Source organism: Microseira sp. BLCC-F43, assembly GCF_041929235.1.
GTDB lineage: Bacteria > Cyanobacteriota > Cyanobacteriia > Cyanobacteriales > Aerosakkonemataceae > Microseira.
This window is the reverse complement of sequence record NZ_JBHFNP010000029.1, coordinates 1-57,671: the sequence shown is the minus strand read 5'-3', so window position 1 is coordinate 57,671 and position 57,671 is coordinate 1. Positions and strand designations below refer to the sequence as shown.

The window sequence follows — 57,671 nt, the reverse complement described above, 5'->3', positions numbered from 1 at the left end:
ATCTTCCCATCCAATTAGTCGTATTACTCTCGGATGAACAACCAGATGCCAAAGGTATCTTAAACGTTTTCAACTTTGCCCAAGTGATGGCAAAAGGAGAAAATCAACCTTTACAGCCAGCTAACCAAAATCGGGAAACTTTGGCAACCCTACTTTACACCTCCGGGACGACGGGGAAACCCAAAGGCGTAATGCTGTCCCACGGGAATTTATTGCACCAAATCGTAATGATAGGGGTAATTGTACAACCATCGGCGGGCGATCGCGTCGTCAGCATCCTGCCGACTTGGCACGCTTACGAACGCAGTTGCGAATACTTTCTGCTTTCCCAAGGCTGCACCCAAATTTACACCAATATCCGCCAAGTCAAACAAGATTTAAAGAAATTTCAACCCCAATTTATGGTAGGCGTTCCCCGGTTGTGGGAATCTATCTATGAAGGGGTGCAAAAATCTTTCCGCGAACAACCGGCAAATAAGCAAAAACTGATTAATTTCTTTCTAGGTATCTCTGGGCAATATATCGAGGCGCGGCGAATTGTCCAAGGGTTGCATCTGGAAAAACGCAATCCTTCTAGTTCCCAACGCCTGGTAGCTAAGATTAAGGCAGCTGTCCTGTCGCCACTCCACACTTTAGGGGAAAAAATCGTTTATCGTAAAGTCCGGGAAGCCACCGGCGGTAAAATTAAACAAGTCATCAGCGGCGGCGGTTCCCTGGCGATGCACTTGGATACCTTCTTTGAAATCGTCGGAATTGAAGTGCTAGTCGGTTACGGTCTAACAGAAACTGCGCCCGTTGTCACCGCCCGTCGTCTTGATGATAACTTGCGCGGTTCCGCTGGAAAACCCTTACCCGGTACAGAAATTCGGATTGTAGACCCGGAAACCTGGAAAGATGTTAAACCAGGATCTCGCGGTTTAGTCTTAATTCGAGGACCGCAGGTGATGCAAGGATATTATCGCAATCCGGAAGCAACTGCGAAAGCGATTAATTCAGAAGGATGGTTCGATAGCGGTGACTTGGGTTGGGTGACGAATAAAAATGACCTGGTGCTGACAGGAAGGGCAAAAGATACGATTGTTTTAACCAATGGGGAAAACATCGAACCGCAACCAATTGAAGATGCTTGCTTGCGGAGTCCGTACATCGACCAGATTATGCTTGTGGGACAAGATATGCGATCCCTCGGTGCATTAATTGTGCCCAACCTGGATGCCCTCCAGCAATGGGCGGCGTCGCAAAACTCGATCTTGCGCCTACCCAATCAAACCCTTCCCCCCGACGCTAAAGGCAAGCCAGAAATCGATCTCGATAGTAAACCGATTCAGGACTTATTCCGCAAAGAATTAAACCGCGAAGTCCAAAACCGCCCCAGTTACCGTCCCGACGACCGCATCGGCGCGTTTAAACTGATTTTAGAGCCATTTTCCATCGAAAATGGCATGATGACCCAAACTTTGAAAATCCGCCGCCCCGTCGTAACGGAACGCTATCGCGATATGATTGACGGGATGTTCTAAATGCCGTCAGCATAATGTAGGGGCTTTCTGATTTGTGCCAATAATTTCTGGGATTCAACCCCAGGTTGTCTGGACAAAAGCGATCGCTCCGTTCGTAGTAGGCGCTGTAGCGCCCCAGAACCGTTCGTAGTAGGCGCTAAAGTGCCAGAACCGTTCGTAGTAGGCGAAGACAGCGCCCCCACCTCACTGGGGGCGGGTTTATATCAACTGTGGTTGGTAAACCCGCCCCTACACAACTGAGTCTTGACAAAAAGCTGACAACATGCTCCCGCACTGAACTAACAATATAAATATGGAAGTCTCGACCAACAAACTGCTGCTGAAACGACCAGTCAACGTTAAAGCCATTGTCACTCCCCGCTGGAAAGAAGAAGCCCAGCAACAGCTGCAATTGCAACTGAATCAACTCGACCAACAATTGCAACAGCTAGAAATTCAAGGACAGCGGGCGATTAACGAAATTCAAAAACAAAGCATCCAACCCCCTGGGCCGCAAGTAATGCAACAAATTGAGAGCATTCAATCCCAAGTGAATCAAAGGAAAAGCGAACTGCTAGACCAGAAAAATCAGCTGCTGCAACAACTCCAGCAAGTGCAGGTACTCGAACTCAACCAAGAAGTCAATCAAGGGACGATTGAAAGCGTATTCACCATCGAGCCTGGAGAAAACTTAATCCAGAAAATGCAGGTAGAAATTCTGCTGCGCGATGGGATGGTGGAAGAAATTCGCGGCGAAATTTAGAAATAAAGGTAATGGGTAATGGCGTTCCCAGGCAGATCCTGGGAACGAGGGTAATGGGGATATAGAGAATGAAAGAGGCTCCTATAAATCTGCAATTCTGTTATCTCAAATCTAAAATAATTACCAATTACCAATTACCAATTACCAATTAGCCATGAGCAATTAGCAACGAGCAACTAGCAATGATTCACGAAGTTTTTATGCCCGCCCTCAGTTCCACGATGACTGAAGGCAAAATCGTTTCCTGGGTTAAGTCTGTGGGGGACAAAGTAGAAAAAGGCGAAACCGTCGTGGTGGTGGAGTCGGACAAGGCAGATATGGACGTAGAATCCTTCTATGAAGGGTATCTGGCGACGATCGTCGTACCTGCGGGGGAAGCTGCGCCGGTGGGTGCGGCGATCGCCTTGTTAGCAGAAACAGAAGCAGAAATTGAACTGGCAAAACAGCAAGCAGCAGGGGGAAAAACCCCAGCCGCCGCACCTGCACCAGCAGCTGGGGCGGCGACGCCAGAACCAGTTGCCGTTGCAGCAGAAACACCGAATGGCGCTAAGAGAAGCGATCGCATCGTAGCTTCCCCCCGCGCCCGCAAGTTGGCAAAAGAACTCAAAGTTGACTTAAACGGCCTCAGCGGTAGCGGCCCCCACGGTCGCATTGTGGCAGAAGATGTAGAAGCAGCGGTAGGAAAAGCACCCGCACCCGTCGCCCCTGTCGCCCCCGTCGCGCCCGTTGCGCCCGTTGCGCCCCCACCCGTCGCACCAGCAGCCAAACTCGCCCCTGCACCCGTCAGCGCCCCCGCAGCGGCAATTCCCGGTCAAATTGTACCCTTGACCACGCTGCAAAATGCCGTGGTGCGGAACATGATGGTTAGCTTGGAAGTGCCTACCTTCCACGTCGGCTACACCATCACGACGGATAATCTGGATAAGCTCTACAAGCAAATCAAATCCAAAGGCGTCACCATGACGGCGCTGCTAGCCAAAGCGGTAGCGGTGACGCTGCAAAAACACCCGCTACTGAATGCGAACTACACCCCCCAAGGGATTCAATATCCAGCGGCAATTAATGTCGCCGTAGCAGTGGCGATGGATGACGGCGGGTTAATTACCCCCGTATTGCAAAAAGCAGACCAGATGGACATCTACTCGCTTTCACGCACTTGGAAAGATTTGGTAGACCGCGCCAGAACCAAACAGTTGCAACCCCAAGAGTATAATTCCGGTACGTTTACGGTATCGAATTTAGGCATGTTTGGCGTAGACCGCTTCGATGCCATCTTACCCCCCGGACAAGGGTCAATTTTGGCAATTGGGGCATCTCGCGCCCAAGTCGTAGCAACGGAAGATGGGATGATGGGCGTGCGGCGACAAATGCAAGTTAATATTACCTGCGACCACCGGGTCATCTACGGTTCCCACGCAGCGGCATTCTTGCAAGATTTGGCAAAGTTAATTGAAACCGATGCTCAATCTTTAACGCTGTAGTTCAGAAACCTTGCCCCTACCCAATTTTTTGTAGGGGCGAGTTGATTTTGCTATTTATATAGGGAATTGCAAATGATTGAGGTAGAGTTGTAGGGACACGGCGTTAAAAAGTTTTATCGTCAGCATAAAGTTTTTCGGATGCCGTGTCCCTACTAATGATATGATGTCCGGTTAATCACCCATAGTTAGGAATGACTTGGGAGAGCGGTGACACGGTGACGGGTCGAGATTTTTATTCAGGGTAATTAGGCGGACATCATATGATTCAGATGCAACCGGAATCCATATAACATCTTCCCTTTTCCTCTCGCTTTTCTTTATTGCAAAAGTGGCCTATTTATTCATATTGCAGCGTCATACCGGGCATCAATCTCTGCCAGTTCGCCAAGCTTTTATTTTGCCAAGCAATTTTTTGAGAAGCACGTACCACTAACTGAATTATCTTCTTATTTCGCACGCCAATTACAAACCGAGATAAGATCGTCATTCCCGAACTATTGAGAAATTCTAGTTCTTGTAGGTTCATGGCAATTACAGGTGGCTTTTGCGCTATCACCTGCAAGAGCAACTCCTCTAGAGGTTTATAGTCAGCGATTTGGCTTTCCCGTATTAACCCCTGGAAGTTCACGGTTGCTGTTTCCGTATCGTACCATACCCTGTAATCATTCGTCTTCACTTCCACTATCCTAACCCTCGACTTCATAGTTATTATTTTAATCTATCTTAATCTGGAGGCTAGGGCATGTTGCTTGACTCAGATCTTGCACCAACCACCAGCCCGCCAGAGAATAAATTCACGGGCTTTTAGCTAAAGTCCTCTTAAGAGGACTGGTAAAGTATTTCAGTCCATTTTAATGGACTTAAGCTATTAGCCCGGAAATTGATTTCCGGGCGGGTTGGTGGAAAGGTGCAAGCTCTGAATTGAGCAACCCGGATGCTGTAATATTTAGCTATTTCTGCTTCAAAACAACCAAGGTAATATCGTCAAAAACTTTCTGCTTGCCGATGTGCCTCCGCACATCTTCAATCGCAGCTTGCCGAATTTCAATAGCTGGCTTGTGTCGATTTTATCTCAGTACGTCGCACAATTTTTCTATTCCGTATTGCACTCCATTTATATCAAAATATTCGGGAATTCCATCGGTGTAAAGCACCACCACATTCCCAGGATTTAAATTTATTTGGATTTGAGAAACAAAATCAGCAATTTCTGCTTCCAATCCCAGGGGAAAGCCGAGTGGCATTGTATGCGCCATAATCATCAATACGCCACTTTCTATTTCCAGCTTCAGTCAGGTGTTGAGTTGGTTTGTTCATATTACTCCTCTTGTTTCAGATAGATTTCAGCTCTTTTTCAAAGTGTGGGTACACTTGATTATCAAACAACTCCTGGATCTCTTTCTTGATTTCTGGAGGATAAGGAAACTGTTCTATTAAGTCTTGGTAATCCTGCCTCACCGGAACGTTATACCTAGCTTGGCGGCTGCCAATCTGTCGCAACCATGTTGTATGCAACGTAAACCCAAACTTGAGGTCGGGATGATGTAATCGACATAGGGGTCCCTTTGCTAGATCGTTAGCATCGAAAATCCAGATTTCATTTTTGTCTTCAAAACAAACGGCACACACGATGTAACCGTTCGTCGAACTGTCACCATTCCCACGAGGTACAAACTGTGGTGAGAGCATCATGTACCCACAAGGAAACTCATAGCGATCGGCGATGACCATTGACTTTGTATGTAGTCGAAACAAGCAAGGTGGTATGCCATTCTTAGCGAGGCTGAGAACTGTTGATTTGGGAATTAGTTGATACTTATAATCCTTGTGTAAATCGAAAATGAATTTTGTCATCAGTTGCGGCCAAAGTCCAAAAGAACTCCAGTAGATGTTTTCCATCTGTCCTGGAGGCAAGCTTGTAGGCAATCGATCAAGATATGAGTAGAGATCTACACCCCAAGTACACCTAAAGTCCCAGATAACTTTTGACTCAATCAGCTTTCCTGTCTCTCCGTCAATTGCATAACGTCCCATACGGCTGATATCCATTTCATCGTGTTCCATACCATGCAGGTAAGATGGCAAATTAGGCGGACATCATATTACGCAAACACCAAAGTTTCTATGAAAAATCGTCGCAAGAGAACTAGAGATATGCATACCCTAGCTTGCGCGAACGACGCAGAAACCCGGTTTCTCATCCTGATTATTCCGGGACAAATACCTAGAATCACAATATCGTTTCCAATTACTAAACGCGATTAGAGCAATTACCAATTCCCAATTCCCAATTACCTGTCAACTGTCAACTGTCAACTGTCAACTGTCAACTGTTAAACTATTTTTGTTTTAAAACCACCAACGTAATATCATCAAACACCTTTTGCTTGCCGATGTGCCGCCGCAGGTCTTCTATCACCAATTGCCGAATTTCTTGAGCCGATAGCAGCCGATTTTCTCTGACGATTTCGCAGAGTTTTTCTACGCCGTATTGGTTGCTATTCATATCTTCTGCTTCGGTGATGCCATCGGTGTAAAGCACCACCACATCCCCAGAATTTAACTGAATTTGGATTTGGGAGACAAAATCAGCAATTTCCTCATCCAACCCAATGGGAAATCCCAGATCTATTGTATCAATTCGCTCGATTTCTCCATCAGCACGCACGATGATTGTCTCTTCGTGTTGACCGCTGACGCTAAGTTTCCCTTTGGCATAGTCTAGTAGGGCGAGGGTGAGATTTTTATCGGATTTCATCCGAGCGATGTTGTGATAAATCGTGCGGTTGAGGATATCTAAAAATTGTACCGGATCGGTAATCTTAGTTTCTTGTAGCGTTCTGACTGCGGTTTGGGTCATTAACATTAATACGCCGCTTTCTAACCCATGTCCGGTGACATCGCCGATGCTAATTTTCACCTTTCCATTCTCAGGTAGCACGTCGTAGTAATCGCCGCCCACTTGCTCGGCAGGTTCCATAAATCCAGCAATTTCTAATTCTTCAACTGCCTCTAATTCTGCTTGTTTCGGTAAAATCATTTGTTGCAGTCGCTTGGTGATTTCCAATTCAGCATTGAGGCGAATATTTTCGGCTTTGAGTTTCTCGTTGAGGGCGGTAATTTCTTGATTTGCTTGCGCGAGTTGGGCGGTGCGTTCTTCTACTTTTTGTTCTAGGGTTTGGGCATATTCTTCTAATTTTCGATAAGAAAGTCTGAGATTCTTCAACAAAACATATCCGATGGTGATTATAGCAGATGTAACAACAGAGAGGAGGGGAGCAAATGCAGGTATCCACCAACCTGATAGAAAGGCTAAATATGAGATAATAACAATACTGCCCCCGGCGATAAAAATGCCAACAGTAGCCCATCGCCTGCGGAGGTACATTGAGCCTAAAGTGGCACTACACCCAGACCAAAAAATAATCCACAGCCAATTTAAAGGTTGATTCCAAGCACGCAGCAGGGGACGACCTTCTATGGCTGCACTTAAAATTTGGCTGGCTATATTGGCGTGAATTACTACTCCGGGGGTGAGTTCGGAAATACCGAATAATTTGCTTGTATAAGGGGTTTGGAAAAGGTCGTTGAGGCTGGGTGCTGTGGCGCCGATAAAAACGATGCGATCGCGCATCAGCCCCTCTGGTATTCTATTCTCTAATACATCCTGTAGCGATATGTTAGGAAACCGATTCAGTTCCCCGCGATAGTTTAATAAAATCTGGTATCCCCCCATGTCCCCTTTGTGATAAACTCCCTCATTACCCGCCAAGGGAAAAAAGACTGCTTTACCCAACCCATATATTTTTTTATTTTCATCGATAACCTGAAGATTAATCCCCTGTTTTTCCAAATACATTAACGCTGTCTTGGTTCCCAGTCCCTCTCTAAACACACCTTTCTTATTTCCCACTAAAATTAAACTCCGCCGCACCTTACCATCGGCATCTAATACTAAATCCGCCGCCGCTACTTGGTCTAGTTCTTTCAAAGTTGGGGGTGGTGCAATCGGTTCCCCGCCTACTTTTTCAATTCCAATTAAGTTGGGGGTAGACTTAAATAATTCAACTAATTCTTCATGCCCCGGTTCGACTGGTAAATCTCGATAAATATCGATGCCAATTGCTCTAGGTTCTTGGGCTTTGATGTTGCGAATAAGCCTTGCCATTGCCCGGTCGGACATGGGCCATTTGCGGACATAATTAATATCTGACTCGCCAATGGTTACAATGACAATGCGCTGGTCGATTGGCTCGGCTTTCCGCAACAGCACAAATTGATCGAAGATTGCCCATTCTAGTAACCGGAAAAAACCAGCCTGGGAGCCAACAATAATTAATCCAGCTACGCTGGGAGCAATAATTAATACTCCTCGCCATTGTCCGAGTCGGCGTTTTAATTTTTTCCACATAGGTTATGGGTAATTGGTAATGGGTAATTGGTAATTGGTCATTATTACCCATTACCGATTACCAATTAGCTCTTCAGATTACAGCTGTTCTGCGAGCGGTTGATTTGCAATCGCTTCCAATCCCACTTCTTTTAACAGATCTTTCCACTCGCTAGCCAAGGTGGCATTCCCCGGCTGTGTCAGTTTAGCCTCGGCTAAGATTGCCAAAGTATCATACCAAATCCCCTGCTGGGCGTATTCTGTAGCCCGCTCTAGGGGCGTTTTAGTTGCATTTTGAGCCGTTTGGCTCTCGACTCGCCTGATCCACCCTATTGCCCCATTATTATCTGGTTGGAGAATTCCTCCGGGCTGGATGGGTGCAAAGAACCACACGTAGTTTTTGCCAATCTCTAGTTCCGGTGCATCTTCTGGAAGGGTAAAGCTGACAATTCCCCCCTTGCCAGAAATCTTCAGAATGGTTTGATAGTGATGATTTCTGCGTTCGTCTTGCACGCTAAAAAATACTTCTTTGCTAGCAGTCGGCGGTAAGTAAACAAAAAAGGTCGGACGTGCGGCTACTGTGCGTCCGTAGCGCGTTGTTGGCAGCAATGCCGTCAACGCCTGTCCTTCGGTACGAGTGCCTCCCGATGCGGTGTTAGCGGGGGCGCTTTCTCCCGGCGTTTGGAATCTCACATTGCCGCGACTGCCGCCGCCGATGGTGTTCCTGGGTGTAGCCTCTCCTGGGGCGGCGAATCGCACGTTCCCGCGCGTCCCTCCCCCCGTCGTGTTAACGGGTGCAGCATCTTCTGGGGGCGCAAATTTCACGTTACCGCGCGTCCCGCCGCCGGTAGTGTTATTGGGTGCAACTTCTCCGGGTGCAGCAAATCTGACGCTACCGCGCGTCCCGCCGCCGATGGTGCTTCTCGGTGCGGCTTCTCCTGGGGCTTCAAATCGCAGACTAATTAGAACATCTCTGCCTTGCCCAATCGGTTTTGGAGTTGCTTGTACCGATTGGTAGAAGCTACTGGCAATAACAGCGACGCCGCTGAGGGTTGCTGATAACAAGGTGGTAAAAGTGGTGGTTTTGAATTGAGTCATAGTGGTATCTCTGGTGAGGGGCTTTATTAAAATTTCCTTAAGAAGATGTACGCTATTACCTAATACTAATTTACAACCAATTGCCGACTAAAACAAACGATGCCCAAAAATAGGGATGGTCGAATAGGGGATTTTTTAACAGAGCGAGTTGAGCTTGACGCAGAGCTTCGGCCTTGGTTATAGATGAATTTGACCCGGTGAGTTGGCGATAAAACTCGCTCATCAAATTGGCGGTTGATTCGTCGTTGACCGACCACAGACTTGCCAGGGTACTGCTGGCGCCGGAACGCAGAGCCAATCCGGCTAGTCCCAATGCGGCGCGTTTATCTCCCGATGCGGTTTGACAGGCGCTAAGCACTAATAATTCGATTGGTTTAAGTATTCCCACCCTCCTTTTTTGAAAAAATTGATCGAAATCTTGAATATTAATCCGATCGTCCCAGGTGAGCAAAAATGTTTCTTCTGGGTTAGAACTGAATTGCCCGTGAGTTGCGAGATGAACGATTTCAAAAGATGTGGCGTTCATTTGTTGTTGGAATGTTTGACGGGTAAATTGTTTATCTAACAGGATTTTAGAATTGAGTTCCACAGCAATTTGCTTCAGTTCCACAAGCACGCCTGGGAGGGCGGAGAAACCTTGTCTGGCTTCGGTTAAACCGACGGTTAGGGCGGTGGGTTTTTGCCGCTGCAAACCTTGAGGAAACAGTTGCAAACCCGAACTGAGAGCGAGCGCATATTTCTCAACTAAGTATTGTTTACCATCGTACAGCGCCGCCATCGGTAAATTTCTCAAAAAACCATCCGGTACAAACACCAAGGTGGTAATCTTACTGTTGTTGAGGTCGGCTGCGGCGGGTTTGATCACCCAGTCGTAGATTTGCTGAGAAAACCGCAATCGTTCTGGCGAGGAATAACCCAAATACAGGGATGAATACATTTTTTGCAAGATACTTTCCACTTGCGTTGCGCCGAGTGGGGTGCTGTAGTGGCGCAGGGGTTGCTTGGGCAATGATAGGATAACTTCTAAGCGATCGCTCAAAATAATCGGATAAAATACCGCTGCTTGGGTATCAATTTCATCAATTTGGGCTGGATGAATATCCAAGCAAGCATCGCGAAAGAAATTATCTAATTCTGCCAGTTGCAAAGCTTCGATGACTGTGCGCGCTTGTTTGATATCTTCTTGATTGGCATTCGGTTGCAACAACAAGCTGGCGAATTCCCGATAAACTGGTTCCACATCATCTCTAAAATTAAACTGGGCGTCGGGATTAATTGCTACTAGGTCGCTGCGGAGGGATTGCAGGTTATTATAAGCATTGCGATAAGCTGCGATCGATGCTGTTATATCCCCCTGCCGTTCGAGTATTCGCCCTAACTGCCAAGCAGCACGGGCGGTAATATCGTTTGCATCGATTTCTTGTGCAATTTGCAGTACTTGCTGGGTTAAATTTTCAGCATCTTGCCACTGTTGGTTTTGTTCGTAAAGCTTCCCCAGTTGATTGAGGGAATATGCTTCTGCACGTTTATCGCTAATTTGTTGGGCTTGTTGCACCCCCGTTGCCAAAATTTGAGCCACAGATGTAACAGATTCCCTTTCCGATTTACTCCCAAGCTCACCTGATCCCTCGCTCACCTGCATCAAACTTTCTGCAAAATTCACCCTAGCGTAGATAGCGGCGCGACTGGGAGATAAATTGGATATTGTTGATTCTATTTCTGGGACTAAAGCGCGTGCTGCTTCCCACTGTTTGGTTTGTACAAATAAACTGAGTAGGTTAAGTTGTGCTTGGATGGATGCGATCGCATTTTTTGCTCTAATCTTTGCTGCTTGATAGTATGCCCGCGCTACTTCATATTCTTCTAAATCTCTGGCGATATTGCCAATGCTCAAAAGAGTTTCGCCCGGATTGCTACTAGCTCCCAGACGCTGGCTAATTGCCCAACTTTGCTCTAAAATTTCTTTGGATTGCAATAAGTCGCCGATTGTTTGCAAGGCAATGCCCAAACTCCGCAATCCATCGGCTTTTACTGGAGAATCCGGTTGGTTTTTCAACTCTCCTACTAATTGATCCAGCAGCGTTTTCGAGCGTCGATATTGCCCCAAAGCTTGCAAGGCACTTGCTTGGTTAATGCGGCTTCCCAGCTTTCCAATTTCGTTTTTGGCGCGAGCATAATTTTGTTCTGCTTGCTTCCAAGTTTCTAGGGCTGCTTCTGTTTGTCCCCGCGCTAGTTGGAGACTGCCTTTATTATTTAAGGCTTGAGCTAAAATTGCTATCGCTGTTGATGAGTTGTTTTTTTGCAGTAAATTTATGCTGGTTTCTATAGCTGTTTCTGCCCGCGACCACTGGCCTAATTCTTGATATGCCGTCGCCAGATAGTTTAGGGTTTGTGCTTGGTTTAAAATAGCGCCTTGTTGGGCATATAAATCTGCCGCTTGTCGCCAAAGATTTGCCGCTTCGGCAAACTGTCCCGCTTCGTATAATTGCCTTGCTTGTTGCGATAGGGTTTCTCTTGGGGTGGAGACAATTTTTCCTAACTCAAAGGTATGGGAATTTAGCGTTCTTCCCTGTTGCGCGAACGCTGGTATTCCCGCTGTCACCAAAAACAAACCCAGCGCGAACAAACAAGGCATGATCCATAAGGTTTTTTGGGTTCTAGCGCTGCGTGCGCTCGCTATTTTTTTGTGTTTTTGGGTGATTTTCATCTCTACTATACTGGTTAATTGCGTTGATTTTATGTATAATATTTTTCAATTATGACAATCGCGCCAGCTTTTGGTTTAACATAGTTTTATTATCAATAGTAGCTAGCGATCGCTGTCAATTCTAGCTCGCTTCATCAAACTTATTTTGACCTAAGTATTTATTCTGAGTCAACCCCGAAAAACTTGCTTTGTTGAGTTAGATTGCCGTAATTTCACGGAGGTTTTCGGAATTGAGTGAGGAAATATACGGAACACGACTCAGATGATGTCCGTTGAATTGCCGATAATAAAAAAACCTCACAAGGTCGTTGCGTAGGGACACGGCATCATAGATATCTCGGACAAACAATGGACGTTAATCGTGCCGTGTCCCGGCGTCTAATTACGGGTAATCGACCGGACATGATACAGCGGCTTGCAGCCGCGTGAGGTACAGCACAATCGCTTCGTTTGTGTAGCGGCACCCTTAAGGGTGCCCGCACACTGCTGTGATACCTCATTCGAGTGCAATCCGCTATATCACCCAAAGCAACAGGATTTCTCTGAATTGATCCGAGCCAGAAACCCGGTTTTTAGGGATCTGGGTGTCAATTACGCAAATCTCCACATTGAGGAACTCGGAACGCCGAAGGACTGGGAGTAGCTTGGGGGAGATGGGCGACCAATTCGACTTGCCCCGATGGATTAATTATCCAGCCAGTGGCTTCTACAATGCGATCGCGAGGGGAGATAGAAGAGGACGCGGGGAGTGAGGAGGAGGCGGGTATTGCTGCACTTGACCTGTTTCCTTGGTTAGACAAATTCCCTGATGCAAAATCTTGCAGATCTCGCCACACCGTCGGCGCGGATAGCGTCGTTGTTGGGTTTTCCGGTAAGCCGCCGCGTCCGGTAAGGGTAAACGAGTTGCCTTGTTGTGCCGCACATCCCACCTGTATTTGGTCGCTGGTGTCGCTGACATTTTCCGGTAAATTGACTAAGCCAGCGTTGGGACTCGCTTCGGGGTTGTTAATTTGCACCGCGCCAGCGACGCCGAGTTGGGAACTAGCGGTGATGCGGCTGTTGGGCGCAACGTAGATGCCTTGAGTATTAATCGCAATGTTGCCGCCTGCACCTTGGAAGGCGTTGGCGTTGATGCGGCTGTTTTCTAGGACGGCTAAGGTATCGGTGTTGAGGGTAACGTTGCCGCCATTGCCGGTGCCGCCTGCTTCGGCGTTGATTTGGCTGTTGTTGCGAAGTTGGAGGGAACCCACGCGCAACGAAAGGTTTCCCCCTTCCCCAGAGGCGGTGGATGCGGTGATGCCGCCGCCACTGTTGAGAAAGATAGAATTGGCGCGAATTTGCAGATTTCCGGCATTTCCCGTGCCAACATTCTGCACGGTGACTAGCGCTCCATCCGAAACGGGCAACACGGGGGTGTTGATGGTGACATCTCCCGGACTGCCAGATGGTATGGGAGGAAGTCCTAAAAATTGTTGTAGGGCAGGATCGGGGGTGTTAGCGGCTGAACCTACCTGAGAGGGGGTGATTAAGTTTTGACTTCGCACCGTACCGCTAATCTCTACAGAATCAGAAGCGTTGACGGTTACGTTACCTGCATTGCCACTTGCGATCGTGTTGGCATCAACTCTACCGCCATCTCGCAGCACTAATCTGGCTGTATTAACGGTGATGTTGCCTGCATTTCCAGCATTGAAAGTGGAAGCAGATAAATTGCTGCCCGAAAAATTTGGACTAGACCCAATTATTTCTATAGATTCTGTAGCATTAACCACCACATTGCCACCGCTGCCAGTTCCCAAAGTTAGTGAGGATACGAGCGCTCCATCGAGAATCTGCAACAACTTTGTAGATAATGTTAGATTTCCGGCTTTTCCAGCACCAAAAGATGCAGGACTGATGAGACTGACTACGGGACCACCAGATGGATCGACCTGAGTTCCAGCCACCTGGATAGACTCAGAGGCTGTAACAATAATGTCGCCACTAGCTCCAGTCGTATAAGTTGGGGTACTCATTTGCGCTCCAGCTTGGAAAACCACCCGCCCAGCTGAAATTTTTATTCTTCCTGAATTTCCCGCTCCTACAGTCTCATTAATCAAGCTGGTCGCCAAAATGCTTGGTTTTGTTGTATTAGGAATACCAAAGGCTTCCAGAGATCCAGAAAGATTTAGCAGTATATCGCCACCGGGTTGAGAGCCTTGGTTTTGAATATGCAGAACTGAACCATCTCGCATCTCTAGGTTGCGCCCGCTTACTCGAATAGAGCCACCAGGAGCGCCGCTGGTATCGGCTGCTGACAGAGACAGTAACCGAATATCTCTAAAGTTTTTTATACTGTCATAACCCAGCGTCCAACCCGTGACGGTTGAACTAAGGCTAACCTCTCCGTCAGCAACACCGCCTAACTCAATCTGTCCTGACTCTGCGGTAAGTACGCCCCCTTCTAAGATGACGTTTCCTCCCACCAGAGCCAAGGTCTGTCCATTTTGTACCTGTAAACCCTTTATCTGACCGATGATAAAAGGTGATAATTGTGGTTGTATGAGATCGTGTCCCCCGCCTTGCACCCGAATATCCCCTGGATTCGAGCCGTATTGCAAGCCAATGGGAACATTTACGGTTAACAAAGGTGGAGCATTAGGATTTGTAGCATTAAAAACGTTGCCGTCTGTAAATCGAATGCTATCGCCAGTACTGCCAATAAATGAACCCCCAATATCCAATTTTGCGTTAGGGCCAAAGATAAGACCGCTGGGATTAATTAAAAATAAATTTGCCTTTCCGTTGGCACGAATTAAGCCATCAATGTTAGAAATTTGCCCACCAGTGACGCGGGTGATAATGTTCTCAACCGTTGAGGCATTGTTGAAAAATGCTGTATTCCCCGTGGAAACAGAAAATTCCCGGAAGCTGTGGAATAAGTTACCGCCTGCGGCTGTTCCGCCATCAATAGTGAAGGTATTGCCGTTTGGGGTAACAATCGAATTAGTCGGCAGAGTAGCATCGGGGACAATTTGAGCAGCAAGAGGGCTGTTTGATGCCAAAAAAATTACCGCAAAGCAGGCGTAAGCAAACTTTAATTGAAATAAATAACCCATTGGATTCGAGGACATTTTTTGCAAGCGGTTACATCTAGCCGCTCCGGATGACGAAGGTCTGCTAGAATTTAACCTTTATATTTTAACATTAATTTTATCCAAATTTTTGGAGGAAAATTACAATATTATCTATTGGATTATTGATTTATATTAAAAAGACTTGTTTTTAAGCTGAAAATATATTAATTTCAAAAAATAATTTTTAATCGGAGAAGTTCAGATGGCACAACTAGGTAGACAGGAACTTGTAGATATTCTTAATGGAGCTGCTTTCTTAGCGAGCGGTGGCGGTGGTTCGCGGGATATGGGGCAACAGATCCTTAATTGGATTTTGGAGAAATCAGAGGCAGTCGAACTAATAACAATTGAAGAGGTAGCGGCAGAGCAATGGGGAGTCGTACCTTTTGCTGGAGGCGCACCCAGCAACATCCCACCTTCAACAAAAGATACTTTTTTACGTCTGGGACTCTCCTCTAAATTGTTTGCCAGTCGAGGCAAAAATTCCAACCTTCGTTTCGCGCTCCCAGACTTAGAAAAAGTTGCAACCGTTCCTTTCGATCTTCTAGAGAGCATCTTGAGCCAGCAGAAGGAATTCCCTGAAAATCATTCTTTCGATAAATTTTCCTGCGTAATGCCTCTAGAAATTGGCACTGGCAACACTTTTTTAGCCATGTTTGTGGCGGTAAGTAAGAGCATCCCTATAGTTGATTGTGACGGTGCTGGGCGCTCGATACCCTCACTCAATATGCTGATGTATTCTGTCAGCGAGATTCCCGTGCATCCTGCTACAATGGCTACTATTACATCAGATCCAGATCGAAGAAACAAGGTAGCAATTTATGTAGACCAAGTTTCTAAATCGAACGAGCTGATTACAGAAATAATGCAGACAAAGGAATTTGAAAATGAAGGTGTTATGGCATCTTATGTGATGGACGGTAACACTTTACAAAATCAGCATCCAGTTATTGCTAACACCATTAGCCTAGCCCAAAATGTGGGTTCGGTTCTGCGTCAGGCAACAGAGGTAGGAGAAAATCCAATTTCTGCACTGTTGCAATTTTTGAACGGTTCTGGTAGCGCTAATAATCCAAGTGCCTTTCTGCTATTTCAGGGAATCATTACCAAAATTGACAAGCAAAATATTGGTCGATTGGATAAGATTACTGTAGTCCTCGAAAACCAGGATGAGCAGATTAGCGTCTTAGTTCTAAACGAAAATTTGATTGCTTGCCGCGATCGCTACCCATTTGATTCCATCGAACAACCCATCGCAATGGGGCCGGATCTAATTTGTTACTTAACTCCCGACGGGACACCCCTAACCAATGAGGAGATAAAAGAAGGTCAGGAGTTGGCTATTATTGGCTTGAAAGCACCAGAGCGATCGCGTTACGTAGAGTCTATCATTGATAGCTATTTGCAGGGGCTTAAACTACTGGGATATAACGGGCCTTATATACCGATTGAGCAATTACAAAATGGCTATATCCGGTTAAGCGATCCTACATTCCAATCCCTCTAATGAGAGGGATTTTTGATTTTTCCTTATTCGGTTAAGCGATCCTACATTCCAATCCCTCTAACGAGAGGGATTTTTGATTTTTTCTTATTAGGAACCCAATATAGTAAACTTTAACTCAGTTTTTAAGTCATTGCTTTCGATTTACCTTGTAGTAGGTTAAGCGGCTTTGGGATAACTGATTTCTAATCAGCGACTGCAAAAAAGTCACTGCTGTAGTAGTAGGGTCAACTACGGGGGCTGGCCTCCCTAATTCGACGCTCAACCCAACCTACGAATAATTAGATAAATTTATCACCCTCAGTACGAGAGAGCCAACTTGTGCAGTCTTCCCGACTTAGCTTTTAATTTGCCTTCTAAATATAATATACGGAAAGTTCCCCGATCGGCTAGTAGCAATCAAAACTCGATCAATTTAAATTTTTACAATCATAGTATTGACAAAAGGGACGGGAACCCCTCTGATTCTACAACTGGGCTACCCACTTTAAGGTTTAACAAAAATTGCTCGGAAATTTGGTATAATCCATAGCAGTTTTTTAAGTGACGAAAAAAATCGCATCGAATACAAGCTGCTGGTACGACGGTTGGTTGATGGAATGCGATCGCACACCATCTTCTCTAAATTAAAGCCGTATCAATTGCGATCGCGCCTTTCTCGGAATGTCAATGCCTTTAATTAAAATAAAAAAGGTAGGTTGGGTTAAGCAAATCAACGCAACCTACACAATTGCAGTTATGTCCTTTTTTCTTGAAATCGGGTTAAAAAATATCCTAACCGATCTAGTTGGTTTTTTAAGGGAAAAAAATTTTTTCCGACTTTGATCTGGTTCCGAAAACTCATCTAGTAAGTACTTGGGGGTAGTTATATCAAATCCGGTGGCATCGGCATGACAAAATAGTGTGAGCGTCCCGCGACGCGGAAAGAAAAAACCCGTCGCCGAGAAACCGGGTTTCTGAACCTTTGCAATAACAAATGTAGGTTAGGTCGAGGAACTTGACCCAACCTACAGGATTCTAGTTATGTCCCTTTTTTGTTGGAATCGGGTTAAAAATAATATTACTCGAGATAATTTTGTTTTTCAATTGACAATGCAATTGTTCCGACTTTTCCGACTTTTCCGACTTTTCCGACTTTTCCGAGTTCGTGTAACTGAGGTTCTGCTGGCGCTGGGTGATTCTCCAAAGGTCGGCACGGGAGCAATAGGACTGACGCCACGCTACGCGATATATCTGCGGCACTCCAAAGGTGCGTGAGCATACTGCCCTTGCATTCTCCTCCACCCAGATAATGCTGCTTTATTTAATCCTAGAGTATAGAGTATAGATGCCCTGATGATTAAATTGTTTGTATTAAGGACTTTAGTCCTGATTGGGAAATTAGCCCGGTTACTTCTGAGTAAAACGCCAAATCCCATCCCAATTATCGGGGACGCCCTGCTCGAATAATTGCTCAATTCGTTCCAGGTATAGCGCCGCTGTTTTATCTTGATAATTGATTGCCAACACTCGGTCAAAATACTCTTTTGCTTGCACAAATTTACCCAAACGATAATACTCTAAACCCCGGTCAAAGTCGGGTTGAGTTTGTAATTTTAATTTCCTCACCTCCTCAACTTCCGCATCCAACACTTCATAAATCTCAATCGGTTCATTTTTGCCTTTAACAATGGCCTGGTCTATAAAGCGAACTTTGTATCGTTCGGGGTGGCTTAATTTCTGCAAAAATTGCCCGGAAATTAACAAAGAAACTCCATAAAACTTGGTCAAGCCTTCCAAACGAGCGGTGAGGTTAATTGTATCGGAAAGCGCATCGCTTTGCATCCGATTGTTGACGCCAATAATTCCCACCATGATGTAACCCAAATGAATCCCGATGCCGATTTGAATCGGTTTATGGCCTTCTTCTTGACGATGTTGATTGTATTCTCCGACTTTGGCGATTTTGGCAATTCCCGCTGCGACTGCATCATCTGCACCATTGGGGAATACAGCCATCATGCCATCTCCCATGTATTTGACAACCAAGCCATTATGCTTTTCAATTTCGGGACTGACTCGCCGCAGATAGGCATTGACAAAGTTGAAGATTTCTTGGGGAGTCATGGTTTCGCTGAGGGTGGTGAAAGAACGAATATCGCTAAACATGATTCCCATTTCTTTGCTGACTTGGTCGCCTAACTTGACATCGATAATGCTCTCTCGGCTGAGAAAATCGAGGTATTCATGGGGAACAAAGCGTCCGTAGGCATTGGTGATTTTCGACAATTTGAGGTGAGTCTTAACTCGCGTCAACAATTCATCTTTAGCAAAGGGTTTGGTGATATAATCATTGGCGCCAAATTGGAAGCCCGTGACTAAATCGGCGACTTGATTTTTGGCAGTCAACATGACGATGGGCAACTGTTGGGCGGGGTATTTTTCCCGCACTTTGGCGCACACTTCATAGCCTGACATATTGGGCATCATCACATCGAGCAACATTAGGTCAACAGGTTGGTCGTCCTCAAGTGCAGCTAAAGCTTCTTCTCCATTTAGTGCTTGGGTGATTTTGTAATTGTTGGTCGAAAGGTGATTTTGCAAAACTTGCAGGTTGATCGGTTCGTCATCCACAATTAAAATGTGGAAATCTCCTTCAGCGACGCTATTATTTGCCGGTGCGGTTTCTGGCAGGTTTGCTGATGAAAGGTTCGCTTCGGTGATAGGACGGCGAATGGTACTGACGGTGGGAGCGGTGGGGATATCTTCCACAGGTGCGTCGGAAGTAGGGAGGGTAAAGGTGAAACGGGACCCCACACCGACTTCTGATTCGACCCAAATTTTGCCGCCGTGCATTTCGACTAACTGTTTGGTGATGCTCAGTCCCAATCCGGTACCGCCATACTTGCGAGCGGTAGAACCATCGCCTTGTTCAAAGGATTCAAAGATGCGGTCTTTTTGAGCGGCGGGAATGCCAATTCCGGTATCGGAGATAGCAATCGCAATTTGTTTTGATAATTGGTTTAATTCTGACCCATTACCCATTACCAATGACCCATTACCCATTACCAATTCTGCTGAAACTTTAACTGTTCCGGAATCGGTGAATTTGATGCCATTACCGATGAGGTTGAGCAAAATTTGTTGCAGGCGGTCTTCATCCACATAGGCGGGGGGTAATTTGGGAGAAATTGCATTCACAAGTTCTAGGTCTTTGCGTTCGACCAAACCTTGGCTGAGGGTCAAGACGAGTTCAACAATTTTGCGGATATTGACGGGTTTGAGTTGCAATTCTAAGTTTTTGTGCTGCAGTTTGGAGAAGTCGAGGATATCGTTGACCAGGTTAGAAAGTCGATGTCCGCTTTGAGCAACCATCCAAAGGTTGCGTTCCTGAAGTTCTGTGAGCGTTCCCGTAGCTCCTTCCAACATCGATTCGGCAATGCCAATAATGCCGTTGAGGGGGGTTCGCAGTTCGTGGGAGGTGTTGGCTAAAAATTCATCTTTGAGTTTGTCGAGTTGTTGCAGTTCTTGATTTTTGATTTCCAGGGTCTGTGCGTATTCTTCTAGCTGCTGATAGGAGAGTTTGAGGTTGTTCCAAAGTGTCGCACCGATGCTGATAACCGCAGAACCCGCTACTGCAACTAGGGGTGTAAAAACAGGGATTAACCAACCGGATAAAAAGGCAATATAGCCGCTGGTGACGATAATCCCTACCGCCAGGAAAATACCAACGACTGACAAGAATCGCCGACGCACGTACAGGGAACCAAACGCGGCACTCGTTCCAGACCAAAATAGAATTAGCAGCCAATTCAGAGGCTTAATTGAAGCTTGCAGCATGGGACGACCTTCTAGTGCTGCACTCAAAATCTGGCTGGTGATGTTGGCATGAATTACCACACCGGGTGTTAATTGCTTTGTTGCCGTCAGAGTGCTGCTGTAAGGGGTTTGATGATTGTCGTTGAGACTGGGTGCTTTTGCTCCTAACATGACGATGCGATCGCGCATCATTTCCCTGGGAATGCGGTTCTCTAAAACATCCGTCATCGAGATATGGGGAAAGCTCTTGAGTCCCCCTCGATAGTTAATTAAAATTTGGTATCCCCCCGTGTCGGATTGCTTGTATTCTCCTTCGTTACCCGTCAAGGGAACAAATGCTGCTTTGCCTAACCCATAGATGTTGTTTTTTTGAGCGATTACTCGCAGTTTTATCCCTTCTTTCTCCAAATACATGCGTGCCAATTTGACACCGAATCCTTCCACCATTGTGTCGTCGGACTTGCCGAGGATCGCCAACCCTCGGCGCAGCTTGCCATCAGCATCCAAGACTATATCGTTGGCTCCCACTTGACCCAACTTTGCTAACGCGGGTGGGGGAGCGATCGCAACTTTGCCAACTTTTTCAATTCCGATTAAGTTTGGGGTAGTGTTGAACACTTCGACTAATTCCTCATGTCCCGGTTCGACTGGCAAATCTCGATAAAGATCGATCCCAATTGCTCTCGGTTGCTGAGCTTTTATATTTTGAATAACCCTTGCCATGACTTGGTCGGACATGGGCCAAGTTTTGACATATTTGATATCTGGCTCGTCAATCGTGACAATGACAATACGGCTCTCAATCGGTTCGTTTGGACGCAGGCGAAAAAATTGATCCCGGAGCGACCATTCGAGTAAGTTGAAGATGCCAGCCATACTGCCAGCAATGACTAAGCCTGCTACTGTAGGAGCAACGATCAACGCTGCTCGCCATTGTTTAATTGTTGTCTGGAGTTTTTGCCGCATTGGATCAAATGGTAATGGGTAATATCCTATTAACCATTACCTCTTATTCATCCCCCAATCAGCAACGCTCGCTTTACAACTGTTCAGCGATCGGCTCTTTGGCGATCGCGTTCAATCCCACTTGCTCTAACAACTCCCTCCACTCCTTGAGCAGGTTGGTATTATTAGGCTCTAAGCGTTTAGCGGCTGCTAAAACCCTCAGCGTATCGTACCAAATTCCCGCTTTAGCTAATGCTGTTGCCTGTTCGATCGGGGAGGAGAAAGACTGGTTATTCTCAGTCGCGACTCGCTTCACCCATCCAGTTACGACATAATTATCGGGTCGCAGAATCCCATCTGGTTGAATCGGCGCAAACACCCACATATAGTTTTTCCCCATTTCTAATGCGGGTGCATTTTCTGGCAGGGTAACGCTGACAATTCCCCCAGTTCCAGAAATCGATAGTCGCGTTTGGTAGTGGGGGTTTCCTTGTTCGTCTTGCAAGCTGAAAAACGCTGCTCTCGAAAGTGTAGGCGGTAGGTAAACAAAGAATGTCGGACGTGCTGACACCGTGCGTCCAACTTTTGTCGGTGGAATTACGGCAGTCATCTGTAGAGGAGTATCGCTTCGCACCGCGCCGCCAACGCTGTTAGAAGGTGAGCGATCGCCTGGGGTACCAAATTGCACATCCCCTCTACTCCCACCCCCAACGCTGTTAGAAGGCGCGCGATCGCCTGGTGTACCAAATTGCACATCGCCTCGCGCACCTCCTCCCACGCTGTTAGAAGGTGCTGAATCTCCTGGGGGGTTAAATTCCAAGGCTGGGGTTGAATTGTCTAGTCCAGTTGTCAATAGTAATCCCGCACTCATGGTTGCTGATAATAAGCTGCGGGAAAGGTAGAATGTAGCTTGGCTCATGTTGCACCTCTATAATTTAAAAACCTTAGTAAAATTAACTTGAAAAATGGCTATAGCCAATTCCCAATTAACACAAAGGAAGCCCAAAAATATGGCTGGTTGTGTAAGGGATTTTTCCTAACAGCAAGTTGGGCTTGGCGGAGTGCTTCTGCCTTAGAAATTTTACTGTCTTTCCGGGTTAGCTGGCGATAGAATTCGCTCATCATTTCAGATGTTGATTCATCATTAACCGACCACAAACTTGCTAGAGTACTGCGGGCGCCTGATCGCAGAGCAAATCCTGCTAATCCTAGAGTGGCACGTCGATCTCCCGCTGCGGTTTGACAGGCGCTCATCACGAGTAATTCAATCGGATTGGCAATACCCAACTTACTTTTTTGGAACAAAACATCTAAATCTTTAATCCCTATTTTATCCTCCCAAGTTAGTATAAATGTTTCGTCTTGATTGGAACTAAATTGACCGTGAGTTGCCAAGTGCAGCACGGGAAAAGATTTACCCTCGATTGCTGTTTGGAAGCTGGCGCGGGTAAATTGTTGATTGAGCAAAACCTGCGCTTGAACTTCCGAACTAATTTGTTTAATTTCTTTTTCTACAGCAGGTAAGGCAATAAAGCCTTGGCGGGCTTCGGTTAAGGCGGCTGCTAATACGGTAAATTCTTTTGATTCGAGTGGTTCGGGAAATAATTGCAAACCTGGACTTATAGCAACGCTGTATTTTTCTATCAGATACTGTTTCCCATCGTAAAGTGCAGCCATTGGTAAGTTGCGGAACAAACCATCGGGAACAAATACTAAAGTTTTAATATTGTTACTGGCTAAATCTGCTGCACCTGGTTGAATCAACCAGTCATAAACTTGTTTAGATAGTTGCAAGCGCTCGTCGCGGGAATAAGCTGGGAAAAGGGCAGAGTAGAAGTTTTGGAGAGTTTTTTCTATTTCCTGGCGAGGCAGTTGGGTGGCGTAGTGGCGTAGGGGTTGATTGGGAATCGAGAGAATTACTTCTAAGCGATCGCTTAAAATAATCGGATATATCACCGCTGCTGTTGTATCAATTTGATCGATTTCCACCGGCTTAGTTTTGATACAAGCATCGCCAAAAAAGTTATCTAATTCTGCCAGTTGTAATGCTTCGAGGACTTGACGAGCTTTGGCTAGGTTAGCTTGTGCGATCCCCCCCTGCCCCCCCTTGCCAAGGGGGGGTGTTCCCTGCTCTGCCTGGGAACGCATCAGGTGGGGTGTGCCCTGGTTCCCTGGCTCTGCCTGGGAACGCATTACACCAGGCTCTGCCTGGTATTTGCCCTGGTTCCCTGGCTCTGCCTGGGAACGCATTACACCAGGCTCTGCCTGGTAATTCAGGGGGGGTGTTAAGAGGAGGCTGGCGAATTCGCGATAAATTGGTTCTACACTTTCTTGAAATTCAAACTGAATTTCTCGATTAATTGCCACTAGGTCGATCCGCAAAGATTGCAGGCTCTCAAATGCTTTATCGTAAGCTGCGATCGCTCGCTTTATCTCCCCCTCTTGTTGCAAAATTCGACCCAGTTGCCAAGCCGCACGCGCCACAATATCATCGGCTTCAATTCCTTGCACAATTTGCAGCACTTGCTCTGTTACAACTTCGGCATCTTTCCACTGCCCGTGAAGTTCGTACAGCTTTCCCACTTCAGTTAAAGCATAGGCTTCCGCTCTGCGATCGCCCAATTCTTTTGCTTGCTTCACCGCCGTTGCCAGAATCTGGGCAATATTTTGGTTGGTAATGGGTAATTGTCCCGAATTTTTGTGTGTGCCTGCCAGTTTAATCAAGCTTTCAGCGAAATTCACCCGCGCATAAATCGAGTCTCGACTTGGGGATAAATTAGCTAATTTCGCCTGGATTTGGGGGATGAGAGCGACGGCTGCCTCCCTCTGTTGGTTGGCGATTAAAAGACTTAATTGATTGACTTGCGCCTGCACTTTTGTCAGGTCATCAGTTGCCAGTTGCGCGGCTTTTTCATAGTACGAAATTGCCACATCCTTTTTTTGCAACATTCTGGCAATATTCCCGATACTAAACAGCGTCACGCTCGTATCGGCTGGGGAATTCAGTTTATCGCTAATTTCCCAACTTTTTTCTAATATTTGCTTGGCTCTCCTTAAGTCGCCAATCGTTTGCAGCGTCATGCCCAAACTCCTCAAACTATCGGCTTTGAGCAGAGTATCCGGTTGCGCTTGCATCTGTGCGTTCACTTGCTCTAACAAAGCGATGGCTCGCCGATATTGTCCCATAGCTTGCAAAGCCAGAGCTTGGTTCATTCTGCTGCCCAGTTTTCCGCTTTCATCTTCTGCACGGTTGTAGGCTGCTTCTGCTTCTTTCCAAGTCTCTAGCGCTGCTTCTGTTTCTCCCTTCGCCAATTGTTGCAGTCCCCGCGCGTTCAGCGCTTGCGCCAAGAGGAAATTACCCCTTGCCTCCAGTTTGTCAACCCCTTGCAACAAATTGATACTTTGGTCAATCGTCTTCTGCGCCTGCTGCCATTCGCCCAACTGGTGATAAGCTGACGCGAGATAGTTGAGACTTTGTGCTTGATTGAGGGTTTCCTGGCGTAAGCTATAACCTTGCGCCGCTTGTTCCCACAGGGTGGCGGCTTCCCGAAACTGTCCCGCCTCGTAGCGAGATTTTCCCTGTTGCAGCAACTGCGACGCCGCTAACAACTGCTGGACTTGGCTGTTGCTTTGGTAAAACGTTGTTGCAGAAAGGAATCGTTCTCCAAGGCTCACCTGATCGCCTGCTAGTGCTGGCACGATCGTTGTCACCAACAACACAGTCAGCACAAAGTAAACCGGCAAAGCGAAAGATGATGCCCAAAATACTTTTTTCCAGTTGCGCTTTGCTTTACTCTGCTTTTTACCAGGTTGGTGAAGGTTTGCCATAGGTTTAAATATCACCCCTTGCCATAAGTTTCACAATTACCCCTTGGAGGGATTTTAGACGCGGGATGCCTCATAGCTGCTTTACAATAATCCCGTTAGTTATGGCTTAGGCTCCAGACGAGCCACAGGTTTGAGCGATTTAACCAACTGAATCTAAATCATAACTTTTATTTTTTTTATTGTATATAAAAAAAATAAAAGTTATGATGCTTTTTCCTGAGAAAGTTGTCTAACCCAAAAGGATATATTAATTTGGCTAAAAATGGAGCGTTATAGCATTTATAGAAACAGATGACCATTTTTAGTCAATTAAACTACATTTTGGCCAGAATTATCGCATCTTTTGCAAATCGTTGCAATGAGGAAATTGATACCCAGGACGTACAGTAGTGCCGTTAGGTAGGTGCGCCACCAATTCTACTTGGCCTTTTTCATTCACCACCCAGCCGGTGGCTTCGACTATTTGAACCCTGGACTGGGAGATCGAAGATGGGGGATTTTGAGGGGAAGTATTTGCACGTTCGTTGGCAGAGGAAAAATCTCGCAGATCTTGCCAGACAGTCTGACTTCTAGCGACGGTAATAGCTGATGTTGGATTTTCTGGTAATCCTCCGCGTCCGGTAATGGTAAAAGAATTGCCTTCTGCTGCGGCACAACCTACAATAACTTGGTCGCTTGGATCGCTGACTTGTGCGGGTAATGGCAACAATCCGGAACCGGGATCGACTTCTGGGGTGTTAAGCGATACAGTGCCGGAAACACCAAACTTAGAACTAGCAGTAATATCGCTCAGCGGGGTGAGTTGTGGCTGAAATGCCAGACCAAAAATACTGGTAGCATTAATATCAACATTGCCCCCCCGACCGAAGAAAGCATTGGCTGTAATATCGCTATTTTCTGGGGCAAAGGCAACAAGAAATCTTGTATCTATCCTAATATTGCCGCCATCGCCACCTGCAGCCTCATTCCCGGCGTTAGTTGAAATCTGACTTTCTCGACGCAATACTAATAAATCTGACAACGCCAGGGAAATATTACCGCCGTCGGTACTAGCTGTTTCCGCAGAAATTGTGGCGCGATTGTCGAGAGTGAATCTGTGAGCTTGAACTGCGATATTACCACCCCTACCGCTGCCTTTGCTATCGACTGAAATCTCCGCACTATCTCTAATTGCAATTTGTGGGGAACTGATGGCAATATTGCCACCATTCCCTGTAGAACCTCGGGTTGTATTAGAAAATAAACCTGTATCTGCGCCGGAGAGAAAGACTGATTCGCTGGCATTAATATTAATATTGCCCGCATTTCCTCCACTTTCGGTTAAAGCTTCTAACTGTGCGCCGTTGGTGACTGATAAAGATGGGGTATTAATAGTTAGAGTACCGCCTTGCCCGCTTGCTCCTGCCAAAGTTCCCACAAATGCACCGCTGGGGAAAAAAGGCGCGCCAGGATTGCCATCGAAGGAAACCGATGCGGTTGCATTAATCAAAATACTGCCTGCATTACCTGAAGATACAGTGCTGGCACTAATACCAGCACCATTGCTGACAGAAAGTTGACCCGTCTTAATTTCTATGACATTACCTTGACCTTGGGAACCTGGTAAAACTTCACTAACAATCGCAGTAGTAATCGCCCTTGGTTCGGGACGATTGGGGATGGGGAGCAAAATTCCCCCGTCAAGCGCAATCGATCTTGTTGCTTCAATATCAATTCTGCCTGCATTACCAAGCCCCGCAGTAGTGCCTCTAATTTGCGCTCCCCCTGCCATTGACAGAGAGCCAGTCTTAATTGTAATAGTGCCAGCATTGCCAATACTATTAGGTCTGACATCGCTACTAAAACCACTGAAAATTCCCCGTTCGTTCGTACCTGTAAGGGTAATCGAATCTAAGACAGAAACCGTCACATTGCCAGCATCGCCAATACCTCCTGTAAAGGAACGAACTTGACCGCCGTTAGTGGCAACATAGGTATTGGCATTAATCTCTACATTTCCAGCTTTACCGCCATTTGAGCTAAAGGTTTCACTTCCTACCACAGAGCGATCCAAGGAGATTGAATCAGCATTAATGATGACGTCGCCACCATTGCCACCGCGAGTCAAATTCGATAATATAGCTCCGTTTGCTTGCAAAGAATTGGCGGTAATAATTAGCCTTCCACCCGACCCTGGGGCGCCTCTACGCACATTACTTTGCACAAAATTAGTCAAGGAAATAGTAGGTGCGTTTAGATTAACATCTCCGCCTTGACCTGCACCGTAGGTGGCACTTTCAATGTAGGAATCTCCTGCAGCAGCTGGGGCTTGAATAATTGCCGATTGACTTCTAAGATTAATGTTTCCTCCAACTACCCCTTCGGAAAAAATTTGAGATGAAGGGGGCATAAAAATATCGCTTTTGGCGAGCAGGGTCATATCTCCACCCCTGCTGATATACCTGGGGGGAGAAGTAGAATAATCTGCCCCAGAAGTATCAAGAAAGTTGGGGGTAACAATCCTGCCTCGCGAGTCAATTACCACGTTCCCGCCTCCAGCAGCAGCGGCTGTGCCAATCAGATTGTTAACGGTAATGTCACCGGATAAAGCGAGATTTGGTTGATACTGATTGGTTAAAAAAACCAATCCGCCAGGAGCGATAATTCTATTGATGGTTATATTGGCACTGGTTGCCGTTCCATTCGCGTTAGGAGGAGCAGAAAAACCCGTTGTCTCTCCTGTAATTCCAGGTGGATTGAAATTAGTTGTTCCGGATCTGATATCGACGGTCGGTGTAAGATTGCCACTAATAGGAACTGTTGTTACTCCATCAGAAAGAGTAACTGTTTCATCGAGCAAGTTGGTAGGATCTGTTCCTGTAATTTGAATCCTGTCAATATTGACGCTACCACCGGCAAAAATATGGAGGGAAGCGCCTGTATAGCTGTTAAAACTAACGTCGCCACTGGCGCGAATAATTGGGTCGTCGTCACTGGATAAATCTCCTCGATTGCCATTTATATTTTCGATGGTAAAATTGCCGCCGCTGTAGAAATGGGCGTTCCCACCGATAGGATTGGCGGAACGGAACGTCATATTTTGTCCGGAAAAGAAGCCACTGGCGGGATGATTTAAGGCAAAGATGTCGAGCTTATTTCCTTGGACTAATAATTGTTGTCCGGCGGAGGCGATGAAAGCATCGCTAATGCTGTCTCGCACCCTGAGATTATTAGCAGCTTGTAGGGTTAAGTTACCCCCTGCTTGTAACTGACCTTGTAGGTCAAGATTATTACCAACTAAAGTTAAGTGTTGCCCTGGGGACAAGTTGCCGGAGTTAGCGATCGCACCAGAGTCGGGCAACCAATCCCCTAACCCCGGACGCACATTGAGCGTCAGCAGGGGAGGCGCGGCGGGATTGTCCGTACCGAACTGATAACCATTCTCCAAAACCAGGTTTCTGGCGGTGCTGGCGAAAAAAGAACCTGGGATATCGAGTCGGGCATTTTTACCAAAGATAATGCCCTTGGGATTAATCAAGTATAAATTGGCACTACCCAGCACTCCCAAAGTACCAAGAATTTGAGAAGCTTGATTTCCCGTAACTCGTCCCAGGATATTTTCAATTCCAGCAGGGTTGGCAAAATAGACACGTTGCAGATTACCGACGTTGAAATCTTGGAAACTGTGGAACAGATTGCTACCGCGAATTGCGCCTCCATCAATGCGATCGCTCAAACCACCTGGATGGGGAACATTCGGAGTAACGATCGAACGTTCGACGCCCAAACTGTTGTCTGGGATAATCTGTGCCAGGGTAGTTGTGGATAAGCTTAAGGTATAAGCGATCGCGCCACAACTTGCTAAGATTCCAATCCGGTAAAGCACCATATATTTGCCGAAGCGAAACAAAACATCTCTATCAGGTCAGAAACCCGGTTTCTCTGAAAAATCGTTGGGAGAGGAAACCACAGATTTAGGTCGAAACCGGGTTTCTTTGTAGGGTGCGTTAGCGATAGCGTAACGCACCATCTACCATACCCAGTATATGTAGGGTGCGTTAGCTAGCAGAGTACAGCACCTACCTATATGTAGAGTGCGTTAGCGATAGCGTAACGCACCATCTACCATACCCAGTGTCGTTGCGTAAGTCCTGTCTATAAAACCAAGGCAGCCATATTGACAGTAGTGACTCCTGTTAGCGAGATTGTACCACCATTTAAAGAAGTCAGATCCAACTTCAGACTACCACCGATCAGATCGGCGAGGTTATCGATTGCATTGATCAGACCATCACCATTACTATCCAAAGCACTGCTGCTGATGTTAAGTTGGCTGAGATCGATTTTGTCTTGACTGATAAAATCGGTAATGATGTCGTTACCAAAATCGGCTCCAAAGACAAAGGTATCGTTTCCAGATCCACCCGTTAAATTATCATCACCCCTGCCGCCGATTAAGGTATCCTGAGCTAGACCGCCGTTAATCGTATCATTGCCACCCAATCCAGACAAAACATCGGTGCCATTGAATCCGTCAATTTTGTCAGCAAAGCGAGTACCAGTAATTTGATCTCCCGCATTATCACCCTGCAGGTTCAAAGCGGGATTAGGGCTAGATAGCACAAACTTGGGCAGTGAAAAATCAACATCAGCAGCACCGTTTCCCGATACAAAAGTCACTTGAGAAACATTACTATTGACGGTGATATGTTTAACTGACCAATTGCCATCAAAGTCAAAACCGCCAAGTTCTCGCAATCTCGTTTGAACTAAACCATTCCCATTAGAATCTTGAATCGTCACGTTTACCCCAGTGGGATTGGCAAAATTAAACGAGTCTAACGCCGCTTGCAAATCGGCAAATGACCCCAGTGGATTGCCGTTACTATCGGTGACAACTGCCCCTGTATCCGTCACTAATATATTGACAAAACTGGTTACAGTTGGGGAAAACTCACCACCTTCAAAGGTCAGATTTTGTGTCTCAGTGCCGTTATTAAACGCAAACGAACCGCCAGAATAACTTTCGCGCCGATAAACGCCGCTTTCAATAAAATCAGCCAGCGCATCGATTACCGCTTGTTCATCTTGCGTGTTGGACAAATTTCCATCAGCTGATAGATTCATCCAAACCGCCAGATCGGCTAAATATGCTGGATCGTAGATTTTCGCCCATTCCCCAAAAAATCCAGCGATACCAGTCTGACCAGGTTGTAAAAATTCCGAATGATTATAGTATGGATATCCGGAACTTCCACCGCCACCATCAGGGTCTGGATTCAGGAAAAACGACGGTGTAGAACTGTTGGGGTTGTTTAAATTTTCAATCGAAAAAACTTTGAATTGCTGTCCGTTATTTAACACCCCTTGAATTGCATAGGTTGAGACATCTAATCGCCCATTGGCTGTAATCGATCCTGGGGTAAGAATTTGTTGATTTACGGAAACGACTTCGGCATCGCTTGTAATATTTAGAAACCCGAAATTCGCTCTCCCTTCGTTCGCATTCTTTTCGACATTGTAATTGAGGAAAAGCGTGGCATCAAAAGTTGTTTCATAATATGCGGGAAGGGCGGCATTCAAATTACCATTGCTAGGACTTTCAGTTCCTAGCGTGCCGGAAAAATTAATCGGCGTAATGTAATCGTCACTGACTTTAGCATTGACAGTAATTGTCTTCGTTGCGCCTGGGGCAATGCTGTTAAACATCACCTCAACCGTTTGAGCATTACCATCTCCGCCACCCGAAACATCCAAGTTAATGCCACCGTCAAGACCGAGACTTTGCACGGTTAACCCGACTGGCAATACCTTGGTCAAATCGTCTTTAATTTTGACATCTGTAGCGGTTGCGACGCCATTGTTTGTAACTTGAATTTGGCACGTGACATGATCGCCAGGAAGCGCAATAAACTGTTCCGGCGTTCCATTACCATCTCCATCGACTTCTTGAGTAACGCTGGTAAATTTTTTGGTTAAATCCAGCTGCACCACAGGAGCAAGGAGACTGGTATAGTCATCTTCTGTGGGGTCGTTATTATTGACGGCTGAATCTGGATCGAATTGTTTGGCAGCAATGATTTCTGCAACGTTGGTGTAGGCGGAAGCGCTTGCTGCATTCAGAACTGTACCCGTAAGGGTTAGAGTTGCATTGCTTCCCGATGCTACAGTGCCAACATCCCAAATACCAGTCTGACTGTTGTAAGTCCCAATGCTAGATGTGGCGTTGGTAAAGTTAATGCCAGAAGGCAGTAAATCTTTAACTTTTACACCCGTTGCATTTGCTGGCCCGCTGTTATTTAATGTGATTGTGAATGTAACCGGATTACCCACAATTAAGGCAGTGTTGGATACTGCTTGACTTAGGGACAAATCGGCTAAAGATCCCAAAGCAGTTGTGGTAGCGTAGGAGAATTCCTCAAAACCCGACTCGGCATTCTGAAACTCTGCATAGGTGTAGATATAGGGATTGCTTGTAAATGCACTTCCGGGTAAATACACAAGCACATCGCCAACCCCACTCCCTGAATTGAGACTGGCATCTAATAGCACTGTCTCATTTAAGTTAATGACTGGATTTAAACCACCCAACTGACCTGTAGTTGAGTTGTAACCTGTAAGATTGGAATTTGGTGACTGAAATACTTGTAATTTGCTTAAGGCAATTTGAGGATTGCTATTGCTTTCGTTCAGGTCAATGCGAAACTCGTAGTAGCTAGTATTGTCAACGGTAATCGTAGGCAAATCGCTCAGAAGAATTGCCTTTGTTCCCTGCTTCTGCGTGTCGAATTGCGTCGTTCCGTTTGTGTTGTAGCCTCTTTCGAGGGTACTACCTTGGCCTGATTTGAGTCGGAGAAAAGAAGTTGTCGCGCCACTTCCTCCAGGATAATTTGTCAGAGAAAATAGGACGGTGTTTCCTAATGAGTCTTGCAGCGATCCGTTACTCTGCAAGCTGGGGTTTGTCAAATCTAGTGTCATGATTCTACCGACTATTTGCGATTAAGTTATCTGAAACTAGATGCACCGCGATCCTAGAAACCCGGTTTCTTTTTCAGTTTCTTTGCGTAAGTCCTGTTTATCTGAAACTAGATGCACCCGATGAATACCTTCTATCTGTTGGCGATCGATCCAACAAATATTCTCAGTTTCGGCTCACCAGGTATAACCACCCAAACGGACGAAACAAGCTTGAATTCCGCGCCTAACTGGTTGTTCATTCAATATCCTTAGATTTCAATTTTACACCAGCCAAGCCAGATCGTATATGAAGATTTGATGAAGTTTACTAAAGTTTTGGTATGATTTTCCCTATCCTTCAAGCAATTTATTTTAACTCAGCAACAAAAATTCTTATGCTTATGCTTAAATAAGCCAAAAGGACGGTTAAGTCGCCATAATTGAAACAATTATTTGTAAGTAATTAGCTCTCGAAATAGATGCACCCGCTCAACCCGCAATTGTATTTAGGCCGCATTTTATCCGCTGGCGATCGCTCGCAGGAATTTCTAGCAACTACCCACAAATGAGCAATCGGCTGGAAGACCGAACCTAAATATATTTTTGATAAAATTAATCTTATCTAATTTTTTTGGCATTGGCAATAGTTTTTTGTAAAATTTTGTGATAGTCATTGAGGGAATTCGTTTAAATAAAAAGTAGGAAAAGTAGGAAAAGTAGGAAAAGGCAGAGGCTTTGGTAATTGGTAATTGGTAATTAGTAACGGACTTACGCTCATATTCCGGGTTTCTCTGAAAAATTGTTAGTTTGGCAACGAGCGATATGCCTCCCTTCCGCACTCGCGTTCGCAGCAAGAAACTTTGGTGATAAACTGTCGTGCGTAAGTCATATGATGTCCGCCTAATTACCCTGAATAAAAATATCACCGCGTCACCGTGTCACCGTTCTCCCAAGTCATTCCTAACTATGGGTGAAGAACCGGACATAATATCATATGATGTCCACCTAATTACCCTGAATAAAAATATCACCGCGTCACCGTGTCACCGTGTCACCGCGTCATTCCTAACTATGGGTGAAGAACCGGACATGATATGAGATGTGGGTAACGACAAGCTTTTAAGCCAACTCTTCCATCACTATTCGTCGCATAATCTCGGTCACTTCCGCCGCGATTCTGGCATCCATTTCCTTAGCTTCTCGATCGATATCTCGCGGATTGAAGGCTTTTGCTGCTCTGAGTGTCATGGCAAAAGTTCTCAATTTGGAGGGGTTTCCCGTGGCATTGGGACGCCTGTCGATCAACTGTACGAGTGCTGTGTAAGTAATTTCGTAGCGATTTCTGGCATCGCTCGCTCCCCAGCCTACTTTAGAAATAATAACTGGATCTTTGATAACATTTTGCAAGCCCAATCTTTCAATGGCAATATCAATGTAACGCGCTCTATCTGTTCCCATTGCTCTGGCAAGGCTTTCTAGGCTATACCACTGTGCGTTTGGCAATCTGGCGGCGGATGGTAAATGATAGTGCCACCCTAACATTGAAATCAGTCTGGTTAAATCGTAGGCAGAGACAAGATTGTCTCCCCGCGCTTCTTCTGGTGCAGGTTGAGCGACAATTCTTTTAGCTTTGCGATCGTAAAGTTGTGGTGAATTAAATAACGCATTCTCTCCATATCTGCCTGTAAAACTGAGGCTGGTATTACCTGTTATCTGTTTCAGCCAATTTTCTAATCCCGAATAGGTTTCAAACCGCTTGAACATTAAACCCAGAGAGTTGGAACTGCCATATTTGGCGCGATAGCTGACTAGATCGATTGCTAACTCATGAAAAGGCAATCCTTCTGTACTTCCTGAAGCTCTGACTACACAGTCGTCAATGTCACAATTGATAAAGCTTTTATTGATTTTACAGATGAGATTCAAGATGGCAATTATTTTGGTAGCACTCCAAAACTGAACTGAATCGAGGGCATTTTTCCCTAACCAGTTGGCTCTGATTTCTCCATTGACAAAGCTGCCAACGCAGACGCAGGCTTCTTTGATATCTGGGTGTAAAAAGTTGAGAGTGCTAGTGTCAATATTGGGTTTGATTCCAACTTTTGGATAGGGACTAAAGGTGACGGTACGAGTCGGGTTAGAAAGGGCGATCTCTTCCCCAAATGAGACGATTTGAACGTTATCGGTTTTCTGGAGCAGGCGATTGGGATAGGTTGGGATATCCTTGTTGTAAGGGGAATTTTCTATTTGGCGATCGCGTATTCTTAAATTCCCCTCGGAAAACCCTTTCTCCGATAGCAGTAGCATCTCAAAAAATTTATTCCTGTCTTTGGCTGTTTTCAGCCGCAACTCTGCTACATTCGGATCTAGTAAGGCTTCTGCGATCGCTTTATCTATTACTCCCTTACTCGTGTCGGCAATTCCTTTAATTTGGCAGAATTCATTCAAGCCATTTTGCGTGCGAGATCCCCAATCCCCATCCCACCATTGACCCGCCGGGTATAGCCCCCAAGCACTGAGAATTTTTTGAATTTCTAAAATTAACTGACCATCTTCTTTCAGTTGGGCTAAAGTAATTGTGCGATTTTGTTGGACTATCTCTCGCAGGTTCATAGCTCGTGGATAAATGTTTAAATTACTATATTATCCTATCTCGCTTTCGAGTAGATCGGCTGGCTAATGGCTAATGGCTAATGGCTAGTCTGAAAAGATACTGTCGAACATTTATTAACTACATTTTGGGCATAAATAATCGCAATATTGGCAAATCGTTACAATTAGGATGTTGATATCCAGCAGCCACTCCAAGCGCAGGCGCTACCAATTCTACCTGACCCAAACTATTTATTACCCAGCCAGTGGCTTCTATTATTTGAACGGGCGGATTGGATTTCTTTAATTGAGAATTTTGATGCGAAGTATTCCCAGTTTCTGTAGCTGGTGAAAAATCTTGCAAATCTCGCCAAATTGTCTGACCTCGAATAGTCGTGCTTGGGTCTTCTGGTAACCCTCCGCGTCCGGTGACAATAAACGAGTTACCTAGCGCTGCTGCACATCCCACAATTACTTGGTTAGTGGGGTCAATGGGAGTGGTGTTTAATTCAACCAATCCCTCAGAAGTGTTGACTTCGGGGTTGTTAATCGCCACAATACCGGATACGCCAAACTGGGAACTAGCGGTAATGGCACTATTGGGAGCAGTGAAAAGACCCGTCGTGTTAATTTGGATATTCCCTCCTCGCCCTTGGAAAGCGTTGGCAGTAATGCGGCTTCCTTGTAGAACTGCGATGGTATTCGCGTTGAGAGTAATGTTGCCCCCATTGCCCGTTTTGCCTGCTTCTGCTGTGATTTGACCCAGACTGCTTACTTGCAAAGAGCGAGCATTCAATACCATATTGCCCCCTTCACCGGATGCGGTAGCAGCTGTGATGCGGGATCCTCCTTCCACAACAATCTGTTCTGCATTTATCGTCAAATTTCCACCCCGACCAATCGCTTGATTGTCTACACCGACTCGACCCGAATTCGAGACAATCCTAACAAAACATAGTTAGGACTGACGCGGCGACGCGGCGACGCGGCGACGCGGCGAGTTTTAATTAAGGGCGAAAAGCCTGACATCATATCAAACCAACCTACAAAGAAATGGCGAAGGTATTGTTCAAACAACCGGGTTGATTTTGTACTCGTTATCTTAGTCGTTGCAAGTCGTTGCAATTAAGCTGAGGATGCACGGGAGTTTGGTCAGGCACACTCGCCACCAATTCTACTTGTCCTTTTTCGTTAATTATCCAGCTGGTGGCTTCTACTATTTGAACCGGCGGGTCAGATTTGTTTGATTGAGGTTTTTGCTCCGAGGTATTTGCACTTTCTGTGGCAAAATCTTGCCAATCTCGCCAAACTGTCTGACCTCGAATCGTAGCAGTTGGATCTTCTGGTAAACCGCCGCGTCCGGTAACTGTAAACGAGTTGCCTTCTCTAGGGGCACATCCGACAATTACTTGGTTGCTGGGGTCGGTGACTTGTTCTGGTAATTCCACTAATCCGGAAGCCGGTTCTACTTGTGGATTATTGATAGTGACGGTGCCAGAAACGCCAAATTGAGAACTAGCAGTAATATCGCTATTAGGGGTTTGTGCTGCTCGAAACTCCAGCCCCAAAATTCCTGAGGCAGTGAGTTGAATATTGCCGCCTCTCCCCTCAAAGGCATTAGCGGTTATATCGTTATTTTCCCTGGTAATTGCGGTAATTAACGGCGCATTAATCGCAATATTTCCGCCATCTCCGCCTGCACCTGCCGTTCCGGCGGTAGCAGTAATTTGGCTATTTCGACGCATCAGTAATAGGCCATTTACTTGCAAGTTAATATTGCCTCCTTGTCCAGAAGCTGTGGCGGCTGCGATCGAGCTTTTGTTATCCAAATTCAGAGAACCAGTTTGAATTTGGATGCTTCCTCCGATGCCTCTTCCTTGATTGCTGACGCTGGTGGAAATTTGGCTATTACGATCAACTAAAACTGACTCTGGTGCCGAAATCAAAATTTGACCTGCATCTCCTCGTCCGGAAGTACTGGCACTGATTCTCGAATGATTATTGAGGGATAATCGTCTGATATTGAGGTTAAGCGTTCCGCCGTTACCAATTGCGGTTGATTCAACACTGCTGGAAATGGAACTATTATTAGCTAGGGAAAGTTCATCGGCAGTAATATTCAATTGTCCCGCATTTCCTTGCCCTTCTGTACGGTTGAATATTTGAGTAGTATTCCTCACCGTAAACAAACGAGTAGTGATGTTTATATCGCCAGCATTCCCCCTAGCTCCTGCTCTAACTTGGCTGAATATATTAGAGCCTACTACAGCGTTATTATTCGCATCTATTAAGATGCTTTCGCTGGCATTAATGGTGATATTGCCTGCATTTCCTTCCCCATAAGTATTGCTATTCAGCTCCGCGCTAGTTGTTATAGATAGAGAGCGGGTATTAATCTGAATCTCTCCCGCATTGCCAACTGCTGATGGCCCTGCCACTGTGTTGTATATTCGAGAACCATCACTCATTAATTCCCCGTCCAAAACAACTGTATCGCGGGCATTAATAACGATATTGCCTGTATTTCCTCGCACATAAGTGCCAACTTCTATTCTGCCGTTCTCAACTAAATTGACATTCTGGGCATTAATTCTCACACCACCCGTGTTTCCCTGAGCAAAATTACTGAGATTCAAACGACCAGCATTGGCGAGTCTAAGATTATCTGCATCTATGAAAATGTTGCCTCCATCGCCGCTGCCACGGGTAACGTTAGAAATTGTGGCATTATTAATGTCTACATTTCTGCCATTGATAGTAATATCTCTGACTCGACCTGCCCCGAAAGTTGTGGCGGTGATTTCCGCTGTAGATTGCATGAGCAACTGCTGGGTATTAATGTTCACTCTACCTGTATTTCCAGTGCCTTGGGTGAGGGTGAACAAACCACTTTTTGCCCCATAATTCGGGTTGAAGTTGTTGCGGTTGATCGGGTTAGTTGGCAAAGCGTTTCCGGTGCCGCGATTTTGCACCGATACGTTGAGGGTGTAGGTGTCTCCCCGGTCAACGCGATCGCCTTCTAATAGCTGTACGCTGTTTGCTACTGTATCGAATTCTCCAACGCCAATGACGTAGGTTCCGGGTGAATTTATTGTGTTAGCAAAATAAGAGTCTTGGGGAGCAATACTTCCGTCGCCGCCGCTGGCTATATTTGAATCGTCACTGTTTGCCAATACTTCTCCCGTTCTCCGATTGAACAGAAAAATTTCTGTGTCTAAACTCCCCGGAATTGCTTCATAGCCATCACCGCCGTCAATATCTACAATGACGCGACTGTTGGGAGCAGAAACAGTAAAAGAGTAATAGTCATATTGTTGATTTGCCGTTCCTAATACGGTGTTGCCGCTGATAATTTGCTCGGGGGTGCGCTGCACGGAAACATAGGGAATTCCATCAGCACCCGATGCTTCTACGTTGGGGTTCGGTTCGCTACTCAATGGCAATTCATCCAGATTATAGACGAGGATGCCTTCAAAGGGAGAGGGGACAAAATCTTTACTGTTTCCAGCGATCGCTACCTGTCCAGCTGCGTTAATGGTAATATCTCCCGCTGCACCGCTGTGGGTGGCTAAGGTCACAATTTGTCCGCCACTTTCTATGACTAAATTATTGACGTTAATCTCAATCGCGCCGCTATTGCTGCTGCTATTGGTGACGGTGGCAATAAATCCTCGATTGGCTAAACGCAGGTTTCCTGGAGTTTGAGCAGCTCGATTAATAATAATATTGCCCCCCGCGCCGCTGTTGGCGGTTTCCCCATAGCTGAGAATGCCGCTAAACAGTCCATCGGATGTGAAACCAGAAATATCTATATTGTTGGCGTCAAGTCGAATATTCCCTGCATTTCCTGATGCTTGAGTAATCGTTGTAATTCTGGCACCTGTGGTTAAATTAACCGAATTGCCAGCGATGTTAATATCGCCCCCATTGCCTAATGCGCCAGATTGTATCGTATTGGCAATCAGACTGCGATCGCTCAATCTCACTTCTCCCCCCGCATCGATTGAAATATCTCCCGCCCTAGCCCCTGCTAGGCTGCTATTAGCAGCAATTCCAGCATTGAGTTGAGAACCGCCAGACAGGTCGAGGTTGTTCGCGTGCAGGGTGATGCTGCCGCGATTGGTTGATCTGACATCTGCGATCGCACCATTGCTCAGTGCGATATTACCTCGCCCGACGCCCAGGGGAAAAGAAGTATCACTTGCAATTGTGACAATACCTTCTCCTACCAATCCACCCAACGCCACTTGACCCCCTGGTGCGAATAATCTTCCCCCATCTATGCTGACGTTACCGCCTAAAATGGCTAAGGTTTGATTGGGAGAAACTTCTAGGCGAGACTGTCGCACTTCTATACTCCCCGCATTACTCCCGTACTGCAACCCAACGGGAACATTGATAGTTAGTAAAGGTGTTGCTATGGGATTTTTGGCACTAAAAATACTGCCATCAGCAAATTGGATGCTGTCGGCGGTACTGCTAAAAAACGAACCACCGATATTTAACCTTGCATTTGAACCAAAGATAATCCCGTTGGGATTAATCAGAAATAGATTAGCCGTTCCGTTGGCACGAATTAATCCATCTATGTTAGAGATATTGCCACCCGTTACCCTCGTAATAATGTTGTCAATTGTGAGGGCGTTGTCAAAATGTGCCGTTTCCCCCGTGCGGACGTTAAATTCTCGCAAGCTGTGGAAAAGGTTACTGCCTGCCGTTGTCCCGCCGGTAATCTGTTGAATTTGCCCTTGCTGATTCACCACCGAGTTATTCGGCAAGGTGCCGTCGGGGTTAATTTGGGCATTAGCACCCTGAGAAGTTACCAATCCTCCTAGTATTAGCGGCATAACTTGGACAAATTTCAGTGCCGATTTCATGGCAATAAACCTTGGGGAACGTTGCATCTGTCAATTTTAGCGAAAAGCTGATATTTTGCTTGATTTTTTATTTATGTCGAAAAAATGGCTTTTAAAAGTAGTAAATTTAGTAAAATTCCGCCTATTATTTAAGTTCATATTAAAGCAATCAAACCGATACAGTGCAATATACAGTACTGACGCAAAGAAACCGGGTTTCTCTCCGAAGAAACCCGGTTTTTGCAAAAAACCGGGTTTCTTTGGCATTCTTTATCTTAGCCTTGGCAAATCGTTGCAATTAGCCTCAGGAGACACGCCTGTTTGGGTAGGCAGATTCGCGACTAATTCTACCTGTCCTAAATCGTTAACTATCCAGCCAGTTGCTTCTACTGGTTGAACGGGTGTATTGGATTTCTTTGATTGCCGATTTTGCGCGGTGGTATTCGCCCTTGGCGTTGCGGTGGAGGCATTACGCACATCGCGCCAAATTGCCCGACCTCTGAGGGGATTTGTTGGACTTTCGGGTAACCCGCCGCGTCCGGTAATGGTAAATGAGTTGCCTCTAGTCGCCGCACAGCCAACGTTGATTTGGTTGCTCTGATCGGTAACGTTGTCAGGTAATTCTACTAATCCCGCAGCGGTGTTGACATCGGGGGTGTTAATGGTAACCGTGCCGCTAAACTGTGGCCCTAGTTCGGAGGTGGCGGTGATGTCGCTTTCTGGGGTGGCTGCGGTGCGAAACTGAGTGCCAAAAATAGCTTGCGTATTAATTGTTACTCGTCCGCCAAACCCTTGCAGTGCGTTGGCGGTGATGTCGCTGTTGCCGAGTGCGGTTAATGTCTCTGTGCGAATATCGATATTGCCGCCATCGGTGTTTCTGGCGTCGGTCAAGATGCGGCTATTATTCAATAACTGGAGGCTGCCCGATCGCAATTCTATATTCCCCCCTGCACCGGCAAAGGTAGTCGCGTTGAGACTGCTACCATTTTGAACCCGAATCGAATCAGCGATGACAGTTAAGGTTCCGGCATTACCGATGCCAAAACTCCGCACATCGAGGGTTGCTCCATCCCGCACTGTTAATGCTGGTGTTTTAATCGTTAAGTTACCTCCATTCCCCCTGGCTACCAGCTGAGGTATATCAATCCGTCCCGATGCGGTGACCAAGCTAGAGGGAATCCCGCCTACTTCCGATTTGCCTATAAGTTCCACCGACTCGGAAGCTTCGATGGTGAGGGTTCCCCCTGTTCCAGATCCTACGGTAGCGGTGGATATGCTCGCTCCATCTGCGAGGGTTAATCTGCGAGTGCGAATGGTTAAATCTCCGGCGGGGGATGAACTGAACGTCGTTGTACCGGGACCGCTGGTGACTACACCCTGAAGCTGTCGTTCTGGGCTAACGGCTACAGCGCCACTCAATTCTACCGAGTCTCGCGCTTCGATCAGGATATTCCCACCCTTGCCGCCAAAGGTAATGAAACCCGATGCCACAACACCCCCACTATTGGCACCGATGACTCCACCTTCGCCCATGATTAACCGTCCCGTGGTAACGCGGATGTCGCCTCCGGCGCCGGTGCCAAATGTGTTGTTGAAGATGCCGGTGGGTGTGAAGGCATCGGGTAGGGTGCGGCTAATTTCGACAAAATCGGCGGCATTGATCGCAATATCTCCTCCACGTCCGCTTCCTAATGTGGGGGCCGATACTAAGCTGCCATCCCGGATAGTGACTTGGTTGCCATCGATGGTGATATTCCCTGCCGCACCTTGACTACCCAAGGTGGTGCCGGTGCTGAGGATGGAACCAACTATGTCTACCGAATTAGCCCGGATGTTCATATTGCCACCAGTAGCCCGATCGTTACCAAATGTTCCGCTGAAGGCTAGCACACCATTCTGGAGCGTCAGCGAATCCGCAACGATGCTAATATCCCCTGCTGGTGCGCCATTTGCCGTCACGGCAAACAAGCCACCCGCGCGATCGCCTGGGCGCAACTGCCCCAACAAAACCGCAGTCAACAACTGTTCCAGGCTATTAAATCCCATCCCTACCAAATCCGCCCCCTGGGACGCTCGGATCGTCAGATTTCCTGCTTTTCCCGTACCCAAGTTGCTCGCTGACAAGTACGCCGTACCTTGTAGCAAGAATTGTCCGGTTTCGACGGTGAGGTTCCCACCCGCTCCCGTCCCCCTTGTATCGCTTGCTACCGCTGTCAATTGCGACTGGTTGGCGCCAGTTATTTGTACTGATTCGCTTCCCCTGATGGTTAGATTGCCGCCCGGGTGGTCACCTTGTGTAATAGTTAACACTTGCGACCCTTCGCCGATGGAGATGCGCCTTCCCTGGATGGCGATCGCGCCGCCCCCGACTCCACTCGCATCTACAATCGCTTGTTGAGAAAGTTGAATATCCCCATAGTTGGTTGTTGGTTGTGCAATGTCAATCCCTAATTGTGCGTTGCTATTCACAATTGACACCGGACTATTAACAACTGACCACAGCTCGATTCTGCCAGCAGGTGCTTTCACCTGTCCCCCTTCCAGGAGCAGGTTGCCACCAATTAACCCAATTGTTTGATTCGGCAATACTTGCAATCCGGCGCTTTGACGAACCACGATATTGCCGGGATTAGTACCCAATTGCAAACCAATTGGGACGTTAACGGTTAAAAGTGGTGGATTTTGCGGATTTGTGGCGCTGAACTCCAAATTATCGCCAAATTTGATGCTGCTAGCTGTACTGGCAAAAAACGACCCGCGGATATTTAACCGTGCATTGGGGCCGAAAATAATCCCACTCGGATTAATTAGAAACAGATTTGCCTTCCCGCTGGCACTAATCAGTCCATCAATGTTAGAAATTTGTCCGCCCGTGACGCGAGTGATAATGTTATCTATCGTTACAGCATTATTAAAAAATGCTTCTGAGTTTCTAGGCAGAGAAAATTCCCGAAAGCTGTGGAATAAGTTGCCGCCAGAGGTGGTTCCCCCATCGATGGTGAAGCTATTGCCAGAAGGAGTGACAACGGAATTATTGGGTAGGGTGGTATCGGGGAGAATTTGGGCGACGACAGAGCTATTTAATGCCAATCCACCGATTTCTAACAAGCAGCTGGCGATCCATTTCACGGCAACACACCCCAGTTAGCATTTAATCTGCTTATTATAGCATAATATATATTTTTTATATAACGGATATTTTTGAGATTTATCAAGTAGGAAAAGTCGGAAAAACCGATTGCCGCTCTGGTAGGTGATATCATGTCCTGAGGTATCGGTAGTGTATGGATGGCTAATAGCTAATAGCTAATTGCTCGCAATTCAATTGCCTCCTCCAGCAGTCATTAGCGATTAGTTATTAGCAGTTACACAACCGTTGCTACCGGACAATTCCGCTAGCATCGGTTGTATAGAGTAGATTTTGCAAAAACTGTTTTTTTCCTTCCCACCTGCACAAGAACCGGACACGATATGATTTCTCAGTTTGAGGGTTGCAAGTGGGAGAGTGAGGAAGAGTAGCTTTTTGCATCTTGACTGTGGGTTCCTTTAGCTTGTCGATCGACTTTTTTGCGTGAGTCTATAAATTGATTCATTTCCAACGCAAAGCGGGGATTTCTTTGGGCAAGATCCAAGATGGCGTCTGGGGCGATTGCGATCGCTTTTAATTCATCAACAACTGTAACCGATACTGGAGAAGGTTCGGATTGCAACAGCAGCATTTCACCAAAAAAATCACCTGTTGCCAAGCGTACAACCTCTTGTTCTTGGTGATTGATATCTGTAACTGAAAGCAGAACGCCGCCAGCGATAATGATATAAAAAGCAGCATCAAATTCACCTGCTAGTACAATCTGTTCGTCAACTCCGTAAGTTTCTATAGTGGCAGTTTGGGCGAGTTGGTCGAGGGTGGCGCGAGCGAGAATATTGAAGTAGGAAAGCGAGAGCAAAGATTCCAGAATCTGCAATTGGGAATTGCCCATGTCAGGTTCTTTGTCCAACTGGAATTCCCGTTGGGTGGGTACGGCGATATTGAGGTGATTGCGCTTGGTAGCGTAATGAATGCGCGTGAGAAAGTCGCTGCGAATAGATTCCAACTTCTTATAGTTATCAACGTAATACATTACTTCGTATTTATTTGCGTAACCCTCAAACGATACTATCCGAATATCGGGGGGCGGATCGGATAAGATTCCTTTAATCCCCAGGGCAGCATTCTGTAGTACCTTTTGAATGCGATTTGGCGAATCTTCGCGGCAGAAGCTGATATAAAAGCGATCCGCATGGAGGGGGTCTAACATCGTGTAATTGTAGATAATATCTTTACCCAAAACCCCATTCGGAATAATCACAATGTCTCGGTCTGAAGTTTTAATCCGGACGGCGCGCCAGTTAATTTCAATCACCTCGCCTTCGTGAGCGTTAATCTTCACCCAGTCACCCACCTTTAAAGGCGATTCAAAGATTAGCAAAAATCCAGATACGAGGTTGCTGAGGGTGTCTTGTAATGCCAGTGCCATGACTAGGGAACCGACTCCCAATGCGGCAAACACGCTACTTAAATTAACTTGCCAAATATGAGCGAGGACGTAAGCTGCAATTCCCAAAATCACCAGCGCCCTAGCAGATTGAAACAACAGATTGGGAACGTGAATCTGCCAATATCTTTGCCTGATTCCTGTCGTCATAACCGCGTTGAGCAAAGAAATTGCCGTGTAGATAGTAGCAGTCCAAAGTGCGGTTTCAACAATTTGCACGGATATATTGGTGGCGGAGAATCCCAACAGATGCCGCATCACCAGCAGGACAGCGAGAGGAGGGAAAATTAACCCTCGGATGTTATTCAAAAACCACGCTAGGGGGTTGCCTTGGCGTTGCAAATATTCAATTCCCTCTCCCAGAACAACGTTCAAACTCGGCAATCCCAGGATTAATATAATTCCCCAAATTAATGTTGATTGATTCATTGCATAAGTACCTATAAGCAGTGACATTGGTAATTGCTAATTGGTAATTGGTAATTGGATTCATTACCAGTCTACTCTTGACAAAAGAAACAAGGGGCGCTGGGAAAAATCGTTGGTTTGTCAACGAGAGAGCGACTCTTCACCTTTGTTTCTGGCAATGCCATTGCGTAAGTTCTGAATTACTCATTACCCATTACCCATTACCCATTACCAGCGCCAAGGGATGTAACTAGCAACTTGAGTTACCAATTGTCTCTATCTAAACCTTCTGATAGGTTATCGATCAAATCTTTTAAACCTCCTTTTCTTATAACCCAAGTGGATAACTTACCTTTGTCTTCAATTTTGATATCGGCATCTTTCTGGAAGGAGTATAGATCGTGCAGGCGATCGTATACTTCTTGGCTAACTCGAATTGTAGTTGGTTCTGCCTGTGCGTGCAACTGGTTAACAATCTCCCAAGTCTCGCCCCAGAGTTCGTAGGAAAACTTTTTCGTGCCAACAATTCCTGTCATCAGAGTACCGGAATGAATCGCAATGCTTAAACGCAACCAAGTTCCATGGCGATTGTTGAATTGTTGCACGATGTTCATTGCTGCCAATGCAAAGTCTACCATGCGTTTTGAATGGTCTAGACGCGGTTTTGTCAGTCCGCAAACAACGATATAGCGATCGCCGATTGTTTTGAATTTCTCGACATCGAAGCGATTCGCTGTTTCGTCGAGTAAATCGATTAATTCGTTGAGCAATTCTGCTACTTCTTCAACCAGGCGATTTGCTGTTATTTTCGTTATGCCAAAAATGCTGACTATCCCAACTGTGGTTTGTTGTATGCTATCGGCAATGCGCTGTTCGCCTGCTTGAAAACGCTTGACTACCGTCCCTGGCAATATATTCAATAGCAATGCTTCATTTTCCTGCTCTTTTTGTGCCAACAATTCGGTTTGTTTTTGGACGCTGCTAGTCATTTGGTTGACGATTTTTGCCAATTCCCCTATTTCACCCTGCTGCTGCATGAGTGCCTGAAAATATCGACTCTGTTCCCCACCCCCTTGACGAGATGCTTGAGCGATTGCCTTGATTGGTTTAACAAATTTATCTGCGGCAATCTTAGCAAGATAGGCAATCAATAATATCAGGATCGCCGCTGCAATTAACAGATATCTTTCCAGAATATAAATAGACTGATAAGCTTCAGATAAATCCATTTCGGCAATAATTCCCCAATTCACTCCCTCAATTTTTAGCGGCGAATAGGAACTGAGAACGTTGATGTTGCGCTCGTCTTTGATTATTTTATTTCCCACCTTGCCTTTAATTGCTTCTCTGGCTACTTCGGTGTCTACTTTTTGCAACAAAATCGAGGTTTTTAACTGCTCAATTAAGCGCATATTATTTTCTGATGTACCGAGCGATTGCAAGGATTTCTTATACTTTTCTGGGTCTTCAATTAAAGCACGGGAAACAGAACGCATCAGCAAATCTGCTCCCACTATGTAAGTTTTTCCCGTATTACCCAGTCCATCTTGTTTCCAATTTTTATTGCCAGTCAAAACATTGTTAATCTCGTCAGCTGGTAATTTAATTGCCAAAATTACCACTAGGTTTGATTCGTTATAAATCGGGCCAGCAATAAAGGCAGCCGCAGCCATGTATGATGGACGATAAGGTTTGAAATCGACGATTTGAATCGCTCCTGAGTCGGGGTTTTGACTCACGGTTTTCACGACTTCTGCCAGATTGCTTTCCCGATAAACTCCTTGAGTTAAATTAATCCCAAAATCAGTTTCTTTATCAACCGTGTAGACGACATCTCCGGTTTTGGCATCGATTAGGAAAAAGTCAGAGTAACCAAACTTTTTAATTAAACTGCGAAATATTTTGTGATATTTAGCGTGAATTTTGCTATAATTACTTCCATCTACTGCATCAACCATTTCGGATTTTTTACCAACCCCATGAGGATTTTTGGCGATGTAGTGATATTGAAGATATTTAGCCGCTGGACTGATGGGACGATAGGTTTCAAACTTGGGTTCGCCGGTAATTGCTAAAGATAATCTGGGGAAAAATTTGGTTTTGTAGTAATTAGCGATCTCTCCCTCCCATGCCTGGGGAATAGAGCGAGAGTTCAGTTCCGCAAACGCCTTGTTGAACTCTACCATTGCTGCAACGACCGTGGGGTCTTCACAGAGAGTTTCGACATGATGGTGCAGGTTATTAAAGTAAGATTCGATCTGGTATGCTTTAGACGAGCGAACGCTGGTTAACTGGTTAAATATCGTTGTTTTGATCGCAGATCTTGCCCAACTCCAACCCAAGTAACCAACTACTAAAATTGAACTCAAGCTGACCATTAATAGCATGAGTTGCATTTTTGATTTGATACTGATGCGGTGAAATCCGAGCATTTAACGATTGACCTTGGTTGAGGGGTAATATCATGTCCGTTTGATTACCCATAGTTAGGACTGACGCTAAGGACGCGGGGACACTAAGGACGCGGAGATTTTTAATTATGGGTGAAAAGCCTGACATCATATAAAGGATTGATTTTAACCTAAGTTAAACCAATTTTTCATTTGGCAACCGGACATTATATTATATCATTTCCGGTGGCGGCGGAATTAATCAACACGGTCAGGTAAATTAGCAATTAGCAATTAGCAATTAGCAATTCCCAATTTTTATAAAGATTATCGTAATTTTGGTAAATCGTTGCAATTAGGATATTGATAGTGAGAATTCCCACTGATTGGAGAAGGTAACCGATCTACCAATTCTACCTGTCCTAGATCGTTAATTACCCAACCAGTTGCTTCTACTATTTGAACGTTTGAAGGTGGAGGATTTTGAGGGGAAGTATTGGCACTTTCTGTGGCAGTGGAATAATCTTGCAAATCTCGCCAAATTGTTTGTCCTCGGATTGGTGTAGTTGGGTCTTCCGGTAAGCCGCCGCGTCCGGTGACGATAAACGAGTTACCATGGGCAGCAGCGCATCCGACAATCACTTGGTTGCTGGGGTCGATGGGAGTGCTGGTCAATTGCACCAATCCCCTACTGCCATTGACTGCGGGGGTGCTGATGGCGACGGTGCCGGAAAGTCCCAGCTGGGAACTGGCGGTGATGGCGCTATTGGGTGAGGTGAACAGACCTCTGGTGGTAATGTTGATATTGCCTCCCGCCCCTTGAAAGGCGTTGGCAGAGATGCGGCTGCCGTTGAGCAGAACGACAGCATCAGAGGATAGGATAATGTTACCGCCGCGACCGCTGCCGCCTGCTTCGGCTGTGACTTGACTGCGATCGCTCAATTGCAGCGATCGCAAATTCAACACCATATTGCCTCCTTCACCTGAGGCGCTAGCAGCTGTGATGCGTCCTCCCCGCGCTAGAACAATTTCCCCTGCTGTTATCTCCATATCTCCAGCTTTACCAAAGCCTTGATTGTCTACACCCACTAAAGCTTGATCGGAAACCATCAATCTCGGCGTATTAATTGTCGCATTTCCAGCATCTCCAGAAGGCACTAAAGGCAATCCTAAAGCTGTTTGAGCGGGAGTATTGGCTAAAGCTGATGATGAGAGCAAGCTAATCAGTGAAGTGCGATATCCAAACCCACTAACTTCGATCGATTCAGAAGCATTGACTGTCAAATTTACCCCCGATCCGCTGGCTATTGTACTAGCACCAATACGCGCTCCATCTCTGATGCTCAACCTAGATGTGTCGAGGGTCAAATTACCAGCTTTTCCAGAGCTTGTTGTCTCTGCCAAGATCGCGCTGCGGAAGCGAATTGGTGTGGGACTAATGCGATTAAATCCAATAACTTCGATAGAATCTGTGGCGTTTAAATGCATATTACCTCCAGCTCCGGCACCATAGGTAACAGCTACGAGATTTCCTCCATCGATCAGTTGTAAGCGGGCGGTCGATACGGTAATGTTTCCCCCATTTCCCTGACTGTAATTACTCGATGCGATGCTGCTGAGACTGGCATCGCTAAACGGTGAGGCACCAAGGACTTGTAGAGCGTGAAATGCGTCTATAGTGATGTCGCCCCCACTACCTATGCCGAAGATAGTAGACTCTATGATTGCCCCATTGCTGATAATTAAACGGGGGGTAGAAACGGTAATCGCTCCACCATTTCCGGTTACGACTTGACTCTTCAAGGCGCTAGGAATGCCAATAGGATTAATTCCGCTCAAGGAAACTGACTCTGAGGCGATGATAGCAATCTCTCCTCCTGGTCTTGACCCCAACTTTGGGTCAGTCAAAGCAATCGATCCATCGCTGATTGTCACTTGACGTCCCACTATTTGGATACCGCTTCCCCCACCACCACTGGCATCGAGTAATGCCCCAGCAGATAATCGAATATCTCCGTAATTTTGCACCTGTGGATAGCTCAAAGAAAAACCCATAGCAGTGGGATTGAGAGTTACTTGTCCCATACTCACACCGCCGAGTGCAATTCCCCCACTTTCTGCGGTCAGGATGCCGCCGTTTAAGGTAACTTGAGCAGCTACCAAGGCTAGAGTACGACCCGATTTTACCTGTAGTCCTTGCCTATCACCGCTTTCTTCCAGCGGCGCAGAGTAAGGATCGCCGTTAAATGTCAGACTGTGTCCCTTGCCAGAAACGCTGATGGTGCCGGAATTTGACCCCAATTGCAACCCCACAGGCACGTTAATCGTTAGCAGGGGTGGTACTGAAGGATGAACAGCGCTAAACTCTGTCCCATCGGCAAATTTGATGCTGCTTGCGGTACTCGCCAAAAACGACCCGCCAACGTTCAACTGTGCGTTGGGACCAAACATAATTCCACTCGGATTAATCAGAAATAGATTAGCCGTCCCGTTGGCTCGAATTAAACCATCTATGTTTGAAATTTGACCACCCGTAACGCGGCTGATAATATTAGAAATCTCGGCGGAATTGTGAAAAAATGCCTCAGATCCAGTGGGAACAGAAAATTCCCGAAAGCTGTGAAATAAATTGCCCCCTGCGGTGGTGCCGCCATCGATAGTGAACCTATTGCCAGCAGGAGTGACAATGGAATTATTCGGCAGGGTGGCATCTGGAACAATTTGCGCCACGACAGGGCTACCCGATACCCACCCACTGATGCCTAACAAGCAGCTGGCGATCCATTTCACGACAACAAACTCCTGGCGTGCATTCTAGCTAAGTAATTTTAATCTTACTCATAGGGTAAAATTAAACTTATATCATGTCCTTAGGTATCGGTAGTGTATGGATGGCTAATTGCTAATTGCTAATTGCTAATATAGTATTTTTACCAATCTCGCCATTAGCGATTAGCTATTAGCAGTTACACAACCGTTGATACCGGACATGATATAAGGCTTTGCTTCACTCGCTGGCAATCCGCTGTAAACATAACACTCAGAACCCCGACTTCCCAGAGAAGTCGGGGTTCTAACTACGCGCATTATTGAGATTGTTTTGATTTTTTCTCTTTCAGGCGCTGGAGTTTCTGTTTGATGCTTTGGAAGGATTCCGTCTCGACAATTTCTGCAACTTGTTGCGCTTGTTTGCTTCTGTCAATTTCTATTTTTAGTTGTTCAACCTGTTGTTTTAACTTTTGTTCTCTTGCTTTGACTTGTTCCACCATTCCCAGGAAAACTCGCGCCAGTTGTCCTAATTCATCGGTGCGATCGCACACTTGCTTGAGTTCGCTCAAAATATGCGGTTCAATCCGATCGCTTTCCAATGCAGCAGCAGCAGCGGTAACTTTATCTACCTGCTGGATATACTTCAACATCTGCTGATTTTTTTCGTAGATATTAAACAGGTGTAAACCCTGGTCTTTAGAGATGTCTTCGCAAACTTTAATGCCTCTGATGCTATTGCCTCTTGCGTCTAGAAGCGGCGAAAAAATGCCAATTCCTAATTTTTGCGGCACAACGGCTATCATACCCCCGTTAATCGCACCTTGGGCGGGAATGCCAATGCGATAAGTCCACTCCCCTGAGTATTGTTTCATACCGCAAGTGAGCATGACACTGATAGTATCTTGGACGTATTGTGCATCAATTGCCATATCTTTGGTAATGGGGTTAATTCCGCCGTTGGCAAGGGTTGCAGCCATTACAGCTAGGTCGCGACAATTGAGTGTAATCGCGGATTGCTGAAAGTAAAGATCGAGGGTTTCTGAGATCCGGTTACTAATTTGACCAAAGTTGAGCATGAAATAAGCGATGGCGCGAGCGCGATTTCCCGCTGCTTTCCCAGATAGGAAAGCAGGCATATTAATATTCACATCCCGTCCGGTATAGCGTCGAAACATCTCTAGGACGCGCTGGAGGCGTTCGGTTGCGCCATTGCCTTTAATTAAGTCTGTGGTGACAATTGCGCCAGCGTTAAGCAGGGGGTTATGGGGACGGTTGGTTTCCTCATCCAAGACAATGGAATTGGAGGTTTCTTGACCCGGTTCAACGCCCACCTTTTGATTGACGTAATCTCGACCCCAATCTTCTAATGCTAAACCGTAAAGGAATATCCTAGAAAGGGATTGAATCGGAAACATTTCCTGACAATCGCCCACCTCGAAGGTTTGACCCTCAACGGTGACGACACAGATGCCAAACGAGTCGGGATTTCCCGGTGCAAGTTCCGCCAAGTCGGGAGCGATCGCACCATCGATCAGGGGTTGATATTTGGCGTGTAAATCGCTCAGATAGGCGTAAAACGGAGAAGCTATCGCACCAATCGAACTGGCAAGCGACTGTAAATAAGGGTCTACCATAGGGGGAATATTGAGGAATTGGGGGACTCTCGATCAAAAGCACCCTGAGTATACACAAGCGAGTTGATCTGAAAATAAATATGGCAATTGCTAATTGTCAATTGCCTCCTCCAGCAGCTATTAGGGATTAGCTATTAGCAGTTCCACAACCGTTGCTCAGGGACATGATATAAGTCGTAAAACAGCCAAGTAGTATCTAATCAAGGACTTAGGCACGGGGGGCGAAAAACCCGGTTTCTTTTAGTAACTCAAGTTTCTAGTTATCTCATACATAGCAGCTAATGGCTAATGGTTAATGGCGAGATTGGTAAAAATCCTATATTAGCAATTAGCAATTAGCAATTAGCAATTAGCAACGGCGAAGTTTATAACTAGCAACTTGCGTTATTAGCTTGCTTGGTTAAATAAGCTTATTATATTTTAATGTTATATAATAAATAAATATATATGGGGGATTGTGTTTGCTAGAAATAGGCTTATAATATTGAAGGTGGAAATTGTTCAGAACGCTATTAAGATAGATTAATGACTTCAGGTAAGCAACCTTTTGAATTACCAAGCTTCTATGTTCCTTGTCCGGCCAGACTGAACCCCAACCTAAAAGCAGCGCGAGTGCATTCTAAAGCCTGGGCTTATGAAATGGGGATTTTGGTGACCGACGAGGAAAACCAAGAGGTAGTTATCTGGTCTGAGCGCCAGTTTGATGCTATGGATATAGCCTTGATCTGCGCTTATGGTCATCCCGATATTGATGGACCGATGCTCAACCTGGTCACAGACTGGTATGTTTGGCTATTCTTCTATGACGATCGCTTCCTAAAGGTCTACCGACAAGGTCAAGACATTCGGGAGGGCAAGGAACATATTGCTAGACTGCTAACGTTCATGCCTCTATATGACCTAGAGTTTCCTCTAGAACCGATCGATGCAGTGGAAAGGGGTTTAGCCAACCTGTGGTCTCGGACTGCACCCAACGCTTCTTTAGACTGGTTACTGCGGTTTCGTGAGAGTACAACCAATGCCCTGGAAGCAGTTCTGTGGGAAATCGCCAATGTCAATCAAAATCGAATCGCTAACCCAATCGAGTATATTGAGATGCGCCGCAAAGTCGGTGGCGCGCCCTGGTCAGCCGATCTGATTGAGTACTCTCTCCGTGCGGAAATACCAGCAGCGATCGCTCCCACTCGCCCCATGCGAGTTCTCAAAGATACCTTCGCTGACACTTCCCATTTACAGAATGACATTTTCTCTTATCAAAGAGAAGTAGAGGAAGGGGAGAATACCAACTGCGTACTGGTGATTGAGAAGTTCCTCAATTGTGACCCTCAGAAAGCCGCTAACATCACCAACGACTTACTCACCTCTCGGCTGCAACAGTTTGAGAACACCGCATTAACTGAGGTGCCGCTCCTGTGCGATGAATATGGTTTGAGTCCCGATGAACGTTTTAAGGTACTCCTATATACCAAAGGACTGCGGGAGTGGTATGCAGGCAGTCATGAGTGGCACATGACATCAAGCCGCTACATGAACCAAGGAGCGCGAAAATCTCTGCAAGTGGGGGGAATGGCGATCCCGGTTACGGGACTGGGGAATTCGGGTGTCAGCGTCCAATCCTTAATCAACTCCATGGGTCTAAAAAGATTCAAGAATTACGACCCGCACATTCCGCGCCCGGTAACAGAGCCATTTTGAAATGCCAGAGGCTTATATGCCCTATACGGCTCGGCTCAACCCTCATCTGCACGCTGTGCGTCAGCATATCAAAGCTTGGGCTGAGGAAATGGGGTTGATTGGCCCAAGTTTTGATACCTGGGATGAAGCAAAGTTCGACTCCTTCGATTTTGGCTTGTTGATGTCGTTGGTGCATCCAGATGCACCACAGGCTGAGCTTGAACTGTCAGCAGACTGGATGGTATGGATATCTTTTATCGATGATGACATCGTTCAAGTCTACGGACGTGGTCGCCCTCTGAGTCTCTTTGACGTGATGGTGGCAAAGCAGTCTTTTGAGCGATTGATCAGCTTTATGCCAGTTGACTGCGCTACTATGCCCATACCCACTAACCGGGTGGAACGTAGTCTAGCAAATCTCTGGTCTCGTACTGCTCCCAGCAAGTCTGTAGCATGGCGACGCCGACTCGTCAAAGCAATTGAGCATAATTTTGAGGGCTATTTGTGGGAGATATACAATCTTAGTCAGAACCGGATTCCAGACCCGATCGACTACGTTGAAATGCGCCGCCATAGTGTTGGAGGCGGTTACACTATACTTGGTTGCTATCAAAACGCAGGAGTAGATATCCCTCCCGAAATTCTCTATGGGGAAACAATCAAGACACTGAGCTTGATGACTCTTGATTGGGCGGCATTGTTTAACGATATCGTGTCGTACCACATTGAGATCGAGAAGGAAGGCAACCTGAGCAACAGTGTGTTGGTAATCCAACGGTTTCTCGACTGTAGCCTCCAGGAAGCAGTAAATATTGTTAATGATTTGGCAACTGCCCGATTGCAGCAGTTTGAACACATTGTTGCCACTCAGTTACCCATCTTTTTCGAGGACTCTGAGTTAGACACCAAAACCCGCGAGGAAATCCTCAAATACGTCAAAGCACTTCAGGAATGGACGGCTGGAGTTGGCGAGTGGCACATCAGAACAGGTCGCCATCATTCTCACAGAGATGCTTGTCCCAAGGCGCAAGACTTGATCGGGAGTCCAAAAGGGTTAGGAACTTCCGCCACCAAAATTGGCTCAAGTCCAGTCCCACAAGAAACACCATCACCCAATATTCACCCAATAATCCAGAAGTTACTAGGTGGCCCGACAGGATTAGGAACCTCAGCTACTGAAATTGGCTCAAGTTCAGTCCCACAGGAAACAACTGAACCCAATGTTCATCCAATAGTCCAGAAGTTACTAAGAGGTCCAACAGGATTAGGCACTTCCGCCATTGAAATTGGCTCAAGTTCAGTCCCACAGGAAATAACTGAACTCACTCTTGAGCCAATAGTGCAGAACTTACTCACAGGTCCGACAGGGTTAGGGACTTCGGCCACTGAGATTAGTTCGAGTGCAGTCTCAGAAGAAACAACTGAACCCGCTCTTGAGCCAATGGCACAGGAAGTAGTCAGTAGTCTGACAAAATTGGGGACTGCAACTATGCACATCAGATCGCTGTTAGGAACGAAAGGTTAGCGAAATCTGAGTCCCTATTCCGATCAATCAAATAACTTGTCAACAAACATTACTAATGGAGTTTCATCATGACTGATGCAGCAAATACCCCCTTGGCCAATCAAATTGAACAACAACCAATGAGCTTGGGGAAAGAGGCGGCGCGTAATTTAGCAACCACCACCAAAACCCCGCCGCAGATGCAGGGTATTACCTCACGGTGGCTCTTAAAACTGTTACCTTGGGTAGAAACCGTTGGTGGTGCTTATCGCGTTAACCGTCGCTTAACCTACGCAGTTGGGGATGGACGGGTGAGCTTTACCAGCACAGGGTCTCAAATTCAAGTGGTTCCCCAAGAACTGTGTGAGCTACCCTTGCTGCGCGGATTTGAAGATACCGAGGTTTTAAACGCCTTAGCCAGCCGATTTGTGCAACAAGAATTTGCTGCGGGTGACGTAATCATACGAGCAGGTCAAGAAGCCAATCAAATCATCCTGATTGCCCATGGCAAAGTCAATAAAATTGGCACCGGCAAGTATGAAAACGAAGTGGTCTTAGATGTCCTCGCTGATGGCGATCATTTTGGGGATTATGCTGTAGTACAATCCGAAGATACTTGGGATGTCACCCTCACCGCCCTGACCCGTTGTACGATTTTGTCTCTGCCGGAACAAGCATTTCAACAACTGGTTAACCAGTCCGAGGCATTACAAGCTCAAGTCGATAAGTTCAGGGAAACGCTGAGCAAACCTCAAAACACAGAAGGGGAAGCCTCCATCAATATTTCATCAGGCCATGCGGGGGAAAGCATACTACCTGGAACCTTTGCAGATTATGAAATGAATCCACGGGAGTATGAATTAAACGTTGCTCAAACGATTTTACAAATCAATACGCGGGTTGCTGACCTCTATAACGAACCCATGAACCAAACGGCCGAGCAATTACGCCTCACGATTGAGGAATTGCGGGAACGTCAAGAACATGACATGATCAACAACCGTGAGTTCGGGTTGCTACACAATGCTGACCTCAATCAACGGATCTTTACCCGCTCTGGCGCTCCAACTCCCGATGACCTCGACGAATTGCTCTCTCTTGTTTGGAAAGAACCAAGCTTTTTCTTAGCCCATCCCCGCACTATTGCTGCTTTTGGTCGGGAATGCAACCGTCTGGGACTTTATCCCAACCCCATCCCCATGGGCAATAGTGCCATTCCCTCTTGGCGTGGTATTCCCATCTATCCCTGCAACAAGATTCCCGTCACCAAAGAGCGTACTAGCTCGATCATGTTAATGCGGGTGGGTGCAGCTAACCAAGGTGTGATTGGTCTTCATAAAACCAATATCCCTGATGAATATCAGCCAAGTCTATCTGTGCGTTTCATGGGAATTAACGAAAAAGCGGTTATTTCCTACTTGGTGAGTGCTTACTATTCCGCAGTAGTTCTCGTCCCTGATGCCTTAGCCATCCTTGAAGATGTAGAAATCGGTCGCTAGGAATCACCGGGTTTGGGAGTTGGGAGCGATAAGTTGTCAGATAGTCGGACAAAAAGAAATAGCACTGTATTAATTTTGATGCTATCGATTCCCGACTCCCGACTCCCAATCTCAACAAATATCTTGAGTGTTGTTCTAGTCGTTTGAAAATTTAACCTTATGACAGATGCTTCGATTAGGCCAGATTTAGACCAAGAAAACAGGATGAGTCTAGGCACACAAGCAGCGCGGAATTTAGCTTCCACCACTAAAACTCCGCCCCAGATGCAGGAAATTACCCCACGGTGGTTACTCAAGATGTTGCCTTGGGTACAAGTGACGGGGGGAGCCTATCGGGTTAACCGTCGCTTGACCTACGATCTAGGTGATGGACGAGTCAGTTTTAGCAATACAGGGAACCAAGTGCGGGTTATTCCTCAAACACTTTGTGAGCTTCCCTTGTTTCGTGGGTTTGAAGATTTAGAGGTACTGAATGCCTTAGCAGACCGCTTTGTGCAACAAGAATTTGCTGCTGGTGACGTAATTGTACAGGAAGGTCAACCCGCCGACCAAGTTCTGTTGATTGCTCATGGTAAAGTCAGCCAGATTAAGGCTGGAAAGTACGAACAGGAAGCTTTACGTCGTGTATTAGCAGACGGTGACTATTTTGGTGGCGAAGCTATAGTAGGAGTTCAGGACACTTGGGATGTTAGCGTCAGAGCGATTACGCGCTGTACATTGTTGGCACTGCCAGTACAGGCATTTCGGGAGTTACTGAATCAGTCTGAAGCGTTGCAGACTCAGCTCGATCAGTTTAGAGCGATGTTAAGCAAACCCCAAGACAGGTATCATCAAGCTGCGATCGCTATGTCAGCAGACCACGATCTGGAAACTGAGCTACCCCGGACATTTGTCGATTACGATTTGAGTCCACGGGAGTATGAGTTAAGCGTTGCTCAAACCATTCTACAAGTCAATACGCGGGTTACTGACCTTTACAGTGAACCCATGAACCAGACGGAACAACAGTTACGGCTGACTATTGAGGCTCTGCGGGAACGGCAAGAGTACGAGATGCTCAATAATCCTGAGTTCGGACTGCTACATAATGCTGACCTTAAGCAACGCATCTTTACCCGTAGTGGTCCACCGACTCCCGATGACATGGATGAACTGCTTTCTCGGCGGCGGAGATCTCATTTCTTCCTAGCTCACCCTCGTGCGATCGCAGCTTTTAACCGGGAGTGTAACCGTCGTGGAATCTATTCCCCAAGCACAGAGGTAGACGGAAAGATTGTACCTGCTTGGCGCAACTATCCGATTTTTCCCTGTAATAAAATTCCTATCACTAAGGAGGGTACTAGCTCCATTTTGGTACTTCGTGTCGGAGAAGAAAACCAAGGTGTGGTTGGTCTACACAAAACTGGTATCCCTGATGAATACCAACCCAGCCTATCTGTGCGGTTCCTGGGTATTAACGAAAAGGCGATTATTTCCTACTTAGTTAGTGTCTACTACTCCGCCGCCGTACTCATCCCCGACGCATTGGGTATCCTGGAAGATGTCGAAATTGGGCTTTAAGAGTCCTGCGGGCGAGGCAGCAGGTAGGAAGAAGATTATAGCGGTTAGCCCAAACCAAAAGAAGCCCCACATCTGACCGAAGGCAGTGTGGGATGAATTTTGGGGTAATCAGGTTGCGTCCCCCGACCTATGTTGACCGTCAGTCAACGCGGGAGTGGGGACAGCGACTTGATTACCAATTTCTG

The 57,671-nt window shown here is 46.2% G+C and carries 28 protein-coding genes (1 of these 28 running past the window's edge); 8 read left to right on the top strand and 20 right to left on the bottom strand.

Annotation, left to right across the window (positions count from 1 at the left end; translation table 11 throughout):
• The 3 genes from ACE1CM_RS04115 to ACE1CM_RS04105 form a co-directional block, all read left to right on the top strand.
• Positions 1 to 1,520, top strand: partial view of a long-chain fatty acid--CoA ligase gene (locus ACE1CM_RS04115; RefSeq protein ID WP_374876143.1) — the 3' portion only. It extends 469 nt beyond the left edge of the window; 1,520 of the gene's 1,989 nt are visible here — the last part of the coding sequence; its start codon lies beyond the left edge, outside the window; it ends in the stop codon at positions 1,518 to 1,520.
• Between the two features lie 292 nt (positions 1,521 to 1,812).
• The gene (locus ACE1CM_RS04110; RefSeq protein ID WP_374876142.1) at positions 1,813 to 2,262 is read left to right on the top strand and encodes a YlqD family protein; all 450 of its coding nucleotides are present in this window, start codon (positions 1,813 to 1,815) and stop codon (positions 2,260 to 2,262) included.
• A 182-nt stretch (positions 2,263 to 2,444) separates the two neighbouring features.
• Complete coding sequence (locus ACE1CM_RS04105) at positions 2,445 to 3,743, top strand: dihydrolipoamide acetyltransferase family protein (RefSeq protein WP_374876141.1); 1,299 nt, start codon at positions 2,445 to 2,447, stop codon at positions 3,741 to 3,743.
• 337 nt (positions 3,744 to 4,080) lie between these two features.
• Here ACE1CM_RS04105 and ACE1CM_RS04100 read toward each other — a convergent pair whose 3' ends face one another.
• From ACE1CM_RS04100 to ACE1CM_RS04070, 7 genes are all read right to left on the bottom strand, one after another.
• Positions 4,081 to 4,446, bottom strand: a complete 366-nt coding sequence (locus ACE1CM_RS04100) for a hypothetical protein (protein ID WP_374876140.1) — start codon at positions 4,444 to 4,446, stop codon at positions 4,081 to 4,083.
• A 364-nt stretch (positions 4,447 to 4,810) separates the two neighbouring features.
• Positions 4,811 to 4,987, bottom strand: a complete 177-nt coding sequence (locus ACE1CM_RS04095) for a SpoIIE family protein phosphatase (RefSeq protein WP_374876139.1) — start codon at positions 4,985 to 4,987, stop codon at positions 4,811 to 4,813.
• 88 nt (positions 4,988 to 5,075) lie between these two features.
• A complete protein-coding gene (locus ACE1CM_RS04090; RefSeq protein ID WP_374876138.1) occupies positions 5,076 to 5,807 on the bottom strand; it encodes a carotenoid oxygenase family protein in 732 nt (243 codons plus the stop codon).
• A 274-nt stretch (positions 5,808 to 6,081) separates the two neighbouring features.
• Positions 6,082 to 8,154, bottom strand: a complete 2,073-nt coding sequence (locus ACE1CM_RS04085) for a CHASE2 domain-containing protein (protein ID WP_374876137.1) — start codon at positions 8,152 to 8,154, stop codon at positions 6,082 to 6,084.
• A 78-nt stretch (positions 8,155 to 8,232) separates the two neighbouring features.
• Entirely contained in the window at positions 8,233 to 9,231 is a 999-nt protein-coding gene (locus tag ACE1CM_RS04080; RefSeq protein ID WP_374876136.1) for a DUF928 domain-containing protein, read from the bottom strand.
• A 70-nt stretch (positions 9,232 to 9,301) separates the two neighbouring features.
• On the bottom strand, positions 9,302 to 11,866 hold the full coding sequence (locus ACE1CM_RS04075; protein WP_374876135.1) for a CHAT domain-containing protein: 2,565 nt from the start codon (positions 11,864 to 11,866) through the stop codon (positions 9,302 to 9,304).
• Between the two features lie 659 nt (positions 11,867 to 12,525).
• Positions 12,526 to 14,982, bottom strand: coding sequence for a filamentous hemagglutinin N-terminal domain-containing protein (locus ACE1CM_RS04070; protein WP_374876134.1), 2,457 nt, complete (start codon positions 14,980 to 14,982; stop codon positions 12,526 to 12,528).
• A gap of 274 nt (positions 14,983 to 15,256) precedes the next feature.
• Between ACE1CM_RS04070 and ACE1CM_RS04065 the strand changes: the two genes are divergently transcribed.
• Positions 15,257 to 16,561 (top strand): DUF917 domain-containing protein, encoded by a 1,305-nt coding sequence (locus ACE1CM_RS04065; protein WP_374876133.1) that lies wholly within the window; start codon positions 15,257 to 15,259, stop codon positions 16,559 to 16,561.
• A 1,386-nt stretch (positions 16,562 to 17,947) separates the two neighbouring features.
• Here ACE1CM_RS04065 and ACE1CM_RS04060 read toward each other — a convergent pair.
• The 13 genes from ACE1CM_RS04060 to glsA form a co-directional block, all read right to left on the bottom strand.
• Positions 17,948 to 21,322 carry a CHASE2 domain-containing protein gene (locus ACE1CM_RS04060; RefSeq protein WP_374876132.1) on the bottom strand — a complete coding sequence of 1,125 codons (3,375 nt, stop codon included), beginning with the start codon at positions 21,320 to 21,322 and terminating at the stop codon, positions 17,948 to 17,950.
• Between the two features lie 73 nt (positions 21,323 to 21,395).
• Positions 21,396 to 22,220, bottom strand: a complete 825-nt coding sequence (locus tag ACE1CM_RS04055) for a DUF928 domain-containing protein (RefSeq protein WP_374876131.1) — start codon at positions 22,218 to 22,220, stop codon at positions 21,396 to 21,398.
• A gap of 50 nt (positions 22,221 to 22,270) precedes the next feature.
• Positions 22,271 to 25,129 carry a CHAT domain-containing protein gene (locus ACE1CM_RS04050; RefSeq protein ID WP_374876130.1) on the bottom strand — a complete coding sequence of 953 codons (2,859 nt, stop codon included), beginning with the start codon at positions 25,127 to 25,129 and terminating at the stop codon, positions 22,271 to 22,273.
• A 331-nt stretch (positions 25,130 to 25,460) separates the two neighbouring features.
• Positions 25,461 to 29,018: a filamentous hemagglutinin N-terminal domain-containing protein gene (locus tag ACE1CM_RS04045; RefSeq protein WP_374876128.1), complete on the bottom strand. Its 3,558-nt coding sequence runs from the start codon at positions 29,016 to 29,018 to the stop codon at positions 25,461 to 25,463.
• A 245-nt stretch (positions 29,019 to 29,263) separates the two neighbouring features.
• The gene (locus ACE1CM_RS04040) at positions 29,264 to 32,086 is read right to left on the bottom strand and encodes a hypothetical protein (RefSeq protein WP_374876127.1); all 2,823 of its coding nucleotides are present in this window, start codon (positions 32,084 to 32,086) and stop codon (positions 29,264 to 29,266) included.
• Positions 32,087 to 33,184: 1,098 nt separating this feature from the next.
• Positions 33,185 to 34,678 carry a hypothetical protein gene (locus ACE1CM_RS04035; protein ID WP_374876126.1) on the bottom strand — a complete coding sequence of 498 codons (1,494 nt, stop codon included), beginning with the start codon at positions 34,676 to 34,678 and terminating at the stop codon, positions 33,185 to 33,187.
• Positions 34,679 to 34,796: 118 nt separating this feature from the next.
• Complete coding sequence (locus ACE1CM_RS04030) at positions 34,797 to 35,540, bottom strand: hypothetical protein (protein ID WP_374876125.1); 744 nt, start codon at positions 35,538 to 35,540, stop codon at positions 34,797 to 34,799.
• Between the two features lie 214 nt (positions 35,541 to 35,754).
• On the bottom strand, positions 35,755 to 39,534 hold the full coding sequence (locus ACE1CM_RS04025; protein WP_374876124.1) for a filamentous hemagglutinin N-terminal domain-containing protein: 3,780 nt from the start codon (positions 39,532 to 39,534) through the stop codon (positions 35,755 to 35,757).
• Positions 39,535 to 39,783: 249 nt separating this feature from the next.
• The gene (locus ACE1CM_RS04020; RefSeq protein ID WP_374876123.1) at positions 39,784 to 42,642 is read right to left on the bottom strand and encodes a filamentous hemagglutinin N-terminal domain-containing protein; all 2,859 of its coding nucleotides are present in this window, start codon (positions 42,640 to 42,642) and stop codon (positions 39,784 to 39,786) included.
• A 350-nt stretch (positions 42,643 to 42,992) separates the two neighbouring features.
• Positions 42,993 to 44,504 carry a mechanosensitive ion channel domain-containing protein gene (locus ACE1CM_RS04015; protein ID WP_374876122.1) on the bottom strand — a complete coding sequence of 504 codons (1,512 nt, stop codon included), beginning with the start codon at positions 44,502 to 44,504 and terminating at the stop codon, positions 42,993 to 42,995.
• A gap of 215 nt (positions 44,505 to 44,719) precedes the next feature.
• Positions 44,720 to 46,852, bottom strand: a complete 2,133-nt coding sequence (locus ACE1CM_RS04010; RefSeq protein WP_374876121.1) for an adenylate/guanylate cyclase domain-containing protein — start codon at positions 46,850 to 46,852, stop codon at positions 44,720 to 44,722.
• Positions 46,853 to 47,173: 321 nt separating this feature from the next.
• Positions 47,174 to 49,636, bottom strand: coding sequence for a filamentous hemagglutinin N-terminal domain-containing protein (locus ACE1CM_RS04005; protein WP_374876120.1), 2,463 nt, complete (start codon positions 49,634 to 49,636; stop codon positions 47,174 to 47,176).
• Positions 49,637 to 49,932: 296 nt separating this feature from the next.
• Positions 49,933 to 51,249: a glutaminase A gene (gene glsA / locus ACE1CM_RS04000; protein WP_374876119.1), complete on the bottom strand. Its 1,317-nt coding sequence runs from the start codon at positions 51,247 to 51,249 to the stop codon at positions 49,933 to 49,935.
• A 525-nt stretch (positions 51,250 to 51,774) separates the two neighbouring features.
• Between glsA and ACE1CM_RS03995 the strand changes: the two genes are divergently transcribed.
• The 4 genes from ACE1CM_RS03995 (at position 51,775) to ACE1CM_RS03980 (ending at position 57,486) form a co-directional block, all read left to right on the top strand.
• Positions 51,775 to 52,944 carry a hypothetical protein gene (locus ACE1CM_RS03995; protein WP_374876118.1) on the top strand — a complete coding sequence of 390 codons (1,170 nt, stop codon included), beginning with the start codon at positions 51,775 to 51,777 and terminating at the stop codon, positions 52,942 to 52,944.
• Between the two features lies 1 nt (position 52,945).
• A complete protein-coding gene (locus ACE1CM_RS03990; RefSeq protein WP_374876117.1) occupies positions 52,946 to 54,448 on the top strand; it encodes a hypothetical protein in 1,503 nt (500 codons plus the stop codon).
• Positions 54,449 to 54,516: 68 nt separating this feature from the next.
• Complete coding sequence (locus ACE1CM_RS03985; protein WP_374876116.1) at positions 54,517 to 55,926, top strand: family 2B encapsulin nanocompartment shell protein; 1,410 nt, start codon at positions 54,517 to 54,519, stop codon at positions 55,924 to 55,926.
• 159 nt (positions 55,927 to 56,085) lie between these two features.
• A complete protein-coding gene (locus ACE1CM_RS03980; RefSeq protein ID WP_374876115.1) occupies positions 56,086 to 57,486 on the top strand; it encodes a family 2B encapsulin nanocompartment shell protein in 1,401 nt (466 codons plus the stop codon).
• Positions 57,487 to 57,671 lie beyond the last annotated feature (185 nt).

Coding starts and splice junctions, on each gene's coding strand:
- ACE1CM_RS04040 (WP_374876127.1), bottom strand. CDS start 32,086: ATGACACTAGATTTGACAAACCCCAGCTTGCAGAGTAACGGATCGCTG.
- ACE1CM_RS03985 (WP_374876116.1), top strand. CDS start 54,517: ATGACTGATGCAGCAAATACCCCCTTGGCCAATCAAATTGAACAACAA.
- ACE1CM_RS03980 (WP_374876115.1), top strand. CDS start 56,086: ATGACAGATGCTTCGATTAGGCCAGATTTAGACCAAGAAAACAGGATG.
- ACE1CM_RS04035 (WP_374876126.1), bottom strand. CDS start 34,678: ATGAACCTGCGAGAGATAGTCCAACAAAATCGCACAATTACTTTAGCC.
- ACE1CM_RS04105 (WP_374876141.1), top strand. CDS start 2,445: ATGATTCACGAAGTTTTTATGCCCGCCCTCAGTTCCACGATGACTGAA.
- ACE1CM_RS03995 (WP_374876118.1), top strand. CDS start 51,775: ATGACTTCAGGTAAGCAACCTTTTGAATTACCAAGCTTCTATGTTCCT.
- glsA (WP_374876119.1), bottom strand. CDS start 51,249: ATGGTAGACCCTTATTTACAGTCGCTTGCCAGTTCGATTGGTGCGATA.
- ACE1CM_RS04050 (WP_374876130.1), bottom strand. CDS start 25,129: ATGGCAAACCTTCACCAACCTGGTAAAAAGCAGAGTAAAGCAAAGCGC.
- ACE1CM_RS04085 (WP_374876137.1), bottom strand. CDS start 8,154: ATGTGGAAAAAATTAAAACGCCGACTCGGACAATGGCGAGGAGTATTA.
- ACE1CM_RS04090 (WP_374876138.1), bottom strand. CDS start 5,807: ATGGAACACGATGAAATGGATATCAGCCGTATGGGACGTTATGCAATT.
- ACE1CM_RS04075 (WP_374876135.1), bottom strand. CDS start 11,866: ATGCCTTGTTTGTTCGCGCTGGGTTTGTTTTTGGTGACAGCGGGAATA.
- ACE1CM_RS04100 (WP_374876140.1), bottom strand. CDS start 4,446: ATGAAGTCGAGGGTTAGGATAGTGGAAGTGAAGACGAATGATTACAGG.
- ACE1CM_RS04055 (WP_374876131.1), bottom strand. CDS start 22,220: ATGAGCCAAGCTACATTCTACCTTTCCCGCAGCTTATTATCAGCAACC.
- ACE1CM_RS04095 (WP_374876139.1), bottom strand. CDS start 4,987: ATGCCACTCGGCTTTCCCCTGGGATTGGAAGCAGAAATTGCTGATTTT.
- ACE1CM_RS04025 (WP_374876124.1), bottom strand. CDS start 39,534: ATGAAATCGGCACTGAAATTTGTCCAAGTTATGCCGCTAATACTAGGA.
- ACE1CM_RS04110 (WP_374876142.1), top strand. CDS start 1,813: ATGGAAGTCTCGACCAACAAACTGCTGCTGAAACGACCAGTCAACGTT.
- ACE1CM_RS04080 (WP_374876136.1), bottom strand. CDS start 9,231: ATGACTCAATTCAAAACCACCACTTTTACCACCTTGTTATCAGCAACC.
- ACE1CM_RS04065 (WP_374876133.1), top strand. CDS start 15,257: ATGGCACAACTAGGTAGACAGGAACTTGTAGATATTCTTAATGGAGCT.
- ACE1CM_RS03990 (WP_374876117.1), top strand. CDS start 52,946: ATGCCAGAGGCTTATATGCCCTATACGGCTCGGCTCAACCCTCATCTG.
- ACE1CM_RS04010 (WP_374876121.1), bottom strand. CDS start 46,852: ATGCAACTCATGCTATTAATGGTCAGCTTGAGTTCAATTTTAGTAGTT.
- ACE1CM_RS04060 (WP_374876132.1), bottom strand. CDS start 21,322: ATGCGGCAAAAACTCCAGACAACAATTAAACAATGGCGAGCAGCGTTG.
- ACE1CM_RS04015 (WP_374876122.1), bottom strand. CDS start 44,504: ATGTCACTGCTTATAGGTACTTATGCAATGAATCAATCAACATTAATT.